Origin of the sequence: Halalkalirubrum salinum (genome assembly GCF_005543295.1) — an archaeon.
Classification (GTDB): domain Archaea; phylum Halobacteriota; class Halobacteria; order Halobacteriales; family Haloferacaceae; genus Halalkalirubrum; species Halalkalirubrum salinum.
The window spans coordinates 1-51,040 of record NZ_SRSG01000018.1; the positions used below are offsets into that span (position 1 = coordinate 1).

Annotated in this window: 54 protein-coding genes; 20 read left to right on the forward strand and 34 right to left on the reverse strand. The window is 58.6% G+C overall.

The features are described 5' to 3' along the window. Positions 1-338 precede the first annotated feature (338 nt). Positions 339-1,313 (reverse strand): aldo/keto reductase, encoded by a 975-nt coding sequence (locus tag E5K03_RS07390; RefSeq protein ID WP_138005957.1) that lies wholly within the window; start codon positions 1,311-1,313, stop codon positions 339-341. Between the two features lie 111 nt (positions 1,314-1,424). Between E5K03_RS07390 and E5K03_RS07395 the strand changes: the two genes are divergently transcribed. After that, positions 1,425-2,942: a cryptochrome/photolyase family protein gene (locus E5K03_RS07395; protein WP_138005960.1), complete on the forward strand. Its 1,518-nt coding sequence runs from the start codon at positions 1,425-1,427 to the stop codon at positions 2,940-2,942. Between the two features lie 89 nt (positions 2,943-3,031). Then, complete coding sequence (locus E5K03_RS07400) at positions 3,032-3,298, forward strand: MoaD/ThiS family protein (RefSeq protein WP_138005962.1); 267 nt, start codon at positions 3,032-3,034, stop codon at positions 3,296-3,298. Positions 3,299-3,346: 48 nt separating this feature from the next. On the opposite strand, the gene E5K03_RS07405 is transcribed toward E5K03_RS07400, so the two are convergent. From E5K03_RS07405 to E5K03_RS07425, 5 genes are all read right to left on the reverse strand, one after another. After that, positions 3,347-4,651, reverse strand: a complete 1,305-nt coding sequence (locus E5K03_RS07405) for an acetamidase/formamidase family protein (protein ID WP_138005965.1) — start codon at positions 4,649-4,651, stop codon at positions 3,347-3,349. 261 nt (positions 4,652-4,912) lie between these two features. Then, on the reverse strand, positions 4,913-5,107 hold the full coding sequence (locus tag E5K03_RS07410) for a cold-shock protein (protein ID WP_137198732.1): 195 nt from the start codon (positions 5,105-5,107) through the stop codon (positions 4,913-4,915). Between the two features lie 339 nt (positions 5,108-5,446). Further along, positions 5,447-6,325, reverse strand: a complete 879-nt coding sequence (locus tag E5K03_RS07415; RefSeq protein WP_138005967.1) for a CPBP family intramembrane glutamic endopeptidase — start codon at positions 6,323-6,325, stop codon at positions 5,447-5,449. A 167-nt stretch (positions 6,326-6,492) separates the two neighbouring features. Further along, entirely contained in the window at positions 6,493-9,087 is a 2,595-nt protein-coding gene (locus E5K03_RS07420) for a heavy metal translocating P-type ATPase (protein ID WP_138005969.1), read from the reverse strand. Between the two features lie 110 nt (positions 9,088-9,197). Further along, positions 9,198-9,791: an AsnC family transcriptional regulator gene (locus E5K03_RS07425; protein ID WP_138005971.1), complete on the reverse strand. Its 594-nt coding sequence runs from the start codon at positions 9,789-9,791 to the stop codon at positions 9,198-9,200. A gap of 138 nt (positions 9,792-9,929) precedes the next feature. Here E5K03_RS07425 and E5K03_RS07430 point away from each other — a divergent pair, with 138 nt between their 5' ends. Beyond that, entirely contained in the window at positions 9,930-10,112 is a 183-nt protein-coding gene (locus tag E5K03_RS07430; protein WP_205742972.1) for a heavy-metal-associated domain-containing protein, read from the forward strand. A gap of 10 nt (positions 10,113-10,122) precedes the next feature. Beyond that, positions 10,123-10,569, forward strand: coding sequence for a TIGR00725 family protein (locus tag E5K03_RS07435; protein ID WP_138005976.1), 447 nt, complete (start codon positions 10,123-10,125; stop codon positions 10,567-10,569). A 33-nt stretch (positions 10,570-10,602) separates the two neighbouring features. On the opposite strand, the gene dph2 is transcribed toward E5K03_RS07435, so the two are convergent. Continuing rightward, entirely contained in the window at positions 10,603-11,658 is a 1,056-nt protein-coding gene (gene dph2, locus E5K03_RS07440) for a diphthamide biosynthesis enzyme Dph2 (RefSeq protein WP_138005978.1), read from the reverse strand. A 104-nt stretch (positions 11,659-11,762) separates the two neighbouring features. Between dph2 and E5K03_RS07445 the strand changes: the two genes are divergently transcribed. Continuing rightward, positions 11,763-12,434, forward strand: coding sequence for a hypothetical protein (locus E5K03_RS07445; RefSeq protein ID WP_138005981.1), 672 nt, complete (start codon positions 11,763-11,765; stop codon positions 12,432-12,434). A 90-nt stretch (positions 12,435-12,524) separates the two neighbouring features. After that, positions 12,525-13,184 carry an alpha/beta hydrolase gene (locus tag E5K03_RS07450; RefSeq protein WP_138005984.1) on the forward strand — a complete coding sequence of 220 codons (660 nt, stop codon included), beginning with the start codon at positions 12,525-12,527 and terminating at the stop codon, positions 13,182-13,184. A gap of 30 nt (positions 13,185-13,214) precedes the next feature. On the opposite strand, the gene E5K03_RS07455 is transcribed toward E5K03_RS07450, so the two are convergent. Both E5K03_RS07455 and E5K03_RS07460 read right to left on the reverse strand, forming a co-directional pair. Next, positions 13,215-14,222 (reverse strand): sodium:calcium antiporter, encoded by a 1,008-nt coding sequence (locus E5K03_RS07455; protein WP_138005987.1) that lies wholly within the window; start codon positions 14,220-14,222, stop codon positions 13,215-13,217. A 25-nt stretch (positions 14,223-14,247) separates the two neighbouring features. Then, positions 14,248-15,633 carry a hypothetical protein gene (locus tag E5K03_RS07460; RefSeq protein WP_138005989.1) on the reverse strand — a complete coding sequence of 462 codons (1,386 nt, stop codon included), beginning with the start codon at positions 15,631-15,633 and terminating at the stop codon, positions 14,248-14,250. 81 nt (positions 15,634-15,714) lie between these two features. Here E5K03_RS07460 and E5K03_RS07465 point away from each other — a divergent pair, with 81 nt between their 5' ends. Beyond that, the gene (locus E5K03_RS07465; RefSeq protein ID WP_138005992.1) at positions 15,715-16,089 is read left to right on the forward strand and encodes a YlbF family regulator; all 375 of its coding nucleotides are present in this window, start codon (positions 15,715-15,717) and stop codon (positions 16,087-16,089) included. 69 nt (positions 16,090-16,158) lie between these two features. Beyond that, entirely contained in the window at positions 16,159-16,782 is a 624-nt protein-coding gene (locus E5K03_RS07470) for an RAD55 family ATPase (RefSeq protein ID WP_138005994.1), read from the forward strand. 4 nt (positions 16,783-16,786) lie between these two features. Here the strand turns inward: E5K03_RS07470 and E5K03_RS07475 are convergent, their stop codons facing one another. Further along, positions 16,787-17,044: a hypothetical protein gene (locus tag E5K03_RS07475; RefSeq protein WP_138005996.1), complete on the reverse strand. Its 258-nt coding sequence runs from the start codon at positions 17,042-17,044 to the stop codon at positions 16,787-16,789. A gap of 38 nt (positions 17,045-17,082) precedes the next feature. After that, a complete protein-coding gene (locus E5K03_RS07480; RefSeq protein WP_138005999.1) occupies positions 17,083-18,087 on the reverse strand; it encodes an FKBP-type peptidyl-prolyl cis-trans isomerase in 1,005 nt (334 codons plus the stop codon). Positions 18,088-18,214: 127 nt separating this feature from the next. Here E5K03_RS07480 and cyaB point away from each other — a divergent pair, with 127 nt between their 5' ends. Together cyaB and E5K03_RS07490 are read left to right on the forward strand one after the other, a co-directional pair. Then, positions 18,215-18,760, forward strand: a complete 546-nt coding sequence (cyaB, locus tag E5K03_RS07485; RefSeq protein ID WP_138006000.1) for a class IV adenylate cyclase — start codon at positions 18,215-18,217, stop codon at positions 18,758-18,760. A 116-nt stretch (positions 18,761-18,876) separates the two neighbouring features. Next, positions 18,877-20,079: a methionine adenosyltransferase gene (locus tag E5K03_RS07490; RefSeq protein WP_138006002.1), complete on the forward strand. Its 1,203-nt coding sequence runs from the start codon at positions 18,877-18,879 to the stop codon at positions 20,077-20,079. Between the two features lie 108 nt (positions 20,080-20,187). Here E5K03_RS07490 and E5K03_RS07495 read toward each other — a convergent pair whose 3' ends face one another. The 5 genes from E5K03_RS07495 to E5K03_RS07515 form a co-directional block, all read right to left on the reverse strand. Next, positions 20,188-20,823, reverse strand: a complete 636-nt coding sequence (locus tag E5K03_RS07495; protein ID WP_138006005.1) for a vitamin K epoxide reductase family protein — start codon at positions 20,821-20,823, stop codon at positions 20,188-20,190. 498 nt (positions 20,824-21,321) lie between these two features. After that, a complete protein-coding gene (locus E5K03_RS07500; protein ID WP_138006007.1) occupies positions 21,322-21,888 on the reverse strand; it encodes a DUF7110 family protein in 567 nt (188 codons plus the stop codon). 152 nt (positions 21,889-22,040) lie between these two features. Further along, positions 22,041-22,385 carry a glutaredoxin family protein gene (locus tag E5K03_RS07505; RefSeq protein WP_138006010.1) on the reverse strand — a complete coding sequence of 115 codons (345 nt, stop codon included), beginning with the start codon at positions 22,383-22,385 and terminating at the stop codon, positions 22,041-22,043. A gap of 173 nt (positions 22,386-22,558) precedes the next feature. Further along, positions 22,559-23,197 carry a transcriptional regulator GfcR gene (gfcR, locus tag E5K03_RS07510; RefSeq protein ID WP_138006012.1) on the reverse strand — a complete coding sequence of 213 codons (639 nt, stop codon included), beginning with the start codon at positions 23,195-23,197 and terminating at the stop codon, positions 22,559-22,561. Further along, complete coding sequence (locus E5K03_RS07515) at positions 23,194-24,255, reverse strand: glucose 1-dehydrogenase (protein WP_138006015.1); 1,062 nt, start codon at positions 24,253-24,255, stop codon at positions 23,194-23,196. The genes gfcR and E5K03_RS07515 overlap by 4 nt, the downstream gene beginning before the upstream one ends. A 195-nt stretch (positions 24,256-24,450) precedes the next feature. Between E5K03_RS07515 and E5K03_RS07520 the strand changes: the two genes are divergently transcribed. Continuing rightward, the gene (locus E5K03_RS07520) at positions 24,451-25,206 is read left to right on the forward strand and encodes an NRDE family protein (protein ID WP_138006019.1); all 756 of its coding nucleotides are present in this window, start codon (positions 24,451-24,453) and stop codon (positions 25,204-25,206) included. Positions 25,207-25,216: 10 nt separating this feature from the next. Here E5K03_RS07520 and E5K03_RS07525 read toward each other — a convergent pair whose 3' ends face one another. Beyond that, on the reverse strand, positions 25,217-25,666 hold the full coding sequence (locus tag E5K03_RS07525) for a pyridoxamine 5'-phosphate oxidase family protein (RefSeq protein ID WP_138006022.1): 450 nt from the start codon (positions 25,664-25,666) through the stop codon (positions 25,217-25,219). A 125-nt stretch (positions 25,667-25,791) separates the two neighbouring features. Between E5K03_RS07525 and E5K03_RS07530 the strand changes: the two genes are divergently transcribed. From E5K03_RS07530 to E5K03_RS07540, 3 genes are all read left to right on the forward strand, one after another. Continuing rightward, on the forward strand, positions 25,792-26,145 hold the full coding sequence (locus E5K03_RS07530; RefSeq protein ID WP_138006023.1) for a helix-turn-helix transcriptional regulator: 354 nt from the start codon (positions 25,792-25,794) through the stop codon (positions 26,143-26,145). 122 nt (positions 26,146-26,267) lie between these two features. Continuing rightward, the gene (locus E5K03_RS07535) at positions 26,268-27,161 is read left to right on the forward strand and encodes a dihydrodipicolinate synthase family protein (RefSeq protein WP_138006026.1); all 894 of its coding nucleotides are present in this window, start codon (positions 26,268-26,270) and stop codon (positions 27,159-27,161) included. Positions 27,162-27,206: 45 nt separating this feature from the next. Next, entirely contained in the window at positions 27,207-27,551 is a 345-nt protein-coding gene (locus E5K03_RS07540; protein ID WP_138006028.1) for a hypothetical protein, read from the forward strand. Between the two features lie 120 nt (positions 27,552-27,671). On the opposite strand, the gene E5K03_RS07545 is transcribed toward E5K03_RS07540, so the two are convergent. The 6 genes from E5K03_RS07545 to E5K03_RS07570 all read right to left on the reverse strand — a co-directional run bounded on the left by E5K03_RS07545 (position 27,672) and on the right by E5K03_RS07570 (position 34,446). Next, positions 27,672-28,727: a phosphotransacetylase family protein gene (locus tag E5K03_RS07545; RefSeq protein WP_138006031.1), complete on the reverse strand. Its 1,056-nt coding sequence runs from the start codon at positions 28,725-28,727 to the stop codon at positions 27,672-27,674. Beyond that, positions 28,724-30,823: an acetate--CoA ligase family protein gene (locus tag E5K03_RS07550; RefSeq protein WP_138006032.1), complete on the reverse strand. Its 2,100-nt coding sequence runs from the start codon at positions 30,821-30,823 to the stop codon at positions 28,724-28,726. The genes E5K03_RS07545 and E5K03_RS07550 overlap by 4 nt, the downstream gene beginning before the upstream one ends. Positions 30,824-30,927: 104 nt before the next feature. Further along, on the reverse strand, positions 30,928-31,947 hold the full coding sequence (locus tag E5K03_RS07555) for a metal ABC transporter permease (protein ID WP_138006035.1): 1,020 nt from the start codon (positions 31,945-31,947) through the stop codon (positions 30,928-30,930). A 26-nt stretch (positions 31,948-31,973) separates the two neighbouring features. Further along, positions 31,974-32,729, reverse strand: coding sequence for a metal ABC transporter ATP-binding protein (locus E5K03_RS07560; protein WP_138006039.1), 756 nt, complete (start codon positions 32,727-32,729; stop codon positions 31,974-31,976). Between the two features lie 36 nt (positions 32,730-32,765). Further along, positions 32,766-33,872 carry a metal ABC transporter substrate-binding protein gene (locus E5K03_RS07565; protein ID WP_138006041.1) on the reverse strand — a complete coding sequence of 369 codons (1,107 nt, stop codon included), beginning with the start codon at positions 33,870-33,872 and terminating at the stop codon, positions 32,766-32,768. Between the two features lie 94 nt (positions 33,873-33,966). After that, positions 33,967-34,446: a YbaK/EbsC family protein gene (locus tag E5K03_RS07570; RefSeq protein ID WP_138006044.1), complete on the reverse strand. Its 480-nt coding sequence runs from the start codon at positions 34,444-34,446 to the stop codon at positions 33,967-33,969. Positions 34,447-34,522: 76 nt separating this feature from the next. On the opposite strand from E5K03_RS07570, the gene E5K03_RS17165 reads away from it, so the two are divergent. After that, the gene (locus E5K03_RS17165) at positions 34,523-34,699 is read left to right on the forward strand and encodes a hypothetical protein (RefSeq protein ID WP_171006631.1); all 177 of its coding nucleotides are present in this window, start codon (positions 34,523-34,525) and stop codon (positions 34,697-34,699) included. A 29-nt stretch (positions 34,700-34,728) separates the two neighbouring features. On the opposite strand, the gene E5K03_RS07575 is transcribed toward E5K03_RS17165, so the two are convergent. Next, positions 34,729-35,043, reverse strand: coding sequence for a MazG-like family protein (locus E5K03_RS07575; RefSeq protein ID WP_138006046.1), 315 nt, complete (start codon positions 35,041-35,043; stop codon positions 34,729-34,731). 145 nt (positions 35,044-35,188) lie between these two features. Here E5K03_RS07575 and E5K03_RS07580 point away from each other — a divergent pair, with 145 nt between their 5' ends. Together E5K03_RS07580 and E5K03_RS07585 are read left to right on the forward strand one after the other, a co-directional pair. Then, positions 35,189-36,721, forward strand: a complete 1,533-nt coding sequence (locus E5K03_RS07580) for an FAD-binding domain-containing protein (RefSeq protein WP_138006047.1) — start codon at positions 35,189-35,191, stop codon at positions 36,719-36,721. Positions 36,722-36,830: 109 nt separating this feature from the next. Then, entirely contained in the window at positions 36,831-37,331 is a 501-nt protein-coding gene (locus tag E5K03_RS07585) for a DUF5797 family protein (protein ID WP_138006049.1), read from the forward strand. Between the two features lie 34 nt (positions 37,332-37,365). On the opposite strand, the gene E5K03_RS07590 is transcribed toward E5K03_RS07585, so the two are convergent. After that, on the reverse strand, positions 37,366-38,364 hold the full coding sequence (locus E5K03_RS07590) for a DUF5787 family protein (RefSeq protein ID WP_138006050.1): 999 nt from the start codon (positions 38,362-38,364) through the stop codon (positions 37,366-37,368). A 24-nt stretch (positions 38,365-38,388) separates the two neighbouring features. After that, positions 38,389-38,832 carry a bis(5'-nucleosyl)-tetraphosphatase gene (locus E5K03_RS07595; protein WP_138006052.1) on the reverse strand — a complete coding sequence of 148 codons (444 nt, stop codon included), beginning with the start codon at positions 38,830-38,832 and terminating at the stop codon, positions 38,389-38,391. A 272-nt stretch (positions 38,833-39,104) separates the two neighbouring features. Here E5K03_RS07595 and E5K03_RS07600 point away from each other — a divergent pair, with 272 nt between their 5' ends. The 3 genes from E5K03_RS07600 to E5K03_RS07610 all read left to right on the forward strand — a co-directional run bounded on the left by E5K03_RS07600 (position 39,105) and on the right by E5K03_RS07610 (position 41,379). Continuing rightward, positions 39,105-39,437, forward strand: a complete 333-nt coding sequence (locus E5K03_RS07600; protein ID WP_138006055.1) for an uS10/mL48 family ribosomal protein — start codon at positions 39,105-39,107, stop codon at positions 39,435-39,437. An 81-nt stretch (positions 39,438-39,518) separates the two neighbouring features. Next, positions 39,519-40,796 (forward strand): amidohydrolase, encoded by a 1,278-nt coding sequence (locus E5K03_RS07605; protein ID WP_138006058.1) that lies wholly within the window; start codon positions 39,519-39,521, stop codon positions 40,794-40,796. Positions 40,797-40,953: 157 nt separating this feature from the next. Continuing rightward, a complete protein-coding gene (locus E5K03_RS07610) occupies positions 40,954-41,379 on the forward strand; it encodes a universal stress protein (protein ID WP_138006060.1) in 426 nt (141 codons plus the stop codon). A 48-nt stretch (positions 41,380-41,427) separates the two neighbouring features. Here the strand turns inward: E5K03_RS07610 and E5K03_RS07615 are convergent, their stop codons facing one another. The 8 genes from E5K03_RS07615 to E5K03_RS07650 form a co-directional block, all read right to left on the reverse strand. Continuing rightward, on the reverse strand, positions 41,428-42,798 hold the full coding sequence (locus E5K03_RS07615; protein ID WP_138006064.1) for a geranylgeranyl reductase family protein: 1,371 nt from the start codon (positions 42,796-42,798) through the stop codon (positions 41,428-41,430). Positions 42,799-42,903: 105 nt separating this feature from the next. Then, a complete protein-coding gene (locus tag E5K03_RS07620; protein ID WP_138006067.1) occupies positions 42,904-43,968 on the reverse strand; it encodes an ABC transporter permease in 1,065 nt (354 codons plus the stop codon). Next, positions 43,961-45,235 carry an ABC transporter permease gene (locus E5K03_RS07625; RefSeq protein ID WP_171006632.1) on the reverse strand — a complete coding sequence of 425 codons (1,275 nt, stop codon included), beginning with the start codon at positions 45,233-45,235 and terminating at the stop codon, positions 43,961-43,963. Before E5K03_RS07625 ends, E5K03_RS07620 begins: the two co-directional genes overlap by 8 nt. After that, positions 45,232-46,833, reverse strand: coding sequence for an ABC transporter ATP-binding protein (locus tag E5K03_RS07630; RefSeq protein ID WP_138006075.1), 1,602 nt, complete (start codon positions 46,831-46,833; stop codon positions 45,232-45,234). The genes E5K03_RS07625 and E5K03_RS07630 overlap by 4 nt, the downstream gene beginning before the upstream one ends. A 155-nt stretch (positions 46,834-46,988) precedes the next feature. Next, positions 46,989-48,155 (reverse strand): BMP family lipoprotein, encoded by a 1,167-nt coding sequence (locus tag E5K03_RS07635; RefSeq protein WP_138006077.1) that lies wholly within the window; start codon positions 48,153-48,155, stop codon positions 46,989-46,991. A gap of 58 nt (positions 48,156-48,213) precedes the next feature. Continuing rightward, positions 48,214-48,621: a metal-dependent transcriptional regulator gene (locus tag E5K03_RS07640; RefSeq protein ID WP_138006080.1), complete on the reverse strand. Its 408-nt coding sequence runs from the start codon at positions 48,619-48,621 to the stop codon at positions 48,214-48,216. A 6-nt stretch (positions 48,622-48,627) separates the two neighbouring features. Further along, a complete protein-coding gene (locus tag E5K03_RS07645) occupies positions 48,628-49,362 on the reverse strand; it encodes an NAD(P)/FAD-dependent oxidoreductase (protein WP_138006082.1) in 735 nt (244 codons plus the stop codon). Between the two features lie 110 nt (positions 49,363-49,472). Beyond that, positions 49,473-50,834 (reverse strand): phosphomannomutase, encoded by a 1,362-nt coding sequence (locus tag E5K03_RS07650; RefSeq protein WP_138006083.1) that lies wholly within the window; start codon positions 50,832-50,834, stop codon positions 49,473-49,475. Positions 50,835-51,040 lie beyond the last annotated feature (206 nt).

Below are 51,040 nucleotides of genomic sequence, written 5' to 3' on the forward strand. Positions count from 1 at the left end.
CTCTTCGGTGAGGCCTTTTTCGGCCTGGAACGCGGACTTCTGTTCTTTCTTGAACTCGAAGCGAGCTTCGGTATCTGTCTGTTTGAGGTGGTCTTCCGAACTCATCACGTATGCATTGGAATATGCATACATAAGTTGTGTGCTGACAAACTGATTGTAGTAATCAAATAACGTTACTTTAGAAAAATAGAATATAGATTGTTATTAGAAGAAATTACTCCCGTGGCGTGGGATAGAAGATTGTTGTAGCCACTCAGGTGTTTTGTGACACGCGACTCGGTCGAGTCTGTCGGCCTTAGCTTTGGAGTTTATAACCCGAAGCAAAACCCCCTGTGTGGTCAGTCGTGTCCGGAGACTCGTACCGGTTCGTAGGGTTCTTCGAGATACTCGATGTCGCTCGATCGGAGGTCGATATCAAGCGCCTCCACGGCATCCTCAAGATGCTCGATCGACGTGGTCCCGACGATCGGCGCGGTGACGACATCCTTCGAGAGCACCCACGCGAGTGCGATCTGGGCCATCTTTACGCCCTTTTCTTCGGCAAGTTCGGCAACGCGGGCGTTGATCTCCGCGCCGCCGCCCTCGCGGTAGGGATGGCGGTACATGTGCTCTTCAGTCTCTCCGCGCGTTGTCGCGTCGATCTCCGCATCTGGCCGCGTGAGGTATCCACGCGCCAGCGGCGACCACGGGATCACGCCGATGTCCTCGGCGGCACACAGCGGGAGCATCTCGCGTTCCTCCTCGCGGTAGACGAGGTTGTAGTGGTTCTGCATCGTGACGAACCGATCGAGTCCGAGGCGATCGCTCGTGTGCAGCATATCCGCGAACTGGTGGGCCCACATCGACGATGCCCCAATGTATCTCGCCTTGCCGTGACGAACCGCATCGTCAAGTGCCCGAAGTGTCGTCTCCGGCGGCGTATCGTAGTCGTAGCGGTGAATCTGTAGCAGATTAAGCGTGTCCATGCCTAGCCGATCGAGGCTTGCGTCCAGTTCCTGTTCGATCGCCTTCCGAGAGAGCCCCCCGGAGTTCGGATCGTTTTCGTCCATCTGGAAGTAGACCTTACTCGCGACGACTGCTTCCTCGCGGCGGCCCTCAAGCGCCTTCCCGAGGACGCGTTCGGATTCGCCCTCGGAGTACATGTTGGCGGTATCGAAGAAGTTGATCCCGAGTTCGATCGCCCGATCGACGAGTTCGAGCCCCTCTTTTTCATCTAACACCCACTCGCGCCAGTCACTCGAGCCAAAACTCATACAACCAAGACAGATCTTCGAAACCTCCATGCCGGTCGAGCCAAGCGTCGTGTACTCCATGGATGGTCCTCACTGGCAGACGACAAAAACCCGATCCCACCAGCAAGCCACACGAGCGGTGCAATCTACATCAACAGCGGTGTTTAGTGCGTGTCACTCCTAAGAAACTCTATGACGGTGTGGGTTCTCGGCGACCAACTCTCAACGAACTGCGGTCCGATCGAACACGCCGACCACGTGCTCATGATCGAAGCGCATGCCTTCGGCGATCGGCATCGCTATCACCCCCAGAAACTCCTGACGGTGTTCGCGGCGATGCGATCGTTTCGCGATCGCCTGCGGGAAAGCGACTACGAGGTTACGTACCTCCGCGCAGAGACGTTCGGAGCGGCGCTCGATCGGTACTTTGAGGCGAGCCCTGGCGACGACCTCGTAATCATGGAGCCGCCGAGCCACGGGGCTGGCGATCGCCTCGAAGCCATGGTCGAAGCCCGCGGTGGAACGCTCACACGGGTCGAAAACGAGCTTTTTCTCACGACGCCCGCGGAGTTCGATGCGTGGGCGGGCAAACATACCGACGATCGCACGTATCGCCAGGAGAACTGGTATCGACACGTCCGCCGCGAGACAGGCATTTTGATGGACGACGGCGAGCCGATCGGTGGCGAGTGGAACTACGACGACGAGAATCGCGAGACGCCACCGAAAGACTGGGAACCGCCAGCAGTGCTGCGGTTCGAGCAGGACGAGACCACCCGCGAGGTGCGATCGTTCGTTGCCGATCGCTACCCCGACGCCTGGGGTCGGCTGCCGGACCCTGATGAGCCCATTCCGTGGCCGGTGACCCGCGAGCAGGCGCTCGAAGCGCTCGAGTGGTTCATCGACACCCGACTTGGCGAGTTCGGCCCCTACCAGGATGCGATGGTAACCGACGAGTGGGCGCTGTCGCACTCACTCCTGTCTTCGGCGATCAACCTCGGGCTGCTCACACCGATGGAAGTCGTCGATCGGGTCGAAGCGGCCTACCACACTGGGGACGCGCCGCTCAACAGCGTCGAGGGATTCATCCGGCAGGTGATCGGCTGGCGGGAGTTCATGCGGCACGTCTACCGGCGATCGATGCCAGAACTCGCGGCGGCAAACCAACTAGAGCAATCGCGGGAGCTGCCACCGGCGTACTGGACGGGCGAGACTGACATGCAGTGTCTCTCTGAGGCAGTCGGTGGCGTGTACGATCGCGGCTACGCACACCACATCGAGCGGCTCATGGTGCTTTCGAACTTCGCGCTGCTGTACGGAGTCGATCCGGCCGAACTGAACGAGTGGTTCCACCTTGGGTTCGTTGACGCGTACCACTGGGTGACCACGCCGAACGTGATCGGGATGGGTTCGTTCGCGACGGACGTGCTCTCCTCAAAGCCATACGCCTCCTCGGGCAACTACATCAACCGGATGAGCGATCACTGCAAATCGTGTCCCTATGCGGTCTCGAAGACGACCGGCGAGAACGCCTGTCCGTTCAACGCGCTGTACTGGGACTTCCTGAAAGAAAACGAAGCGACGCTCCGTGGAACCGGCCGGATGGGGCTCATGTACTCACACGTCGACAACAAAAGCGACGAAGAGTGGGACGCGATTCGCGATCGGGCCGATTGGGTGCGGCAACTAACGGTCCGCGGCGAACTCTGACCTCGGCGGCGACGCAGTGGCTATTCCAACCGAGATCCCGGTCAGGTGACGAACACAACAGCAATGCGGGATACGACCGAAAAAAGTGTATGGAGCTAACAGTCCACGGGCCACTTCGCGGCGTGACTGGATCGAAAATAGTCTCGATCGCGACTGACGACCACGAGGAATCAGTTCAGAGCGTGCTCGAACGCTTTGTCGAGCAGTATCCACGAGCCAATCAGCAGCTGTTCAACGATGATGGAACCCTCCGAGCAAGTGTTCGTGTGCTTGTCGACGGCGAACGTGCCGACCCCGAAACGGAGTGCCGACCGACAGCAGCGATCACACTCATTCCTGCCGCACAGGGCGGATGATCGAGGCCGGCACAAACGAGATCGAGTGAGTGCCCAGTGCGAAAATATTCAGAGTCCGTACTGCTCGCGAACAACCGAAGCCAGCCCCACGTCTTCGAGGATCTCCGTCGGGACGAGCATCGAGAGCTGCACAACACCTGGCAGGCGAGCGATCTCAACGCCGCCGGTGAACGTACAGCGGGCTCGAACCTCGCCTTCAGTCATGTCAAATAGCGACCCGGCTCGATCGAAGGCGTTGTCCGTTGCCTCGTTGACCGTTGCCCCTGAGCCGATGATCTGCAGTGGCATCGCATCCGAGACGGTGTCGACGCCGTACTGTGCAGCGAGCGTGTTGGCCGTCTCGCGCTCGTCGTCGGTGTACGGCTTGGCAATGTCTGGAAGGTCCGACTCGTTCGGCAGGAGGAGTGGGCCGTCCATCTCGACGTCTTTGATCACCTCAACTTCGAGCTCAGTCGTCCCACTCACATCAGTCGTGTGTAGTGACAGTTCTCCGTCTCCCTGATTCGCGTGGAGGTCACCAACGTAGAGCCCACCACCGTCGACTCGCACCGGACAAATGAGCGTTGCACCCGGCCGCACATCGTTTGAATCCATGTGGCCGTCAGTCCGTGCCTCGAGTTCGCTTTCGTCAGTGATTCCCCAGTCGTGGTCTGCACCGATGAGGAATTGCCCGAAGTCACCAGCGTTGTGTGAATCCGGAAACTCAACCGCTGGTGTCGTCCCGATGTTGCCAATGAACGGCGCGAGATGGCCGATCGTCCCCGGGATCTCGTCTGGTTTGTACAGCAAAATCGGATGCTGACGGGAGTTTTCTGGGAGTGCCATGTTCTCGTCAGCGTTCTCGGCGAGCTGATTGGCACCCTCTGCGCCGACAGTTAGCCCAACAGTTCGATCCTCGTCAAAGACGACTGTGTAGCCGTACTCGAAGCCAAACGAGGAGGCGTTGGCTCCACACTCGGCGCATCGAATTGAATCCTCACCAGTACCCTCAACGACCGTGTCGGGCCACTCTGTGCCACATTCCGGACAGCGATGGTCGATGAACGGATCGTCGCCAAAGGCCTCATCGCGTTCGGCCATACTGCCAGTGCTAGTGGCGATGCTCGTCACTGATACGTCTTTGATCCGGACGACGAGTGCATCGCCGACCTCGGCGTTTTCAACACGGATCGGTCGGGTGACCTCATGCCCGCCGCGAAACGATGGTGTAATCATCGGTCCCCAGCAGCCAGCCGGGGTGTGCGTTCGAACGGTCCCGCCGTCAGCGACGGTGCCCGCCCACTCTTGATCGGGCCCGACCAGCCCAAGCGTAAACTGGTCGACATCGAGTTCCTGTTGAATCTGTTGAGACATCTATTGTCTGTATGTGATCAATTAGCATAAATGATCTGTGGACAGTGGTTCGTCTGTGCCGATCGTGAACTGCTCCGACACGTCGCTTGAATCGCAGTTGGTCGTAAACTGCTCCAACGGGGGGCTTGGATCGCAGTTGGTCGTTGTCACTACTCGATCGAAAAAATCGGTTGTGAGCAAGGCTATCGCTCACACCCGAAGACGGTCACAGCAAAACTGAAACCGCGGTTCGAAATCCGTACCGGGTAACTGCTCGCGCAGTTACAGTCGTTCGAGGTCTTTCGCTCGTGGGCCTTTTTCTGCTTGGACCACGTCGAATTCGACCTCTTGGCCTTCTTCGAGATCCGGACCACCGACATCTTCCATGTGGAAGAACACGTCCTCGTCGACGTCGTCGCTTTCGATGAATCCGTAACCGCCAGTGTCGTTAAAGAAGGCTACCTTCCCTTTCGGCATGACACCTCAATTGAGGATGAGGCAGGATAAAAACGTTTGGTAGAAAACCGAGACTGTCCCGAACGATCGACTCGCGCGTAATCGTCTATGATGCGGTCGCTGTCTCTCCTACTGTTGCGACTGGCATTCCCCAACAGGGGCGGCCAGCGCTGTTGAATCGGTGGGTTCAGGAGTGAACCCGACGCGGCAGAAATCGTCGCAATTTATGCCTATTCGGCTCTGTTGAAGTCCTTAAGAACTGATAGGATCCACGTGCGAGATACAGAAGCAGAGCTCATCAACGACGGCTAAGAACAAATTGAACCACCACCAGCGTATGATGCAAATCATCGTCGTATGCTACTGGTGTGATGTTGCAGTTCGGGTCGGTGATCTGAGCGAGGAAAAATCAGTTCTCCCATGGCGAAAAACGATAAGCAGCACCAACGCAAGCAGCATCCCGATGAACGCCTGTCCACCAGCGTCGGATTCAATCGCGGGAAACGCCCACAGCGACCAATTGAACGAAGCGTGGAGCAAAATCATCGGGGCGAGACTCCCGCCAGTGTTCTGAAAGACCCACGTCATAACGACAGACAGGAGCGTAATCGTGATCATGAACCCCACGAGGGGGCGTTGATAGTACATCGTCATCGACGGCATGTAGAACCACGGCAAATGCCAGACGCCCCAGACGAGCCCCAGCCCGAGACTCCCCGCGAAGGCGCCAAACCGTTCGATCAGCGGTTCGAGTGCGTACCCGCGCCACCCCAATTCCTCTTGAAGCGGCCCGCCAAGAAACAGAATGTAGACGAACGCGATCGGGAGCACATACGCCTCCCCCGCCCACGGAAGTGTCGGTTCAACTCCCCAGACGACGGCAACACCAAGTGCGCCGATTGCGAGCACTGGGAACAGCACTACCGCCGGAAAAAGCCACCTTCGGGAAAACGACAGGTCGATAGCACGCTTGAGGAGACGGACCACACCGTCCCGCCCACCGTGGATATATACGAGGAGCAGTGCAGACACGGTGGGGCCGAACGCTCCGACTTCCGGTAACACGGAGATCCCGACGACCAGGTCGTCTATCACCGCAATGCCCGTCTCGGTACCCGAGGCCACGACGACCTTCGGGAGCCACAACGCCCACGAGAACACGAATGTAAGCGAAAAGAAAATGACGAGCCATTTGGGACTGTTGTTCGGACGTTCGTCGGCAACTGGTGAAGCGTTCATCGGATGGCATGATATAATGCTTAGGTGTAGCAAGAACTTTCCGACGTACTCGATTGACCGCTTCAGGTCGCTAGATAAGCGGGTTCCGTGCGAGATACGCGCTCTGTATTCAGCAGAACGCTGAGAACATATCACCGGCTGAGGATTTCACCAGAGCCGCCTATTCGTTATTTGCGGAACGGCCGGAGCACGATCGGGTGGTAGTCCGTATGCGGATCCCACCGCCGGAACGCGAGGCTGTTCGACATCACCGAGACGCTCGAGGCGGCCATCGCCAGTCCCGCAAGCGCGGGATTGAGCAGCCCGAGCGAGGCGACTGGGATGAGCGTCGCATTGTACGCCAGCGCCCAGAAGAGGTTCTGACGCACCTTCGCGATCGTCGCCTCCGAAATCCGGATCACTTTCAACACATCAGCAGGATCGTCCCGCATTAGCGTCACGTCCGCTGATTCGATCGCCACATCGGTTCCCGAACCGATCGCGACGCCGACCTGTGCGGTCGTGAGCGCCGGTGCGTCATTGACCCCGTCGCCGACCATCATGACGCGACCACCGCCGGATTGAATCTCGTCGATCACGTCGGCTTTGTCTTCCGGAAGCACCTCTGCACGAACGTTTGCTGGGTCAATGCCGACCGATTTGGCGACTGCCCGTGCTGTCCGTTCGTTGTCGCCGGTCAACATGTAGACAGATTGGCCGCGATCGCGAAGTGCAGCAACCGTCTGTTTCGCACTCTCGCGGACGCTGTCCGCCGAAGCGACAACTCCAACGAGCGTACCGCCGACGGCCACGAGCATCGCCGTCTTGCCCTCGGATTCTAGCCGCTCGAGCGCGTCGACCGCTGGAGTGGGATCGATTCCGTTGTCGCGCATGAGCTTGCGGTTGCCGACGAGCGTCTCACCGAACCCCGTCGTCGCACGGATTCCGTGTCCGGGGACGTTCTCGAAGGACTCAGCCTCGTCCAGTTCGAGGTCTCTCTCCCGTGCGCCCGCAACGATCGACTTTGCGAGCGGATGTTCTGAGCTCTGTTCTGCGCTCGCTGCCGCGGCGAGCACGAACGATTCGTCATCAAGTGGACTGTCAGTCCCTTCGTCGTCCGCTGTGAGGGCTGCGCCAGCACCGTCAGCACGGACGTCTCCGTCGAGTGCGACGACGTCTGTGAGTTCTAACTCGCCGTGGGTGAGCGTCCCGGTCTTGTCGAAGACGATCGTGTCGATCTCACGGGCCTTTTCGAGTACGTCGGATCCCTTGAACAACACGCCGTTGGTGGCAGCGATCGTCGAGCCAACCATCGTTGCCGCCGGGGTCGCAAGCCCCAACGCACAGGGACAGGCGATCAAGATCGCCGAGGCGAGGACAACCATCGAGAACTCGATCAACGGCACACCGCCGGCGACCGGTCCACCGCCGACCATCGCAAAGACTGGCACCAACTCAGCAACCGCCGACAACTGCGCGGGAAACAGTGACCAGAGGATCGCCCATGCGATCGCGTTGACGATCACCGCCGGAACGAAGTACGCGCTGATTCGATCGACCAGCCGCTGGATGTCCGGCTGTCGGGCCTGGGCCTCCTTGACGCGCTTGACGATCTGTTGAATCGCGGTTTCAGAGCCGACCTTCGTGGCCTCGACGACAAGCACGCCGTTTTCGTTGATCGTCGACCCGACGACTTCGTCGCCTGGCTCTTTTTCAACGGGTACACTTTCGCCCGTTAGCATCGACTCGTCGACAGCGCTGTCGCCCTCACGGACGACACCGTCAGTCGGGATTCGCTCGCCGGGACGAACCTTCAGACGATCGCCAATCTGGACATCTTCGAGGGGCACGACCGACTCGGAGCCGTCTTCGTGGACGATCGTCGCCTCCTCGGCTTCGAGTTCGAGCAGCGATCGAAGCGCGTCGCTCGCCTGGGCTTTCGAGCGGGCTTCCAGGTAGTTGCCGAGCGTGATGAACCACAGGATGAACGCGACCGCCTCGAAGTAGAGTCCGCTGCCGGCGATCGCATCCAGAAGGACAGCCACGCTGTACAGGTAGCCGACGCTCGTCCCCATCGCCACGAGCGTGTCCATGTTCGCTTGGCCGTTGTTCACTGCCGCGTGATACGCGCCTACGATGAACTCACGGCCGAGTGTCGCCATGAGTGCGGTCGCAAGGGCGAACTCGATCCACCCGATGTTGACGCCTGCGATCGCCTCCGGCAGGGCCAGCAGCCCAAACATATCGGCCATCACGAAGAGGAACGGCACAGTCAGTGCGCCGCCGCCGACTACCAGCCGCCACTGCTTTGTCATCTCCCGCTGGGCGACTGATTCGCGATCGCCCTCCGAGCTCTCATCGGAATCGGGGCGCACCGGCTCGTAGCCCGCCGATTCGATCGCCGCGTACACTCCTTCGAAATCAATATCCGCAGGGTTGTACTCGATGGTCGCCTCGTCAGCGGCGAAGTTTACCGTCGCGTCGATCACGCCGGGCACTGAGCTGACAGCACTTGCAACGGCCTCAGAGCAGCTCGCACACGACATGCCACCGACTTCGATTGTCTGGCGTTCACGCTCCGGCTGATAGCCGGCAGCCTCGATTGTCTCGTAGATCTCAGCGAGCGAGACCTGCTCTGGGTTATACGTGACCGTTCCCTCGTCTGTCGCAAAGTTGGCGCTGGCGTCGCTTATGCCTGCAAGCGAGCCGAGCGCGTCCTCGACGTTCCCAACGCAGGTCGCACACGACATTCCCGATATCTCCAGTTGTGCAGTCCTACTCATCTTGTGTATACATACGGTCTCCCTTTTGAATCCGGTTGTGGTTTCGAATCAAAAGCAAATATGATCAGACACGACGAATTCAAAATTCAGCGAGTAGTCACCGTAGCAGGCTATGCGTCGGCACTAAACCGATCGTAGCGCTCTTCGAACCGTGCCAGGCACGATCCACAACAAAAGTGGTACTCAGTGCCGTCGATCGTCGCTGTCTCACCCTCACTTGTGACTGTGTTTCCACATTCCACACAGTCAATCGATAGCTGCGTCTCATCCGTGATCGACGGTGACCACGACTCCTCGGACAACAGGTGGACGTCGATCGATCGGACACGATCGACCGGGACCGCCGAATCCAGCAGTTCAGAGACGCCTCCTGACCCAAGCGTCGCGTGGACGAACACGGTCGAATCAGCGGTGACGAAGCGGTGTTCGACGCGATCGAGCGCAGCCAGCGCGTCCGCCACCGCCGTTGCGTGTCCCGGTTCGATCGCCAGTTCGATCAAGACTCCGACGCCGCCACGGAGCAGTTCAGTGTTTAAATCGAGCGTAAATCCCCGGATGACTCCCAGCTCAGAGAGTCGATCGATGCGATCGCGAACCGCAGGCGCTGACAAGTCGACGTGCGCTGCGATCTCACTGTACGGCCGCCGGCTGTTTTCCAGAAGCAGCCGGATAATCTCACGATCGATCTTGTCGAGGTCGCGCATACCGATCCTACAAGACGGAGCCACCTAACGGTTCCTACAGCGGTTTTGTTTCAAAGGAGATGCCGCTATTTTGCTTTTGATTCGAAATCAAAGGGCCAATAGGATATTGGTGCGTACACTCAGTTGATGAGTTTCGAGATGCAAGTCGAGGACATGAGTTGCAGCGGATGTGAATCAGCCGTAGAATCAGCGATCGACGGCCTCTCAGGGGTGTCAGGTGTCCGTGCAGACCACGAGTCCGGTACCGTCGTCGTCGACGGCGATCCGGATCGGAGCGTCGTCGCGGCGGCAATCGAAGACGCCGGCTACACCGTCTCGTGAGGAACGACCCATGCGAGTGAGTGTTATTGGTGGCAGCACGATCGATCAGGAGATCGCCAAGACCGCCGAAGCGGTCGGCTCCGAACTCGCGAGTCGAGGCCACACCGTCGTCTGCGGCGGCCTCGGCGGCGTCATGGAGGCAGCCTGCCGCGGTGCCGTCGCCGCTGGCGGGGAGACGATCGGAATTCTCCCGACCGATCGGGTTGCGGATGCGAACGACTACGTCACTACCCCGATCGCGACGGGGCTTGGCCACGCACGGAACCCGATTGTGGTGTTAAACGGAGACGCCGCGATTGCGATCGACGGCGCGGGCGGCACGCTGAGCGAACTCGGGTTTACACGGGTATTCGAGAAACCGACCGCTGGAATCAATACCTACGAAATTGACGGTATCAAACCGGTCGGGACTGCCGCAGAGGCGGTCAATTACGTCGAATCAGCAGTTGGAGAATAAAAGCGTACTCGGCGATTGTGTCCGCCGCTGAACCTACCAGGTACCGTGGAACGTATCAAACTCCAACGAATCTAATGGTTTGTTGCCAACAGCGATCTCGTACTCCCCGGGGGTCAACATCGGCTTGTGGAATCTTGGGCCGTCGTCGGTCGTGATCCGCGGACAGCCGGTGTTGACGAACGCGTCCATGTTGAAGTTCCGGAGGCGATCGGGGGTCACCTCGTCCATAGTGATCAGATAGGCGTTGTCGTTGTTCTCGACAATCTCCTGGGCGGTCTCCCAGCGACCCTGACCGATCTTCGTGCAGAAAATCACTCCCCATTTCTCGGCGTCCATGGCACGGTGAACTGCGCCGTAGCGCTGTTTCAGGAACTTCTCGGGATCGGCAAGCGTGACGACGTTGTTCACCGGATCGGCGATCACGACGGTCTTGTCAGGGTGTTCCATCGCAAGCCCGAGCGGGTGGAACTTCCCGCCGCCGACGTATAACACCTGCTCGGCATCGATGTCTGCGGAGGCGTAGTTGCAGCCGAGGACCTGTCCCTCGTAGGTAAGTCGATCGTCGCCTCGGCGAGTGTGAACGACGTAGTCGCGTTCTTCGAGCCACTCGACCATGTCGCCGAAGAGATTCATGTGCTGGGCAGTCGTCACGAGTCCCACGTTGGGATCGTCTTCTGGATCGGCCAGCTCTTTGAGTGACTCTTTCATGATCGGATACGGATCGACGTTCGAAAACAGCGGGACGTAGATGATGCGATCGGACTCTTTCATCGGCGAATGGCCGAAGTGGACGAAGACGTCTGTCCGCCGCATGAGATAGGTGTCGAGGTCACACGCGCCGTAACATGGCTGCCCAGAGAGCATGAACGTCACATCCGGCGCGAGTTCGCGAAGATCGTCGGCGACCGCTGGACCACGGCGCTTTAGTCCCTCTGGAAACTGCAACCCTACCTTGGTAGCGTCGCGTTCTTCAATCTCTTCGACGATCCGATCGAGTTCGTAATCCCACTCTCGATCGTGCTTCAACGACATTCCGGTGTTTCGGAGGTCTCCCTCGGTGTTCGGGGACGATGTCCCATCCTGACTCATTGGCATGTATTGCGTACCGGGACGGTTAAGCGCGGTGTTTCCGAGAGATTTTCAGCACGTTCTGGCGGTACATATATGCCTCTCCGCCATGGTATTGGAAACGGATGCAACGGGATGGCCCGGCAGTGTTCGATGACGATCGCGTCGGCCGCGAGCGCGAGGAGCTAACCGGCTGGGATCGAGTCCTGACCGATACGATCTATTACGGCCTCGGTGGGGTGCTGCTGTTGACGTTTCCGGCGCAGTGGCTCGTGTTTCAGACCCCAACGATCGATCTCGAAGCAACAGCAGCGGTATGGGGTGCGCTCGTGGCGACCATCCTGGGTATTGGGTTCGCCCGGGGCGGTCACCTCGAAGCGATTGGCGAGTGGCCATCGCTTTCTGGGAGAGCCTTGGGATCGGTGGGTGGGTATTGCAGCATCCTCACCCGTGGCGTGTACCTTTGTTCGACATTCCTCATCGCTGCGTACGGTGGCGCAGTCGTCGCCATTGCGGTGGCGTCCGTTATCGGCGGGGTGAACGCATCAGGCCTCGCAGCGATCGTTGGGGTCTGTGTTGGAGCGATCGCTGTCGCTGCACTGCCAACCGTGCTTGAGAACACCCATCGTCTCGCTCCCGTTCGAATCGGCTACCACGCGTTCGCGATTATCACAACCCTACAGTACGCGCGGCCGTTCGATTTCAGTACTGGGGATCCCGCCGCCGCACTGTTCGCGATCGGGCTCGTTGCGGCTGCCACCGTCGACGCAGTGTGGCTACTTCGGCGAAGTCGGTGATGAACATCTGGTCGATCGTAGCGACGTCTGATCTTCGGTGACATTGATGTTACTCCCGGGTTCAAGATCCGCGATATCGTAGGATCGTATATGACCGAGATACTGCTCGAACACGTCCATCTCGAAGCCGAGATCCAAAGTGACGGACCCGCCCCAGCAGTGTTCGTCCTGCACGGTCGCGGCGCGAACGAACAGGATCTGCTCCCGATCGCCGACGAACTACCCGACGAACTCCACGTTATCAGCTTTCGCGCGCCTGATCGGCTCCAGGGCGGTTACACATGGTACGATCTCGACCTCTCAGGCGGCGGTCTCCACGAAAGCCAACCGGATGCGGAAGGGTTCCGACGAAGTCTCGATCTGGTCACCGGGAGCATTGACGCTGCGGTCGAAGCGTACGATCTCGATCCCGATCGACTCGGACTACTGGGCTTCAGCCAGGGATCGATCATGAGTCTCGCGTTGTTACTCGAATCTCCCGATCGAATTGCGTGGGTGGCAGCACTCCACGGCTATCTTGCAGACTCACACGCGGATCTCGATCCCGATAGCGTCGACGACAAACCAGTCTTTATCGCTGCAGGACGCGCCGATCGAATTATTCCACATACACGCACGGAGGCCGCAGCCGATCGGCTTCGGTCGATCGGCGCAGATGTGACCGTTGGCGTCTACGATGCCGGCCACGGGGTCGGTCCTGCAGAGCTGTCGGACCTCGTTGACTTTGTGACAACAACAATTCAGCATTGACTCACCGCTATCGCCGCGTACTCAACGCGATCACACGCCCGGAAGTGTGTCGATCAGTCCAAGTGTTTCGACGCCAAGCCACAGAACGAATATCCCGTACCCACAGAGGAGGACGATGCCCTCGAGCCGAGTGATCTGTAACTCGGTACGCATCGCAGTAAAGAGAATCACCGTTGCGAACGTCAGGACGCCCATCATTGGCACTGCAAGCGCGTAGTTGACCGTCGTCGAGCCGACCAACAGCACGCCAATGGGGATGACCACGAGCAGATCGAACGTGTTGCTTCCAAGCACGTTCGCGACGCTGACCTCTCCCCTGCCCTTATCAGCCGCGCGAATGCTCACGAACGCGTCAGGCAGGCTTGTGCCGGCGGCGACGATTGTCAGCCCCCACAGGAAATCTGGCGTGTTCAGCGCCTCACCGAACCCAAGCGCAGCGACAACCAAGCCCTCCACTGCTATGACAATAAGCGCAAGCGATAGGCCGAGCTTCAGCCACTCTCGGCCGACAGATTCTTTTGGCGGATCGACCGGCGGCTCGTAGTCGGAGACATCCTGGTACTGAATAAACAAATAAAGGCCGTACATCCCAATCGGAATCAACACGAGTGGACGGCTGAGCTCAGCGGTCAAGCTACTCGTTTCGGTGTTGTAGATCACGCCAAACGAAAACGTCAAAAGCAAAATGGCGATCGCGAGCATGTAAAACTGGCCTTCTTTGTAGACGATGTCACGGTTTACTTCAAGCGGACTGCTTCGGAGCGCGCTCACGCCTGGAATAATGAGGATATTAAAAATTGCTGAGCCGACGATTGCGCCGACACCAAGATCAAACGTGTTGTGCCGAAGGACCGACAAGACGACGCTCGAAAGCTCTGGAAAGCTGGATCCGACCGCAACAATCACTGCGCCCTGAACGACTGCGGGCAACCCATAATATAGTGCCAGCCGTTGGCTTGCAGATTCGAGGAGCTCACTGGCTTTCCAGATAACTGCAGTAGAGGCGAGCGCAAGCACAGTCAACCAAAGCAGAGACATATCGGAAACTCCACCGCGCGGTATCCTAAAAGAACCGATGGGCTGTCGACGATCGATCCAGATTCGTCCAATTATACGTTGATGCAGTTCTCGTCGGAGAAATGTAGTTGTCTTCGCCGAGTCCGCGTCGGCTCGTCAGCGATTCAACGGTCGTCGTGGTCTCGTTAGTCTGCCGTGCAGTCTCGTACCACTGCGGCTCGTCGATTGTACCGCTCCACGCGAATAGCTGCATATCGTAACGAGCTGTTTCGTTCGTTCCGACAGGAGTGTACAACACTTGTAACAGATCGACTGTACCGTCGGGGCGGATCACTGCAAGTGCTTGATAGTTCTGGACTTCTTCATCGATTTTGCTCGGATCGCCTGTCGCTCGGACGACAAATGCCTGACGGCCGAACACATCGTCCCTTTCGACGCGTGTTTCGTTCGTATCGAGGTATCGTACAATCGCATTGGCCATCATTCTGGTAACCGCCTCAGTGTCGTCAGTACCACGAAATGTGCTGTTTTCAAACGTCGTCTGGTTATCATAGGTCCACTGGCCGTACCGATTTTCACCGTTCGCATACAGATTCAGCGTCCGATTCGCTCGGTCTTCCCCTGGTGGATATTCCAGACGCTGTCGCATCTCGTAGCTCGTCCGGTTATTTATCGTCCCATCGAGACGGTGGGTCACCGCCCCGGGATAGGTGGTGTGGTTCCGTGGTCCGGATTCTCTGATCGCAAACGTGTAAGATGAACCCATAACGGCGTTGAGGTGTGCCTCGCGGACGGCATCAATGTCATCGATGCCTTCGTCATTAATCCCTGGAGGATAGGCTGATTGGGTTTCTTCGCGCTCTGCTGTGTTCGTTTGTGAGTCGTTGGTGCCGTTTCCGAACCGATCGCTGCCATCAAATTCGGTATTACGATCGAACTCGGGTGTCGAATCCGAGATACTCAGCGGCACGCCCGCCGCCGCAGCGACCGCTGCGAGCAACAGGATGACGACGGCCATAGTTTTAAAAACGGGCACCCGATCCAACAGCCTGGGCGACGGCTCCAGTGTCGATTCCTCGTAATACAACGATCGCTCGAAAATAGCCTCGTACACCTTCTCAGCTACCTCGCGATCGATACCGTACAAGAGTAGATCACGAACCTTCGATGGACCCCACACGGCTACGTCGGTGTGCTCGTCGAGGTGAACCCGGCTGCGATCGATTGTCACGAGAATATCGTCGTCGATACTGGGTGCCGAACCGACTCGAATCCGTTTGGATTCTTCGCCTCGTCTTGCAACGAGCAGGTTTCTATCCCGATCGACCGTCCAGCCGCGTTCGGTCCACAGCACTTCGAGGAGTGCAAGCCTGTCCGATCGGTCTAGCTGTCCGAACGCGTCGGCAAAGCACTGATCGGGAACGGCTCGCATACGGTATGGTACCGCACGCACACGCTCAAACGTTGCGGCGGGTTCGGCACGCATAAACCGCCGCAGTACGAACGATCTGATATGAGCGCACAATCGGTGACGCTGGAAGATCTCGGTCGAGAACTTGGCGAACACATCGCTACGAGCGACGTGTACGAGCGCTACGAAGCTGCAAGCAGAGCAGTCGAAAACGATCCCGAGGCCCAGGAGCGAATCTCAGCGTTTGAACAGCTCCGACAGGAGTTCATGATGGCAAAACAATCCGGAAGCGCCGATCGAGAGATGCTACGAAAAGTTCAAAACGCCCAAAATGAACTCCATTCGCTTGCAGTTATGGAAGAGTACCTCGACGCGCAAGCAGCACTCCAAAACGTCCTCGAAGACGTCAACCGGGCAATCTCGGAGCCATTAGCTGTTGATTTCGGCGGAGAGGCTGGCGGCTGTTGTCACGACTGATTTCGCAATAAAACCCGTCAGGCTGTTGTGTGGTAATATTTAACTCAGATCACGGCTAACACATCGAGTATGAAACGGCTTTCGACCGGCATCTCCACCCTCGATCGCCAACTTGGAGGTGGAATTCCAAGCGGTAGCACGCTCGTGTTGTCCGCAACGCCGGCGAGTCAATCCGAGCTGTTCCTCTACGAGCTTATTCGGGCGCGCCCGACGCTATACCTGACAACATTGCGATCAGAAGATGCGGTTCGGGATTCGATTAACCGAGCCGCAATCCCTCCAAACGACCCGAAAATAGCTGAGATTGACGGCGACGCACCGCTGGATCAAGCTATTCAACTTATAAGTACCCTCCCTGAAGAATCCACGCTCGTTATTGATCCCCTTGATCCGCTCGAAGCTACCGATCCGGCCCGCTACCGACGCTTCTTGAATCAGCTTGGAACCCACTTACAAAACACCGATAGTGTCGCGGTCCTCCATGCGTTGAGCGGTCGACACACCGAAGCGACCCGTGACGTGACTGAGTACATGAGTGATATTATCTTCGATCTCCGGACGGAAATCCGGGGAAGCGAAATAGTAAACAAACTCGCGGTTCCGAAGTTCAGAGGTGCCAGCGCACTCGAGGAAACGATCAAGCTGAAGCTCACAGAAAGCGTCCAAATCGATACGAGTCGAGATATCGCGTAGGCTATCAAACAGCCGTCCAAACAATCACAGCGATGGCGACCGCGACAGCGATCGCCGCCCACGGTGTTGCCCGCTCAAACAGTTCTCCGGGAATGGCGTTCCGGCCGAAGAGGTACGCAAAGTACACAAAAAGCGGCGAAAGCTCAACGAGTGCGGGGAGGTCGGCCCCCAGACCCATCCGCAGCACAACGACGAGCGCGATTGTGCTTCCGCCGGCCGCCGCAGCGACGATCGCGTCTTGTTTGGCTTCAGCAAGGTCCATTTATACTCGTCAGCAGCGTCGATTGTGGGTGAGGTAGGTTACTCTTCGGTGAGTTCTTGGGCCAGCTCGTCTGTGTCGAGATCGACATCGTCGAGTGCAGCCTCAATGTCTTCGCCGCCGGCACCGCCGAGGCCGCCAAGACCACCCATCATGCCGCCCATGCCGCCGGGACCTTCGATCGTCTCCTGAACGATTACGCGATCGAGATCGAGCTTGCTCATCACGTCTTGGGCGATTTGTTGTTTCGAGAACATCCACTGCTGATTCATCGTCAGTTGCGGAGTCGCCTCGATGTAGAGCGTTTCCTTTTCGACGATCTCGATTTCCGTCTCCGGTTCGACATCCTCGTCGTCCTCGTCATCTGCGGCATCTGCGTCGTCGTCTGCGTCGTCCTCGTCGGGTTCGACGATCGTCTCCTCTTCGACCTCGTCGGTTTGAATCCACACGTTCGGTGCGGACTGGAGGTACATACCGAGCAGACCGCTTGCCTGCGCTTCACGGTCGTCCACAACGTCGACAATCTCGTAATCGTACTCGAGATCCTCTCCAGCGAGTGGGTGATTAAAGTTCACACGAGCACGCCCGCCGATGATCGTCTCGATGTGGCCTTGCTCGCCGTCAATGGTCACCTGTGCGCCGGGGTAGCGATCGTCCTCACCAATCTTGTCTGCACTGACAGTGCGGACCTGGTCTGGATCGTACTCGCCGAACGCTTCGACCGCGGGGATTTCGACGGTTCCACTCTCGCCGACTGAGGCACCAACGAGCGCCTCGTCAACGGCCTGGAAGATGTGGCCTTCGCCGATAATGATCGTCCGTGGAGAGAAGTCGTAGTTGTCGTCGTCGATGCCTTCCTCCTCGGCGATCTCCTTGTCAGTAGTGTCCACGACGGTTCCGTCTTCGACGGTTCGGACCGTGTATGCCAGCTTGATAAAATCGCCGTTCTGGAGTCCTGCAGATTCCTCGGGTGTCTCCTCTTCCGCGTCAACGTCATCGGCGTCTGCGGCTGCCTCGGCCGCTTCTGCCTCCTGTTCATCGCTCATACCCGATACATCACTTGTTCGGCCCTTAAGGCGCACGGTTCGAACCGCAAATCGTGCCAACCATACCCACTCTGACGACGAAAGCGCGACGATTTATCATTCCCTCCAACGACGATATTGTACAGAGATGTACGAGGTCGAACTCAAATTCCGTGTCGACCACGATCGGATTCGCGATCGACTCACAGCCCTCGGTGCCGAACCAACCGGTCAACGAACACAGACAGACACATACTACGACGCACCGCACCGCGAGTTCGCAGAGACTGACGAAGCGTTGCGAATTAGACGCGAGTCGACACAATCTGAGACAGTCGAAAAACTCACGTACAAAGGCCCTCTCGTCGAAGCGGAATCAAAGACTCGAATCGAACACGAAACCGGCGTCGCAGACGGAGCGGAACTCGATCGGGCGCTGGCTGGACTGGGCTTCTCTCCCGCTGCAACCGTCGAAAAGCACCGAGAGTTCTACGCGCTGGAGGGGTACACCATTACACTCGATGCTGTCTCGGGTCTCGGAGAATTCCTCGAGATCGAAGCTGCGGCCGACGAGGAATCGATTTCGACAGTCAGAGACGGTGCGATCGACCTACTCGCCGAACTCGGCCTCGATCCCGACGACCAAATCAGAACCTCGTATCTCGGGTTACTTCTTACCTCGAAAGACAAATAAAGCCGTGACGGTCGTCCTCATAGCTGAAAATATTGCCAAATAATGTTTGTGGGTTATGAATTGCTGCTCGAAGGTTTCCGCAAGTTATAGCACCTCCCAGATCGAACGGACTGGTAATGGAGCGGAACATTCAGGTTAGCGAACTCGATCGCCGTGCGGTCGAGGACCAGGACGTCGAAATCGTCGAACGAAAGGGGATCGGCCACCCTGATTCAATTTGCGACGGAATCGCTGAGCACGTCTCACGAGCCCTCTCACAGCTATACCTCGATCGTGTCGGAAAAGTACTCCACTACAACACCGACGAGACCCAACTCGTCGCCGGCCGCGCTGCCCCGACCTTCGGCGGCGGGGAAGTTATCGAACCAATCTACATCCTGATTGTTGGGAGGGCAACAAAAGAGTACGAGGGCGAACAACTCCCCGTCAGCGCGACGGCACTGAGTGCGGCCAGAGAGTACCTCGCCGAGCAGATTCCTGAACTTGAATTCGGTCGTGACGTGATCGTTGACGTGAAACTCGGCGAAGGATCCGGTGACCTCCAAGACGTTTTCGGCGAAGAGACTGTCGAGGTTCCGATGGCCAACGATACCTCATTCGGCGTGGGCCACGCCCCGTTGACTGAAACCGAACAGATCGTCTACAACGCCGAACAGAATCTTAACACAACGTATGCCGAGGCACACCCCGAACTCGGGCCAGATGTGAAGATCATGGGCAAACGCGAAGGCGACGTGATCGATATTACAGTCGCTGCCGCGATGATCGACCGCTACATCGACGATCTCGACGACTACGACGAGGCCGTCTCCTCGGTCAAATCATACGTCACCGAACTGGCACGGGAGTACACCGATCGAGAGATCGCCGTGGCAGTCAACACTGCCGACGACTACGATGAGGGATCTATCTATCTCACGGTCACAGGCACGAGCGCAGAACAGGGCGACGATGGATCAGTCGGTCGGGGCAACCGAGCCAACGGACTCATCACCCCGAACCGCCCGATGAGTATGGAAGCGACATCCGGAAAGAACCCCGTGAACCACATCGGCAAGATCTACAACCTCCTCTCAACAGAGATTGCTGAGAGCGTCGTCGCGGAGGTCGACGGTATCCGCGATCTGCAGGTACGGCTTCTCAGCCAGATCGGCCGGCCGATCGATCAACCGCACGTCGCCGACGCGCAGGTTGTCACCACAAGCGAGATCGCAATCTCAGACGTCGAAGCTGACATTCGGGCGATCGTCGACCGAGAACTCGCCAACGTGACCGAGGTCACCCGCCAGACGATTGAAGGTGACATCGCGACGTTCTAGTTGATTCTCACAGAGCACGCTCTTCAAGAGTTGGTCTGAAAATAAGGTCGTTTATTCGGGCCGGATGAGACCCGATATGACCGCCAATTCGATCGTCTCAAGCGACGGTCACGCGAAAGGGACTGGATCAGGCAGCGGCAAGACGGTCACAAGGTACAATCCAAGAACCGTCAGCACGCCTGCGAGCACGGGAAACAGGACGACCGCGAGGTTCGTCTCAGCGAGCAGGTTCTTGAAATCACCGACCATGTTTGCGAGCGATGGTGTGTTACTTTTGGACAGGATTACGAGCTCAAGTCCAAAGAGGATCACCGTCGCTGAGGCGGACATCATACAGAACGGACAGATTTCACCGATTGGGACGAGTTGGAGCCAGACGAAGTACGCCGAGGCTCCGACACCCGTCGCGGTAATGGGCGTGAGGATCTTGATAATAAGGGGGTGTCGGGTATCGAACCACCACAGCGATAGCCCGATTGTAGTGAGGTAGTACGCCGATCCAAGCGTCGCAAGCGGGATGCCAAAGACGTAGGCCCACGGACTCGTAATAACTCGGATACTACCTGCCACTGGTGCATCAGCCGGTATTGCCGGGATCGCGAAGAAATGCACTGCTGTCAAAATGACGGTTACTGTCCATCCAAAAACTGCGACCGCCGTAAACACGGCGAACAACGTCGGTACTCGCGTTGAGTAGTTCCAGTCGTAGTCGAACAGTCCTCTTGTACTGGTTGGGGTCGCCATACACGATTTTGTTTGGGCGGTAGATATTAAAATATTGCGCATTATATTCAATACTATTTGACGCCGATGCTCATCCCGAGTAGGGTGGATGTGGCTCTATGTCGAGACTACATTGTTGTTAAATCAGAGAATAACTCGTTTCTACCCGGCTCTATGCGCACTCCGTCCGGTTGTAGAGCAGATTTCACAGCAATTTTCGACGCTCTGTAGTTACTCAATCTGCCGGCGATTGTATGAGTCTCGCCATAGAGGATTGCTTTAATTATACAATATAATGTCTGGTTGTAGCAATGCTAATAGCTGTCAGAACAATCAAGCTCAGATGAAAAACGAGTAAATTGAGTCTACCGTCGTGGTGAAGATTCCGCTTGAATTCGCGCCCGTGGGTACTCTTTGTGAGCGTGTGTAACAGTTGTGGTATACTACCTGCCAATAGGGGTCTCCGAATCCTGCGATCGGTCAAGCCGGTCGACCCTGGTGAGCCAGCGTGTAAAGTGTTTAGCTGATGAACTTGTTGTCCCGCCAGTTGACGCCGTTCCCCTCAGCACCGCTTTGTCGTGGGCTCTCGACAACTTCGACCGTTGCGGGTCGTTCTTCGCCCTCAACAATTCGAGTGGCGACAAGATCGCCGTCCTCTTCGGTAATCGCAGTCAGGTTGCCTTTCTCGGTTTGCAGTGCGATCTCGCGGAGCACGAGGAACATCGGATACTGCAACGCCGAATTCTGCAAGACCGTCTCGCGATCGCCTTTGAAACAGGCGAATTCGACAAGCTCGGACGGGATCTCTTCTTCTTCGTCCTGGACCCACTGTGGACCGCCCGCACGCGGCGGCTCCTCTTCGTACACCCGAGTCTCGGTGACGCTTGCTTTCAGCTGGGCAGTTGGGGTGTACTTGCTGAGGTTGTTGTCGGTTGAGACCGCTTTGATAATGAGGGTGTTATTTCGTCGGGTGATGTCAACGTCGGCGATTTCCGGGGGCAGTTCCGGATCGCTTTCGAAATACGATGTGACATCTTCGAGTGGCAGTTCAAGCGTTGAGTGGAGACGGTATACACGACCTGTCATGGATGGGTGGGTTGGGTTGGGTACGTCCGATGGGTTCGTCTGTCGAGGCGACAGTACCTACCGTACCTACGTGATCCGAGCATATATGACCTGCCCTTCGTGTTACGATTGCACAAATAACCGAAAACAGCAGATAGAGCGACTTTACTCCGCTATTCTACTGCGAGCGTCGTTTCGAGCTCCCCACGCTCCTCGAGTTCGGCAAGGATGTCACTGCCGCCAACAAACTCACCATCTACGAATGTCTGTGGAATTGTCTCCCAGTCACTGTGTTCGTTCAATGCCGATCGGTAGTGATCAAGCGCGGGCAACACATCGACTGTTTCGAAAGAGTCGCGGTATTGACCGATGAGCTCCAGCGCGCGCGCTGAGTATCCACACTGAGGCATGAGCTGGTTGCCCTTCATGAACAGCACGACCTCGTTGTTCTCGATCGCTTCCTCGACGCGCGCGGCGACCTCGTCGGCGTCCAGATCGCTTTCGGGTTGGAATGCCATGTACACTGATTGGTGACTCTGCGGGAAATGCGTTGCGTCGGCGCTCGCCCACGGCTGAAGTCGTGGGCTTCCGCTATCTTTGTGTTACTCGATCGCATCGGGTGGCCTTGCGATCGCAATCGATTCCTAGTCTGTTGCTGTGAATCGACTACTCTTCGCGCCCCGTGAATCGACTACTCTTCGCGCCCGACTGGCACGACGTTAATCAGCGAGTGAACGGGGACACCATCGATCGTGTCGAGTCCCTGTTTGTCGACGATGACAACACAGGCGACGGGCTCACCACCCTGCCCGCGGATCGCCTCAATCGTCTCACGGAGCGTCGTGCCGCTTGTCACCGTGTCGTCGACGACGTAGCAGTCACGATCGCGGATCGTCGCGAAGTTCCGCGAGAAGCCGCCGCCGAGATCTTCGATATCGCCTTCCTCCCACTGGTGTTTTGCGGGGGCATACGAGCCGATGTCAGTTCCGAGCTCTTGGGCGACGACTGTCGCGATCGGCGTCCCAGCCTTCTCAATGCCGATCGTAAGGTCGACATCCTCGCCTTCCTTCGAGAGCAGGTCGGCCATTGCCGCGCCAAGGTGGGTGAGCCGGGCGCTGTCGCGGCCGATCGCGCTCCAGTCGACGTGAATGTCTTGGGGACCTCTGGCGGCGGTTGTCTCAGGCGTGGGCTCGCTGCGTGCGCCGCTGCGTTCGACGAGCCAGCTTGCGGTTTCGCGAGAGACGTTCAGCTCGTCTGCGATCTCGCCCTTCGAAACGCCACGGGATGCAAGCTCTGCTGCGCTGTCGATCAGGTCGTCTACGTTTTTCATATACTGTCGAATTGAACGGCCGTTTTAATAGTCGTGTCGTCATCGACGAACGCCGTCTCAAACTCTTTGAGATCGTACACACCGGTTATCAACGCGTCGAGGAACGACTGATCCATTGCCGAGAGCGATTCGACGGCCGCCTCGAAGTGCGGGATGTGAGAGTTAACACTGCCGACGATCGCCTTGTTGTGCAGCACAATCTCTCGGTGTAACGAGCCGCCATCGATCTCGAAGGCCCAGTCGCCGGGAACGCCGAGGAGTGCGGCAACGCCGTTGGGTGCCAACGCCTCGATCGCCTCGAAGGCATGCTTGGCGTAGCCGGTCGCCTCGAAGATCAGGTCCGGCGCTTCGTAGTCGTCGGGAATCGCTGCCACTGGTGTCTCGTTCGAGTTGATGTACGTTCCACCGATGGATTCGATGATATCGATCGTCGGATCGGGCCGCTCACGTCGACCGAGACAGTAGACGCGATCGAACGATTCCTCAAACATGGCAAGCGTCAAGAGCCCGAGACTGCCGTTACCGAGGACGACCGCAGATTCTGGCTGCCACTCGAATGCCGATCGACTCGCGCGGGCGTGAGCCACGGCCTTCTCCGTGATCGAAATCGGCTCAACGAGAAAGCCCACGTCCGCCAGCGACTCCGGAATTTCGACGAGATACTCGCCTGGGCTTGTGAAGTATTCGGCCATGAAGCCGTGTTTACCGACGATCCCTCGCTCGTGGTACTGGCCGTCGGGAGCCATATCCGGTTCGCCGCGTTCAAAGTACTCGTTCGGGCCATTGGGCGGGCGACGTACCGTCGGAACGACAATGTCTCCGGCTATAAACGACGTCCCGTTAGCATCTTCAACAATGCCAACGGCCTCGTGGCCGAGGACAAGATGATCCGAACCATCGGGTGCGCCGCCGTGTCCGCCCGCGATCACCTCGTGGTCTGTCCCGTCAACGCCGACCCGGAGGGTTCTGACCAGCACCTCCCCCGGCCCAGGCTCTGGTTTCGGCACGTCAATGAGTTCAGCTTTCCCGGCACCTGTCCTGACCGCTATCGCATCCATACATGAATGGTGGTGATAGACCACCAAAAGATTTATTCTATACTGAGTAAAGACTAACATGTCGGCGAACGCCGATCGGAGTCGGTCCAGCCCCCGATTTCGATCGACCCAGCCACCATCTATTGCGTTCGTCGCACTAGTTCCTCTTTCAGGCGGATCTCCGCCTTTTTGTCGATCGGTTACGTACTGAGTGACGTGTGTACGCTTACGATTGCGTGGCGTGTCTTCGAGGACGCACCGGTTCTCGTCGCCGCCAACCGTGACGAGGCGATCGATCGACCTTCGACGACGCCAGGATACTACCGGAATGAACCACCAATAATCGCACCGCGTGACGAGGAGGCCGGCGGGACGTGGATCGGCTACAATGCCGCCGGAGTGTTCGTTGGGATTACGAACCGATGGGTCGATCGCCCGAGTGGCCGATCGCGCGGCGCACTCGTTGCGGATTGTTTGGCGCAAGACAGTGCCGCGACTGCAGTCGAGTTCGTCGAACGATCGGTGCAAACAGAGACGTACGCGGGCTTTAATCTCGTCGTCGCAGACGCAGAAACGGCGACGCTTCTCGAATACGACGGGAAACTGTCGACTCGATCGTTCGACCCTGGCGTCCATGTGGTTGTGAACGTGGGTGCGGACGGCGCGTTCTTCGAGCCGACCGCTCGGCCAGCGGTAGGTAGACAACAGGGAAAAAACGCCGAGACGCTCCGCTCGGCACTACAACCACACGCGGGAGAAAAAGCTGACGAGTGGCTCAAGCGTGCCGGGACAGCACTCGGCAATCACGACTACGGCGTCTGTATTCATGGCGACGGATTCGGAACCCGATCGGCTTCGCTCATCCGGCTCGGCGTTCCCGATGTGGGACTGAACGATCGGTATTTGTTCGCTGGTGGACCGCCGTGTGAGACGCAGTTCGTCGAGGTTGCTGTGTCGATCGACTCAACGTAGTGCGGATCAATCACTGCTGGCCGACAGCACGACCAGACCGCTGTTGAATTCTGAGTGCCCACACATTGGGATTCTCCTGAATTTCGTACTTCGAGAGGAGATTCGATTGGTACGCGTTACCTGCCATCGCCTCACGTGCGGCATCCCACTCATCAACCGAGATGCGATCGAGTGATCCCGAAACGATCACACTCCGCCAAGAGCCGTCTGGAGTGACATCAAAGGTGGTGAAACTCGCTACGGCGGCCTGTTCTGCATATGTTTCCTTCCGAAGGTCACTGCTTGCCTCGAGAAATAGGAAGTACAGCGTGTCCTCTCCGTCGTACCCAAAAGACAGCGGGACACCGTATGGCACTCCCTCAGCACTCATCGAGAGTACCCCGATCCCCATCTCTGTCAGTACGTCATTAATCTCGACAGCATCCATTTCGAGACCCAATAAGGACTGAAATTCAGACATAGTGTAGACACTCACACACAAGCTTTTAAAATTCGTGAGGAATCTCACCAGTTCAGAACGTCCCCCCGTGATTTTGATCGCACTGAAAGCCAGACTTTATAGAACCTGCGTCCTGTCATATTGGTATGAGCGTCTCCGAGATCGAAGCGGAGCTGTCTGAGGACGAGCACGCCGGGCTAGAGCTGATCCGCGAAACCGGCGGCATCCACCAAAGCGACTTCTGGAAGGAGCTGGATGTCTCCTCGCGGAAGGGGAGCCGCATCGCCGAAGCGCTCGTCGACGCAGAGCTAATCAAGCGTCAGGAAGCAGTGTATCAAGGACACACCACATACTTTCTCGAACCAGCGCCCCGCGACCTCGATTTTAGTCTACTGATGGCGGGAGATATGCTGTCGCCGTTCATCGGTGAAGAGGATATCGACGCCCGAAGCGATGCCTTCTCACAGTGGGTCATGAACCTCGCGTACGATTCGCGCTAAGAGGCGATCGAACCGGGCTGCATCCCGATCGAACCAAATCATAGCCTCTCGAATACCCATCTTGGCAATGACGGATTGCAGGCACGCGAACGATTATTTGCTCCCAGCTTGATACGCCGACAATGAGCTTTGTTTCCGCGATCGAAGGCGTCACCCCACCGCTCGTCACGCCGTTTGCGGCCGACGGTTCGATCGCCGAAGCGGCGTACAGATCGGTTATCGACCACGCGATCGACGGTGGAGTACGCGGATTGTTCCCCTGTGGGACCACCGGCGAGTTCGCAAGCCTCAGCGCTGGCGAACGGATCCGTGCGATCGAGATCGCTGTCGATGCGGCCGACGATCGGCCAGTGCTCGCTGGCGCGGCAGGAACACACGTTGGCGATGTCGTCACCGCGATCGAGTCAGCGGCGGATGTCGGTGCAACCGCTGCGGTCGTCACGCCGCCGTACTTTCACACGGCGAACGATCCCGACGGTAATCTTGCGTTCTTCCGAACGATCGCCGAGCAGTCGCCGTTGCCGCTTTTGTTGTACAATATCCCGTCGTGTACGGGCGCGCCGATCGATCCCGAAACCGTCGAAACGCTGGCTGCTGAGGAATCATACGTTGGAATCAAAGACTCGAGCGGTGACTTTGGGTACTTTTTGCAGCTGCTTCGAAAAACGCCTGACTCGTTTGCTGTCCTTCAGGGATTCGACAACCTGTTGATCCCATCGCTCCAGGCAGGTGCCGACGGCGGCATCCACGCGCTCTCGAACGTGATCCCGTCGATTTTCGCCGAGGCGTACGAAGCAGCCGGCACCGATCGCGGGCTCGAACTGCAGTTCGACGCGATTTCGCCGTTGTTCGATGCGTGCCTCGAAACCGGATTTGCACCGGGAACCAAAGCGGCGCTTGCTCACCGCGGTGTGATTTCCGACACAGCTGTCAGACCGCCGCTTGTCGAACCAGACGATGACATGGCGAACTCGATCGCTGATGCGTTGGACGCCGCGATCGCCACGATAGAGTAGCGACACCAGCACAGCACGTATCGGTACAGACTACTGATCATGGGTATGAAGCAGTTGATCACCGAACACGACGGCCTGCTACTCGCCCGGCTCGAAGCACCCGACCGGGTGTTTGAGGTTTCGATCGAAACGATTGAGCCGACAGATGTTACCCTCCGGCTCAACCGCGACGGCGAGCGGGTCGGAAGTATTTACAATGACGACGGCACCGAACGGACGATGGCGCGGCTCACAACTGCACGAGAGGGGAGCGATTTCATTTCGGTTGCGGTCCCGAAAGCCTTCGTCAACTCTCTCCTCGATACCGCGATCGACTCCGACAGAGTGACCGACCTGCAAAAGGCTGCGGGCTATCGGCTTCGCGTACTCAGCGACGTCGAAGACACGTAGCTCCGATCAAAGCGCCCAATTGTCGTTCCACCGTCGGATGCTTCGAAAGTGGTGCACCGACAGTGTTCCCGTGTTATATAGATCCGAGGAGCATACCCACGACTTCAGTCCTCAGAGTAGTCACGCGAGTAGTTCCTCAACATCAACCCGCGATGATAGTAGCTCGCGCATGAGTTCAACGGTTCGCGCATCGCGTGTGCGACCGCTGTGAACGATCTCCTCGGCTCGATCGACAACTGTCAGCGTGTCGGTGTTCACCGCAAGCACGGGCTTGCCGGCCTCTTCAGCCTTTCCGAGCACGGCGTTTGACGGACGGTGCCCACCGGTTAGGATGAGACACTTCACGCCCGGTGCCTGGATAGCTGCGGTGTGGATATCAGAGCGATCGCCGCCGGTTATGACCGCAGCGTCGCGGGCCCGCCTGAAGAACCGGAGTGCTTCATCGCCGCCCATCGCCCCGACGAGGAATCGCTCGACGTAGGCATCCGAGTCGACATTCGTGAGCGTCTCTGCGCCGAGTTCTGCGGCAAGATCGTCGATCGTCACGCCAGCGAGTTCCTTCTGCTGAGGGATCGCTCCCAACACGGGAATACCGCGGCCCTCCAGATACGGGATCACGTCGGTATCGAGCTCCTCGAAGGCGGTGTCGGCGACGCGGTTGAACAGCACGCCTGCGAGCCGATCGCCGATGTCTTCGGCCGCCGCGAGGACATCGTCAACATCGCCCGGTTGGGCGTACTCCGCGATCAAGAGGACCGACGAATCAAGCAGTTCGGCGACCTCAGGATCTGTCAGCCCGACAATCCCACCCGTCGACAGCGAGCCGCCGCCTTCGATCATCATTAGATCGGTGTCTTCGGCGAGTGACTCGTACTCCGAACGGACGCGCTCTCGAAGTTTGTCGGTGTTCTCCTGGCCGCGTATCGCTCCGTCGATGAATGTCGGCGAGTACACCACCGGCTCCATCTGATGCATCTCCGCATCGAGGTCCAGTAGCTCGCGGGCGAGCATTGGATCTTGGTCGAGTGTCTTACCGACGTTGCTCTGCAGGCGCGTGCCCTTGGGTTTCATGTAGCCGACTGACTGGCCGCGCGCTTTCGCGATCGTGGCGAGTGCAAGCGCAACTGCGGTCTTTCCGGTGCTTTCGTTCGTAGCGGTGACGAGGATGGATTTCATAGTTGGTCTGGGTCAACGGTGAGTCTGATGTCGACGGCCTTCACGCCGGTGCCGTCGGGCGTTGCGACGAGGGGATTGATATCGAATTCGAGGATCGCCGGGAAGTCTGTCACCAGCTGCGAGAGCCGTTGAATTGTCTCGACGACTCCGTCAATATCGACTGGATCACGACCGCGCGCACCGCGCAACAACGGCGCAGTCTTGATCTCTTCTGTCATCTCGGTCGCCTCTCGTTCGGTGACGGGTGCGACTCGGAAGGTGGTGTCTTCGAGCACTTCCACGAAAATCCCACCGAGGCCGAACATCATGAGCGGGCCAAACTGCGGATCGCGGTTCATTCCGACAATTGTCTCGACGCCGCTGTCGAGGTCGATCATCTCTTGGACCTGCACGCCGAGGATATCCGCGTCAGGCTGGTAGTTTCGTGCGCGGGTAATGAGATCCTCGTAGGCGTCTTCGACATCGGCAGTCTCGACGCCGACCTTCACGCCCCCAATATCGGATTTGTGGAGGATGTCCGGGCTCACAATCTTCATGACAACCGGCCCGTCGATCTCGCTCGCGATCGATCGGGCTGCGTCTGGATCGTCGACAATCTCTCCCTGCGGCGTCGGGATGCCATATGCATCTAAGAGGCCCATCGCCTCGACGCCAAGACGGTTGTCGTCACGTGAGTTGACCGACGAAAGGATCTCACGAGCCGCGTCACGATCGACGTCGAACTCTGTCGGTTCGTCGTACTTGCGTGTGCGGATGTCGCTGTAGGCAGCCAGCGAGTCGAGCGCGCCGATCGCTCGAGAGGGATCGAAGTAGTTCGGAATCCCGGCCTCGCCGAGGATGTCCGCCGCAGCGGTTACACGCTCGCCGCCCATGAAACAGGCTGCGACCGGCTTTTTGTGTTTTTCTCGGAGCCGAACTGTCGCCTCTGCGAGCTCCTGGTAGTCGAGTACTGCCGTTGGACACGACAACACGAGCGCCATTCCGACGTTCTCATCGCCCAGGGCAATATCGAGGGCGTCTGCGAACCGATCGATGTCGGCGTCGCCGACGATGTCGACCGGATTGTAGATGTTCCCCTCTGCGGGCAACTGCTCTGAAAAGGCGTCAAGCGTCTCCTGGGTGAACGACGCCATCGACAGCCGAGAATCTCCGACCGCGTCGGTCGACATCACACCCGGGCCGCCAGCATTCGTGATAATTGCGATCTCTTTGTCATCCGGTAGCGGCTGGTTTGCAAGCATTTGTGCTGCATCGAACAGCCCTTGAACAGATTCTGCGCGAAGCACCCCGGCCTGATCGAGTCCGACCTCGTAGGCCTGTTCGCTGCCGGCAAGCGTCCCGGTGTGCGAAGACGCCGCCTGTGCGCCCGCGTCGGTTCGTCCTGACTTGACGAGGACGATCGGCGTCTCCTTTGTCGCCTTGCGGGCAGCGTCAATGAACGCCCGGCCGTCGGAAATGCCTTCAAGATAGCCGATCACGACGTCTGTGTCCTCGTCGTCGCCCCAGTGTTCGACAAAGTCGGTTTCGTCGAGCACTGCCTTGTTGCCAAGTGAGACGACATCGTTGAATCCGACATCCTCGTCGTTCGCCCAATCGAGGACAGCCGTGATGAACGCACCCGACTGGCTCATAAACGACATGCCTCCTGAGAGCGCATTATCGGGGCCAAAGGTCGCATTCATCCCGGTGGTTGTTGACATGATTCCGAGGCTGTTGGGACCGACGACGTTGAGATCGTACGTCTCGGCGATCTTCCGGAGTCGTTGTTCGCGGGATGCACCGTCGCCGCCGGTTTCGCCAAATCCGGCAGTGATAACGACGACATTTTTTACGCCTGCCTTGCCGGCCTCCTCAACCGCCTGCAAGGCGATCTTCGGCGGAACAACGACGACCGCCATATCGGCGTTCGCCGCAGCTATGTCTTCGACACACGGGAGGCCCAACACCTCGTCGTAGTTGGGGTTGACCGGAACCACAGTCCCTTTAAAATCCGCGATAAGATTCGTAGTGACCGCGCGTCCGATCGACCCCTCACGCTCGGTTGCACCGATAACCGCGATGCGATCCGGTGCGAACAGCTCGGTTAGGGTACCCATCAGTCGACGCTACTCGCTGTATGTTCTTAAATCGGGGTGTGATTCTCGTCACATGGGTACTGTGAGCCGATCACGTACACGAATTTCCGTGTACTATCAGGCGATTATCGAATCGAGATCGCCGCCAGATCTCGATCGGAGAGTACGACCGCGGCGATATAACACACCACGCCGAGCATGACGATTGTTCCGCCAGCGGGCAGCCCAGCCTGGTGAGCAGCGACGAGACCAACCATGATCGACGCTTCGCCGATCAACACGGCCAGATACAGCGCTTCTCGAAAGCTTGTTGCGATTTGAGAAGCCGCCGCAACCGGCACGACCAGCATCGCTGCGACGAGGATGACGCCGAGGATCTGCATCGCCCCGACGACGACGAGCGCAGTGAGGACGATGAGGAGTGAATTGTACGCTGAAACGTTCAGCTGGGCGACTCGCGCGGCCTGTTCGTCGAACGTAATGAAAAGCAGTTGTTTGTACTGCGTTGCGACGACACCGATGACGATCGCGCTGAGCACGAGCATGATCGTCCCACCGCTCGGGGGGACGACGCTCACGTTGCCGAACAACACGCCCTCGATGGAGATGCCGGTGAGGCCACCGCCGTAGCTTATGACAAGCGTCCCGAGCGCGAAGCTCCCGCTGAGCATGATCGCGATCGGAACATCACCGTAGGAACTCGATCGCGCGGCGAGATACTCGACGAGGAACGCGCCGAGAATCGCAACGATCAGTGCCGGAAGGAGATAGTTCGTCTCGATTCCCGTCGCGCCGGTGACGAGCAGCCCGATCGCGACGCCAGCGAAGGCGGTGTGGGCGAGGGTCTCGCCAATCATCGCCATCTCGCGATGAACGATGTACATCCCGATGAGCGGGCCGACGATTCCGATCAGCCCACCGATCGCGAGCATCCGCCAGCCGAACCGAAACGACAGCAGCGTAAATCCGGTTGCCTCGGCGATTATCTGTCCAACCGAGACGAATGCGCTGACGAGCCCGCCGTTCGGCAGGCCATAGGTCAAGAGCGTATCGCTCACGAGGAAGGCCGAAAGAATCAGAACAAACCCGAAGCTAACGATCGCCGCCGACCGCAACGCTTGGAGCCGCCGGGTCGAGTTCTGCATTACGTTGGCGTCAGACACGGCTCAATTTAATGGTGGTGATGCACGACTCGACCGGACGCGCCGTAGGCCTCTGCGAGGGCATCGCTTTCGACAAACGATTCGGTGTCGCCATGGTGGTACAGTTCACGATTGATACAGGCGATCCGACTCGCGCGATCGGTGACGACGCCAATGTCGTGTTCGATCAGGACGATCGTGATTCCGTCGCTGTTCAGTCGATCCAATAGGCCGTAAAACGCGTCTCTCGACTCGGCGTCGACGCCGACAGTGGGCTCGTCGAGCGCAAGGAGGTCGGCCTCCGAGGCAAGCGCACGCGCGATGTACGCCCGCTGTCGCTGGCCGCCAGACAGCGCGTTGATACGACGATGCTGTAGGTCAGCAATGTTGACTGTCTCGATTGCCTCCTCGACGATTGCGTGGTCCTCATCATTCAGGCGTTGGGAGCCTGCGTGGGCGAATCGGCCCATTTCGATGACCTCCCGGACGGTGATCGGCATCGTCGAGCCCTTGCTCGTCGACTGCTGGGAGACGTAGCCGATCCGGTGACCCGCCGAGAACTCCTCGATCGGCTCGCCAAACAGCTCGACGGAGCCAGAATCAGGCTCAATCAGTCCGAGCATGATGTGCAAGAGCGTCGTCTTGCCGGAGCCGTTCGGTCCGATTAGACCGAGAAATTCTCCGGATTCGACCGTGAGAGAGACGTCGCTCACCGCGGAGGTGTCCCCGTAGGCGAACGACACGTTAGTGACCTCGATAACCGCGCTTACTCGTGGATCACTCATCAATTACTTGTGGATCAATCATCAATTGCTCCCCGATCATTCCTCAGTGTTGAGTGTCGATTCGAACGCTGGGAAATTAATCGCTTCTATCTGATCGATATAGCCCCAGCCGTCTTCGTTCCACTCGGGGGTGCTCCCGGCGGCAGTGGTCATCGCAACAGTGTCGGTCGCATCGCTCTCAGAGACGATCTGTTCGGCAAGCCGATCGGATTCGAAGTAACCATAGGCAATGTGGGTGATTCCCTCTTCGTTGACGAGTTCGATCGTGTCGATGATATCCGAGCTCGTCGGTTCGTCCTGCGGGGACACACCCTGTGGGGAGTGAACCGAGAAGCCGTAGCGATCGGCGAGATAGCCGAAGGAGTTGTGCCCGGCGAACACGAGCGTGTCCGTCTGGCGGTTCGCGAGCATGGATTCGAGGCGATTGTGAAGATCCTGGAGCTCCGATTTGTACGCCTCAGCGTTTTCGAGATACACGTCTTCGTTATCGGGGTCAACTCGGGCCAATCCCCCGGCGATGTTGTCGACGCAGTCTTGAGCGCGCACAGGATCAATCCAGACGTGTGGGTCTAATTCGTCATCGTGTTCGTGGTCGTCTTCTTCACTGTGGCCATCGTCCTCTTCATGATCTTCCTCGTTGTCGTGATCTTCCTCGTTGTCGTGATCCTCCTCTTCCTCATTATGATCGTCTTCATCATGGTGATCATCTTCTTCCTCGTGACCATGCTCCGCACCGAATTCGAGCATATCGACACCCTCTAGGGCATTGATGAGGACTGTCTCGGTATCCTCGCCTTCGATCGACTCGGCAGCCTCCTGCGCCCATCGCCACTCTGGGTTGTCGAGGTAAACGAAGACGTCGGATTCGGCGATTTGGGTCTGGAGATCCGCCGTCGGCTCCCACCCGTGGCCCAACTCTCCGGCGGGAACCGGATCGACGATCTCCATCTCCTCGCCAGCGATCTGCTGGGTCCAATCGGCGAGCGTGAAAAACGCCGCAAACCCGCCGCGACCGTCAGGAGCTGTCGCTTCTGTATTCCCTGAAGCGTCGTCGTCCTCAGTACCGTCGCCAATACACCCTGAAAGGAAGCCTGCAGTGAGCAAACCTGACCCCTGTAGTACTGCGCGTCGCGTGTGGTTCATAACGACACGTAGTAAATTAATATAGAAAAGTGTTGTTATTCCAAAGGCACGAATTAATAAATTGGTCGAGTTTGTATTCTGGAGTTAATAATCGCTACTGCTCGGCGATCGGCGCGTCTTCGGCACCGGCAATCGACAGGAGCCGATCGGGAGCGATCGGAAAGACAGCATTTGGCGTTCCCGCAGCGGCGTAGACCGTCTCGTAAGAAAGCAGCGTGCGATCGAAGAACACCGGAACATCGCTGTCGTGACAGATCGGCGGGACCCCGCCGATCGACCAGCCGATGACCGATCGAATTCGATCTGGATCTGCCATCTCAGCCGTTTCATCCGGCGATCCCATTCGATCGGCCATGGCATCTAAGTCGACGCGGTTTGCGCCGCTCGTGACTGCGACGGCAAGGTCACCGTCGACCGAGACAACGATACTGCTCGCGATCTGTGCGGTCTCACAGCCGACTGCCGTCGCGGCGGCTGCGGCGGTCTTTGTCCCTTCGGGAAACTCGATCACGTCCAGTTCGACACCGTAGCGATCCGCCGCCGCGTCGCGGAACTCCTCGGCTCGCGGGTGCATACCGGGGCAACGAAGACCGATCGCTTAGCATCACCGGTGGCGGAAATATATTAGCGCACAGGCCGAAAGAGATCATATGGGTTCGATAAACGAACACGTCGCAAACGGCGCTATTTCAGTTGTCGTGAGCCTCATCATCACTGCAGTGGTCGCAAAACGAGAAGACGGGCCGTGGAGCCGCACCGATCTCTTGTCTGCGGTCGCAATCGCATCATTCCTCTCGGGATTTTTCACAAGCTACTACGCCAAGTAGCCGTCTCCGCGGTACACACGAATTAAATATCACTCTCCGGAGCCTGCGCTCCCATCCGCGTCGATTCGTGATTCGTACTTTTCGATCGATTCGGCCAGAGCGGCCTCCGCATCGATGTCGAGTTCTGCACCGAGTGCCAACAACGCAAATAATGCGTCGCCGTACTCGTCGGTGCTGACAGAAAGTGCCGACGGATCGGTCCCGTAGCCGCTTGATTTGGCCGCATCGGCAGCCATCTCACCTACCTCGGCGGTCAGATCGAGAAGCCGGTAGGCGGGCGGCGTGTCAAGCCCGTGGTCGTCGGTGAACGAAGCAACACGTTGCTGGGCGTCGAGAAGAGACATATCGATCGACTCAATCGGCTCGCAGAAATCGGTACCGATCGATTGCGGAGCCGATCGATTGCAAAGCCGATCAGTTAAATAGTCGATTCATTAAAGAGCCGATCGGTTAAACAGTCGATCGATATTTGTCCCGCAAGTCCCAACGGTGGATATCAGCGATCGCATCGCCGTCTGGCACCGGCGGGATCTCCGAACGGCCGACAATGCCGCGCTCGCAGCCGCGACAGCCGACGGCACAGCGTGTCCCGTTTTTATTCTCGATCCAGCCTTCTACGATGACCGCGGGCTGGCGTGTGACAGCCGAATCGAGTTCCTATTCGAGTGTCTGTCTGACCTTGGCGAGCGGTACCGCGAGCACGGCTCTGAACTCTCACTCCTGTTCGGCGATCCCTGTGATCGACTCCGATCGCTCCTCAACGAAGGCACGGTTGATGCCGTGTATTTCAACCGTGAGGTGACTCACGGCCGCGGCCGTGATCGGGATGGCACAGTTGCCGCTTGGCCGGAAACTACCGCGTTCGGAGACGACGGTATCGTCCGTGATCGCCGTGATACGCGCGCGGAGTGGGCCACCCAGTGCGAACAGTACTTCACGGCGGATCAACACCCGGAACCGGGGTCGATGGAGCCGAACCCGATCGCCTCCGAATGTACACTGACAGACGTGCGCGACCACTACGACATCAATGCGACCAAACACGACGTACCGCGAGGCGGGAGAGACGCCGGCAACGCACGGCTCGATCGCTTTGTCGACGTGATCGACGAATATCCTGGCTCGATCTCACCCCCCGAAAGAGCCGAGCGGGGCTGCTCGCGGCTGTCACCGTATCTCAAGTTTGGTGCACTCTCGCTGCGGCAGGTCTACCAGCGCGTGTCTGAAGACGCGATCGACGGTCGCGGGCGATCGATGTTCGAAAGCCGGCTGTACTGGAACCGCCACTACACCCAGAAGCTCGCGGACTGGCCCGGCTGGACCGACCGAAGCCTCAATCCCGTGTTTCGAAATCTCAACCGGAACAACCACGACGAGGGACTCGATCGCGCGTGGCGTGAGGGACAGACCGGATTTCCGATCGTAGACGCAGCAATGCGCGCGCTGGTTCAGACGGGCTGGCTCTCGTTTCGGATGCGGTCGCTTGTGGCCACATTCTACTCGTACGTACTCAAACAGTGGTGGAAGCCTGGGGCGGACTTTCTGTACTATCACCTGATCGACGCCGATCCAGCAATCAACTACACGCAGTGGCAATCACAGGCTGGGCTCGTCGGCGTCCACCCGATCCGGGTGTACAACCCACGAACCCAAACGGAGGAGTACGATCCCGACGGTGCGTACATCAAACGGTACGTTCCTGAGCTAGAGCCCCTCCCGGCGCAGTACCTGGCCCGTCCCGAGAAGATGCCGCTGTCTGTCCAGGCCGACTGCGGTGTCACGATCGGTGAGACGTATCCGTACCCGGTCGTCGATTACGAGGCGGAGGCGACCGCCGCCAGAGAACTGTTCGATCGGCACCACGATCGCGCCCAGGAGGCGCTCAAGACAGACCCAACGCTTCGACGTCGCGCGTCGCTGTCCCGACGAGGCCAGCGCGACCGAGACGGCCGAGACGATGCAGGCAGCCGAGATGATGCAGGCGGTCGATCGGACCGACAGCGCCGCCTCGACGATTTCTGAGTTCGTCGTCGACCAGTAGTTCAGCTGACTTAACCAATTGGTTAGATTCAGCAATTGCTCGACCGATCGGATCCGGAAACAAATTAACCGCCCCCTCCGATCCACCGATATGAGTCTCTCCGATGAGGAACGCGATCGGCTGGCAGACATCGTAGAGTTACAGCCGACAAAAAACAAAGAGTTGCAGGACCGCTGGGGGCTCGAAAGCGGTAGTGACGTACACAGGTATCTCGAAGGACATCTCAAGGAGTTCTACTATCGCGACGACAACAGTCTGATCAGAGCGACAACGGAAGCGAACGATCTGGTCGATGTTGAGCCAGGAATCGTCGACGATGACGAGGATGGAGTGCCAGACTCGATCCGGGTTGAGCCACTTGAGGCCCAGATTTTCGAGGTCCTTGCCGGACCAGACGACCGCTCACAGAGCGTCGTCAGCGTCTTGCAGTCGCTTCGATCGACCCACGACATCGACCCCGACGTGGAGTCGGTTCGCCGCGGTCTGCAGAGCCTCAAACGCAAGGGCGTCGTCGAGGTTATCTATCGGACGGTTCCAACATTCCGGCTGGCCGTCGAGCGTGACTCGATCGAAGTCGACGTCATCGACTGATAACGACAGAGAACGTCCACGCGTGAGCCAAGGATTATAATCGTTCGCGCTGCCGGCGTCGCCGTTCACGAAGGAGCCTGACGACTGATTTGCCCGGACCGCCCTCAATGGGATAGTTTCGCGTTCGCCATATCGGTGGCTCAGGCTCAAAGGCTGGACACGATCCCGAGCATTCCCGCGGCGTCGGAAGCGTCCCCTTCGCTGCACAGGCGGGAAGCAACGCACGGCCGTCGCGCTTGAGTTCGAAATGCCGGCAATCGGGACGCATCGTCCGATGATAGGATCGAAACCCACGGCCGTAGGCCCGCTCTGCGAGCACGAGTCGCTTCGTCACTGATCGCTGCCCGCCTTTGATCTCCCTGTCAGCGTCCGAGCGGATGGCTGTCGGATACCAGTCGACTCGGGTGGAGTCAGCATTGACGCCGTCTGAAAACGAACACGAGAGCACGCCGACCTCAACTGGAAACGCCTTTAGAAGCGCCGGCGAGACTGACCCATCCGTATCGGCGGTCGCGACCCAGACCTCGTCAGCTAACCGTGCGCGAACGTCATGGGTGAGCTGTGCAGACAGCGCTCGCGCCGCTGAAGCGTCCAGATCGGGCTTGTTTTCGATCGCGACGATTCGGTTCACCCAGTCTGGATAGGGGGCGATCCGTTTGATCTCGATCCGGTTGCCGCGCTTTCTCGTCTTGAGCAGGCCGCGATCGGCTGCGCGGTGAATCGATTCGCGGACGTATCGCCACGGGTAGCCCGGATGATCGAGGGCATCACGATACCACGTCCACTCGGCGGGCGCGTGGACAAGCACGTCGAGCAAATCGCTGTCGAGCTCATCCGAGCCAAAGGCCGATCGGGCCGCGAGCCCTACAGGATCGCACTCAATGATAACCGTATCCCAGCGCCGGCGCTTGGTGCCGATCTGGCGGGCGACGATCGCGTGGCCATCGACATTCATCTGGCGCTCCCACGCGAGTTCGGCCCACCGACAGACCCGGAGTTCGAAGGCGAACTCGGAGTCATCCCATCCGGTCACGGCTGTAGATTCGGTCCGATGGACTTAGACGTACTCTTCGTTTTGGTTTTGCAATTCGTCGAGATACTCGTGGGCGTCTTCGAAGATCTCTCGCGGTCCGTCTTGGGTGATCGTGTTGAGCGCCTGTTCGTAGTCGCGCCACTGCAGGTCGCGGTGTTCTTTCGAGAGTTCCGCACTGGCTTCGAACGAGTGTGCAATAAACAGATGGACTGTCTTGTGGATCGTCGTCCCATTCGCCTCGAACACGTAGTCGTAGTCCTTGCGGAACCCGTCGATGAGGCGGAAATCCTCGATGCCCGCCTCCTCCTGTACTTCTCTGATCGCGGTTTGCTGGAGCTCCTCGTCCCCTTCGACACCGCCTTTGGGGAACTCCCAGTCCCCCGGTCGGCTCTTCAGGAGCAAATACTCCCGGTGGCCGCGGGTGTCGCGGAAGAGGATCGCACCAGCACTCACTGCCTCTACCGTCATTAACCACGAGTAAGCAACCCCATCGTAAGAGCGTATCGGAGCACAGAACAGAGATAGATCAGATGACCGGCGTGTGAACCGCTGGCGCGGGTTTGCTTCTCGCGGGCGATCGGGGTATAGTAGCGTTTGCAATTATTTTCTCACTTCGATGTAAGAACCGCTGATTCACGCACTCTCAGACTTCTTTTCGAGGGCTTGGTGCAAAGCGTTGCAAACGTTACTATAGGTGCGTTTTTTACGCTTGCCGACCACAAAACGGATACGACCGCACAATGGCTTTCGTTACAAAACTCCGATTTCAGTCCGGCGACCGTACTGTCCTTGAAAATACCGTAACCGAGATCAAATCGATCGTCGAGCGCAAAGGCGGCGAGTGCAAAGGTCCACACTCTGCGCCGCCCGATCGCCTTTTTGTTCCCCAACAACAGACGCTCGCCCCCGGCGAGAGCTTCCCCGAGTGGGAGTACACTGTCTATACCCGTAAGATGGAGATTCACAACGCCGATCACATCGCCAAACAGGTCGGACACATGGACTTCCCTGACTCCGTACACGTCGAGATCGAGGTCGAACAAAAACGACCGCTCGGACACCGGAATAACTGAAACACGCTGGAAGTGGGGCGATCGATTGTGCGGCTCGCCGACTTCTCACCTTTTATCTCCGCTGGGAGTCTGCATCAACATATGAGTACTGACGTACCCGACGAACTCGTTGCGGTCCGACGACGCCTCCACAAACGCCCCGAACCCGCTTGGCGGGAGTTTTACACCACCGCAGTGCTGCTCGAAGAACTTCGAACTCGGGACCTCGATGAACTACACTACGGCCGTGACATCCACGCTGACGGGACGCGGATGAATATTCCTGACGATGAGGAACTCGAGCTATGGCGATCGCGCGCGATCGAGGCAGGTGCGGACCCAGAAACGGTCGCGGAGCTCGGCGATGGGTTCACCGGCGCGATCGCCGTCCTCAAACGGGGAGAGGGTCCAACAGTCGGCCTCCGTGTCGACATCGACGGACTGCCGATCCTCGAAGCCGACGAGGAGGATCATACCCCGACTGCCGAGGGCTTCCGATCGAAAAACGAGGGCTACATGCACGCCTGCGGGCACGACGCGCACGCGACGATCGGGCTCGGCGTCCTCGATGCGATCGCAGACAGCGACTTTCAGGGAACGCTGAAGGTATTCTTCCAGCCCGGCGAGGAGGCGATCGTTGGCGGCAAACCGATGGCCGAATCGGGCCATCTCGACGATGTCGATTCGCTGCTCGCGGTTCACATCGGCCTCGATCACCCCTCCGGCGAGGTTGTCGCCGGTATCGAGGGCTTCCTGGCAGTCACGCAATTTCGCGCGACGTTCCATGGCTCGCCGGCACACGCTGGCGCACGACCCGAGGAGGGAGACAACGCCGTCCAGGCGATGGCGACCGCGATCTCGAACCTCTACGGGATCGCCAGACACGCCGACGGTGAGACGCGCGTCAATGCCGGGTTAGTCGGCGGCGGCACAGCAACGAACATCATCCCTGAGGAGGCATTCATCGAAGGCGAAGTTCGCGGCGAGACGACCGAGCTGATGGAGTACATGGTCGATCGTGCCGATACCGTGCTCGAGTCGGCAGCGGAGATGCACAACTGCACAGTCGACCTCGAAGAGCTTGGGGAGGCGCCAAGTGCGGTTAGCGACGACGAACTCATCTCGATCGTCTCGTCGGTCGCCGGCGAAACTGCGGGCGTCAGTTCAGTCATCGACCGCGACACGCTCGGCGGGAGTGAGGATGCGACGTATCTCATGCAGACTGTCCAGGCCCAGGGCGGCACCGCCGCATACGTCGGTGTGGGCACCAACCATCCGGGTGGCCACCACACGCGAACGTTTGACGTGGTCGAATCAGACATCCAGATTGCGATCGACGTGTTGACTGGGTCGATCCAGCGAGTTGCAGCGGAATCGTAAGTTAGTATCGAACACCCAGAGGTCTGAAAATACGCTGTTTGGGGATCAATGAGGTTTGGGAATACGCTGTTTGGGGACCAATTTATTGCCACACAGTAGGAACGGTACATAACTATTCGTGTGATGAACCCGTAGATCCACCTGTGAGGTGAACGACATGACTGACACACTACTCGTTGCGACAGACGGCAGCGACGGCGCAGACACCGCCGTTGATCGCGCGATCGAACTGGCCGACGTAATGAACGCTACCCTGCACGCAGTGCACGTCATCGAAGATATTGACGCGATCGTTGCGCCGATGACTGCCGAACAGGATGCGGTTCGCAAAGGGACAGAGGCGTACGCTGAGGAGGTCCTCGGCGACGTCGCCGATCGCGCCGAAACGGCGGGCGTTCCGTGTGAGACGACAATCAAACGTGGAGTGCCGAACGAACGAATTCTAAGTTATGCGGCGGACGTCGGCGCCGATATGATTGTGCTAGGCGCACTGGGCCGATCGAGCCTCGTGGATGTCTTGCTCGGGAGCACGGCCGACAGAGTCAGCAGGCGCAGCGACGTGTCGGTCCTCTTGGCACGGTGACGATCGTAAAATACCGCAAACGGGATCGGCCAGCGGCTAGCGGTTTTTTCAGTATTTCGGATCCGCACCGGTCGTCTCGTAGACTCGATCGAGAATTTCGTCGCGTTGACGCTGCCAGCCTGCCATCGCCGCAGGTGTTGTGGGATAGCGACCGTAGTGGTCGATGAGCTCCTCTGCGAGCTGTTTTGCCCGGTAAAACTCGATAATCTGTTCCCAGTAGCCGTAGCTTTTTTTCGCCGTTCGAAGCGCGAGCCGTGGACCAACTGAGGCTTTTCCGCCGTAGAGTGCCTCTGCGAGCTTTTCGCCGGGAAGTGCTGCGAGCAGTCCCATCAGCTCGTCAACGTCTACCGCAGTCGAGAGAATATTGTACACGTCGAGTCCCGCATACCGGTGCCCGAAGTGTTCCATGACGCGCTCGTTGTAGTGCCACAGTGACGCCTCGCTCACGTCACCCGCTGCGATCGCTCGAATCGCCTGCTCAGCGGCGTACTTGCCGCCGTAGGCCGCGCCAGCGATCCCACCCCCAGTCGTCGGGTTGACGTGGCCAGCCGCGTCGCCGATCGCCATGTAGCCGTTTGCAACCGCCGAATCGTAGGGTCGACGGGTCGGCAGCGCGGCCCCGAGTTTGTCGGTGACGGTCGCGTTTTTGAACTCCGGGCGGTTTCTGAGATCCTGTTTCAGGTCCTCGATCATCTGCATCGGCGCTTCGTTCATCTGAAAGCCGAGCCCGGCGTTGATCGTCGTCCCCGTCCGCGGGAAGTACCACAGGTACCCCGCCGCGCGTTTCGTCGGCTTGAACACCAGCGCGTCCTTCCACTCGACCTCCTCGTCGACCTCGACAATCTCGCGGTAGGCCGAACAGAACTGCGAGTACCGGACGTTCGTGTCGAAGTGTGTGCCCGAAAAGTCTGTTTTGTCCTGCAAGAGCGACAGCGAACCCGCCCCGTCGAGAACGACTTCCGCGTCATACGTGACGGGGTCGCCTTTTCGGGTCCCACGGACACCGGTGACGGTCCCGTCGTCGTCCTGGACAACATCCTGGACGACGGTGTCGTAGTGAATCTCCGCGCCGGCGTTCGTTGCCCCCTCGATGATCCGGCGGCCGTACTCCCAGCGATCGATCACTGCGAGTTCTCCCGGAACCGGGATTTCGAGGACCGTGTCCTCACTCGGAATCTCGAAGCGCCCGTGGTCGACATCCGTGTTAGTAAAGGAGGGTTCGATCTGCGATCGAGGGATCGAATCGGGGAAGTTGCCCGCACCCTTCAGCGCGTCACCGCACGCGATGTGTCCGGCCTCCGTTTCGTCTTTTCGCTCGACAATGACCGTGTCGAGCCCGGCGTTGGCCGCCGTCGCAGCGGCGTAACAACCGGATGTGCCCGCCCCGACGACAACGAGATCGTAGCTGAGATCGCTCATTGGTTGGAATGACCGCCCCATTAGCAAAACTCTTTATTCCCATTGTGATGACGATCGGTCGACGCAATTGGCGGTCGACAGAGCATGGCCTGCTGCCAGCAGCGGTCACTCCTCGGTTTCGTAGTGTTCGCCAGCGGCTTTCGGAATCCGGGTTCGGCCGACGAACGCCAACACGAGAATAACGACAATGTATGGAATCGTTTGGACGAGCGTGTCGGGAATCGCATACCCCAACTGCTGGAGCCGAATCTGGATCGCCTCGAGCCCGCCAAAGAGTAGCGACGCGCCAAACGCCCCGAGTGGGTTGTAGTTGCCGAACAGATATGCGACGATCGCGATGAAGCCCCGACCCTCGACCATTGTCTCTCCAGTGCCACCGAAGAGGCCGATCGTCAGTGACAGTGATGCCCCGCCCATCCCAGCGAAGACGCCAGAGAGGAGCACACCAGCATACCTGATCCGTGAGACGTTGACGCCTGCGGTGTCGAGCGCTCGCGGATTCTCGCCGGCCGCACGGATGTACCGGCCGAATGAGGTACGATACAGTACCACCCACGCGATCGCGACCGAGGCAATCATGATCACGATCGGCCAGTTGCCGATCGTCACGCCCAGACTGCCGCTGTCACGGCTGCCGAAGTACAACGTTGAGGCGAACGGGGCGAGCCCGAGTGCGATTAGCCACACCGCGAGCCCAGCGATGATCTGATCGGCTTTGAATTCGATACAGACCACAGCGAAGACCCACGCGAGAACGACGCTCGCGAGGACGCCCCCGGCAAAGCCGATCCAGATCGCGGGAATGAATGCAATCGTCGTGTCCGGGCCGAGGACCGCTGTGAGGTACACGGCGGCGAACGCCGAGATGATGAGGAGTCCCTCCAGGCCGATGTTGATTACCCCACTTTTTTCCGCAAAGATGCCGCCGATCGCCGCCAGCGCGATCGGCGTCGAGATCCGCAGCGCCTGCACGAGGACGCTCCACCGAAAGACGATCCGCGAAAGATCGCCGGCGACCGACGTTGGGAACAACAGCCCCAATACACCTAATAGCGCGAGAATTCCGGCGAGCCCTGCGAGCACCCGCTTGATGTAGGAGGCATTGGTGAGTCGCGATCGGAGTGATCTGTCGGCTGTAGCCCGCCCGAGGGTTTCATCGTCTTCACTCATCGGCATCACCTCCATCAGTGGTTCCCGCGTCGGGGGCCTGACCGTCGGTTCCCAGCAACCGTTTGCCGATCATCCGGAAGAACTCTGGCATCGCAACGAAGAGGATGATGAGCCCTCGGAGCACCCCGATCAGGTCAGAGGGGACATCAGTCTGAAAAGCGACCTCGACGGCACCGCCTTTGAGCATCCCAAACAGCAGTGCTGCGGGAAGGACGCCGATTGGATTGTTCCCTGCGAGAATTGAGACGGTAATCCCGTCGAAGCCGAGCGCCGGGACTGAAGACTCCCAGCGGGCGGTCTGCATTAACACCCAAAGTGCCCCGGCGATCCCGCCGAAGGCACCCGAAATCGTGAGGCTCCGGACGATCGTCTTCTTGGAGTCGACACCGCCGTACTCCGCGGCCTCGGGCTGAACTCCGCTGGTACGAATGTCGTAGCCGAATGATGTGTGTTCGAGTAAATAATACAGTCCCGCGATCGCAAACACTCCAGCGATAAGCCCGATCTCGCTGAAATTGCTTGACGCCGGGAACGCAAGCGATGGCAGTTGGGCGTAGTCGGGTATCTCGTAAGTTGCGACGACAGAACTCGAGGGATCACGGAAGACAGACGAGACGAGCACGAACGCGATGTTCGCGGCGATGAAATTGAGCATGATCGTCGTGATCACCTCGTTCGCGTCCGCGTACGCCTTCAACAGTCCCGGGATCGCACCATACAGCCCACCAAAAATCGCTCCAACGGCGAGCCCCAATATGATCAAAACCACGCCACCGACGAGTCCAGCCGGCACCAACGGTGCGGCGTACACCATCACAAGTGCGGTCCCAAGCGCGCCGATAACGAGTTGCCCCTGCGTTCCGATGTTGAACAGTCCCGCCCGGAATGAGATGGCGACCGAGAGGCCGGTGAAGATCAAGAGGGTCGTTTCCTTGAGCGTGAAGCCAAATCGGAAGTTAAATACTGACCACGAAGGGTCGATGAGGCCAGGTTCGCCGAGCAGAAACGGACTGCCGAGTGCGCCGTTGAACAACAGGAGGTAGATCTGCACTGGATCGTAACAAAATCCGATCGACGTGAACGGCAGATAAAACGCGGCAGTGCTACACTCAGTTACCCGCCCGGAGATGAGAATGATGACTGCACCGACAATAATCGCGAAAAACAATGACGCGAGGCTGATGAGCGCCCGTTCGGCGGCCGATCGCTCAACGAGCCAGCCGAGTTGCGCACGGATTCGCCCACGGAGGCGATCTGCACGGCTCACGCCTCCACCCCGGATTCGTCCGTTGTACCGTCGGTTGTGTCGCTTGTCCCGTCTGTCCCTGCCAAGGCAGCGTCGACGCCGGCCCCGATCGACTCGCCAGCCATCAACAGACCGATTTCTTCTTCCGTCACAGAGGCGGGATCGACGACTCCGCTGAAGGAGCCGTCGTGCATGATTGCCAGTCGGTCTGAGAGGCTCTGGACTTCCGAGAGGTTCGAAGAGATTAACAGGACTGCCACCCCTGCCGATCGGAGCGCCTGGAGTTGTTCGTGGATGAACTCCATCGCACCGATATCGACTCCCCGAGTCGGATGTGTTGCCACGACAAATTTTGGATCCCGATCGAACTCTCGGCCAACAATGAACTTCTGTTGGTTTCCTCCCGAGAGCGATGCTGCGGTGGAGGCGGCATTTGGCGGTCGAACATCATATTCAGCAATAATATCCTCGGCGTGCTCGGCGGCACGATCCCAGTTGATCCGACCGGTCTTCGCGAACTCTGTCGCTCGCTGGCTGCCAAGAATGCCGTTTTCGACGAGATCGAACGGCATCACCATGCCTCGATCCTGTCTGTCTTCTGGGACGTATGCGATTCCCGCCCCGATCCGATCTCGACGCGACAATGGCTCCAACGGTTCGCCACGGTACGTCATTGAGCCGGCAACGGTCGATCGAAGCCCAGTAATTGCCTCAACCAACTCTGCCTGGCCGTTGCCGTCGACTCCCGCGATACCCAATATTTCGCCTTCGCGGATCGAAAACGACACGTCTGAGACAGCCACGACGCCGCGATCGTCTTCAGCAGCTATCTCGTCGACTGACAGTACGACCTCCCCGGGGTCGTTCGCCGAGAGCTGTGGCTCCATGAGTACCTCCCGGCCAACCATCCGCTGGGCAAGCTCCTCACGCGTTACCGTGTTGGCGTCCATCGTTCCGACGTTTTGCCCGTCTCGTAGAATAGTGATCTCGTCGGCAGCCTCCATTGCCTCTCCCAGCTTGTGGGTGATGAAAATGATTGTCTTCCCTTGTGCGGTGAGCTCTGTGAGGACCTCGAACAATTCGTCGACTTCCTGTGGAGTGAGTACTGCGGTCGGTTCGTCGAGAATAAGAATGTCTGCACCCCGATACAGCGCTTTGAGAATCTCAACTCGCTGTTGGACGCCGACGCTGACGTCTTCGATCGTGGCTGCTGGCTCGACGTCGAACCCATACCGTTCACTCAGTTTACGGACCTCTTCGATGGCCTGCTCGTGGTCGACGAGCAGCCCACCGTACTTTGTTGGTTCGTTGCCGAGCACGACATTCTCGGCGATCGTCATCGGATCGACGAGCATGAAGTGCTGGTGGATCATGCCGATCCCGATGTCGATCGCATCGCTTGGAGAGTCGAACGATCGCTCGATGCCGTTGATGTGAATCTTGCCCTCGGTTGGCTGGTACAGCCCGTACAGTACGTTCATCAACGTTGTTTTCCCGGCACCGTTCTCGCCGAGTAGTGCGTGAACCGTCCCCTCCTCAACAACGAGATCAACGGCATCGTTGGCAACGACCCCCGGAAATCGCTTGGTGATTGTCTCGAGATGGACCGCGGGTGTCATCTGTCCTCTGGTTTTGTTGGTGGTTTCATAAACCCGTGGATACACATTTTGGCCGCTCAATCCGGTACGTTGTGCGCTCTCTGAGCTTTTCGAACCGCCTGAGATTTTATCCGAACCTCGCCTCGGACGGCGGACGGTCGGGTCGAACAGCTACCTCACGGTTCTGTCGGAACCTCGACCTCGCCGTCGATGATCTCCTGGCGAACAGACGCAACCGCATCTTTGATGTCCTGGGAGATCTCGTCACCGAGTTCATCGCCGTAGGCGACCCCGACACCCTCTTCTTCGAGGCCGAGCGTGACAGTCGAGCCGCCCTGGAAGCTCCCCTCGATCGTGTTCTGGATCGACTCGTACACCGGCGTTTCGACGAGTTTGACCATGCTCGCGAGAATAACGTCCGCGAAGTCTGGTTCGGTGAGCGACTGATCGGAGTCAACACCGATCGCGAACCGTCCCTCGTCGTCAGCAGCCTGGAACACGCCGACACCGGTTCCACCGGAGGCGTGATAGACAATGTCCGCACCATCGTCGTACATCGACAGCGCTGCCTCTCGACCGGCACTCGGATCGTTGAATGATCCGGTGTACGTCGACGTGGATTCGACGTTTCCATCGGCGTATTCGACGCCGGCCTCAAAGCCGGCTTGGAATGTCCGAATAAGCGTGTCGTCGACACCGCCGACAAAGCCGACGAGCGCCTCGTCAGTGTTCATCGATCGCTCATCGTCCCCGGATCCAACCGAGAGGTCCGTCTGGGTGAGTTGTGCAGCGAGGTACCCCACGAGGAACGAGCCCTCATTCTCACGGAACAGGTAGTTAGCAACGTTGTCCGAGTCAACAACCGTATCCACGACCATGAACTGCTGGTCTGGGTAGTCCGCCGAGTTCTCCGTCAGTGCGTCTTCCTGTGCGAAGCCGATACACGTAATGAGATCGTAGCTGCCATCCTCGGCGAACTGCCGCTGGAATTGGCTGAATTCGCTGGTGTCGTTGGGTTCGACCTCGTTGTACTCGATATTGAAATCCTCGTCGGCCGCTAACAGTCCCCGCTGGGCAGCGTCGTTGAACGAGTTGTCACCGAGACCCGCTTCGGCGTAGACCATCCCAATATTGGCGTCAATATCATCGCCATTGCCATTGCCGTCGTCGCCGTTCCCGTCGTCACCGTTACCGTTCCCGTCGTCACCGTTGCCGTTCCCGTCGTCGCCGTTGCCGTTGCCACCGTTTCCATCGGATGGGCCGCCGGTACAGCCGGCCAATCCCCCAATACCTGCGATACCCGCTGCCTTGATAATGGTTCGCCGATCGATATTTCTGGACATCTATGTACGTATGATTGAGCATCGGTGTATAAATTCGTCGGTTACGTGCGTATTACAGTTAGTACGGACACATTAGGGCTGACAGATTCGGCGTGTCCGGGTCTTCAGTTGGCGAGTCGAGCAGCATTTCGGCCAGCCGATCGGCGACTCCGTTACTCACACTCCCAACAACGGAGAGTGCTTCATATTCAGGCGATTCAAGAGCGAGCACCTCGTCAAAAAACCGGGCTAACACCAGGTAAGTCTCGTATTCCGTCTCGGCGATCGCAGTTCCCTCGCATGTGAGTGTGGCTCCCTCATACGGTTCACTTGTGACGAGTCCTGCCAATTCGAAACGCTGGATCGTTTGGGTAACCGCGGCAGGGGATTTATCCAACAGATCGGCAATCGCCCCCGGTGGGACGGGCGATCCTGCATCCGCCTCGTAGAGATACATGGCGAGGAGATAGGTTTCACGACCGGTCATCGGTCACTACCGATCGAGACTGGGGTGTGTCTCCTGCTCGTCGGGATGTGGCTCCCCGAAGCGGGCCCGCATCGTCTCGATTGACTCAGCTTCTCGGCTCTGGCGTTCCTCTGTGTCGATCTCTTCACACCCGGGCGGAAGGTCTCGACCACGCTCGGTGAAGTACCCTGCAGGAGTGACCCAGTCGTGATAGAACGGCCGCTCGTCGTCCTCAAGGATCGTCACCGCCACCTCCGCGCCGTGGCCCGCACAGACGATCGCCTGATGGGGTTTTTCGGCCAGCCGACCGGCGGCATACAACCCGTCGACGCCAGTTCGCCCCCGCTCGTCGACATCGACGAACGCCTTCCCACGATCGATAATCCCGAGGCCCTCGATCGTGTCGAGGTAGCCAATCTCGTTTTTTGTCGCTGCGACAACGTAGCGGCTCTGTATTCGATCGCCGGCGTCGGTTTCAATCTCGAACCCCGCCTCGGTCTGCGCTACGGCCCTCACAGTTGCCTCAATGTGATCTGCACCGGCGCGATCGGCCTGTTCGGCCATGAGATCCAACAGCTGACGGGCGTTGACGCCCGCCGGAAATCCGGGGAAGTTCTCTAGATGTGCGTTCCGCCGGAGGATCGACTCGTCCGAATCGACCACGAGCGTGTCCAGCCCGTGTCGGGCGGTAAACGTCGCCGCCGAGAGTCCGGCGACTCCGCCCCCGATCACGACGATGTCTGATAATACCGTGTTTGCCATATTTTTAGGCTTACCTAAATAGTATTAGTTCCATCGGTTGCGTATACTTTGATGAAGAGCTTGTCAGCGGGAACACAGTTAGGCGGGCGCGATCGATGACCGCCGCTGCACTACTGGACTGCCTCGAGAATTACTGCCTCTGCAGCTTCGACGAGATTGTCGACGTCGTCGCTTTCAGCGTACAGTCGGACGTATGGTTCAGTCCCGCTTGGTCGGACGAGCAACCACGAACCGTCGGCGAACGAGAGCCGGACGCCGTGATCGGTCGACACCACGGCATCGGGAAATACCTCAGGGAGCGTCGTTTCGAGTGTTTCCATCGCGTCGGCTTTTTGTTCATCCGGACAGTTGACGCTGACTTTTCGATAGGGTCGTTCGGCGATCGGCTCCCGAAGCGCACCAAGACCAGATTCGGCAATGAGGCGGGTCAGAACAGCCGCGCTCGTCACGCCGTCGATCCAGCCACCAAAGGCGGTGTGGATGTGCTTCCACGGCTCGGCCGCGAAAACGACCTCACCGCCGTCAGATTCTGCAGCGGCGATTCCTTCGTGTAATGCGCCAAGTCGGACCCGTTCGACGCGCCCACCGGCGGCCTCGACACGTTCATCGATCCGACCGGAGGCGTTCGGAGTCGTGACGACTACTGGATCGGCCGCGTCGATCGCCCGAGTGTAGTGTTCGGCAAGAATCGCGAGAACAGTATCCTCGTGGACGACCTCGCCGTCGCGCTCGACGACGACGATCCGATCGGCGTCACCGTCGTGAGCGATCCCCAGATCGGCATCACCGTCGGCGACGAACGCCCGCAGATCGCCGAGCGTCTCTGGAGTCGGCTTGCTCGGCCGGCCGGGAAAGTGCCCGTCGATGTTGCCGTTGAGGGTGACCACGTGTGCGCCCTGCTCACGAAGAACAGGTGGTGTTCCGAGTGCACCCATCCCGTTGCCACAGTCGACGGCGATTTTCAGCCCGTCTGCGGCCGCGCCGAACCGCTCGGCGTAGCCGGCGACGGCCGATCGATACGCAGCCAGTGGCTCACCGATCGTCGTTGACTCCCACAGGTCCCAGTTGGCAGGAGCTGACGGCTCCTCGACAGCCGCCTCAATCGCTGACTCGATCGAGCGATCGACTTCAACCCCGTCTCGAAACACTTTGATCCCATTGTCCGTCGGCGGGTTGTGTGAGGCGGTGAGCATGATCCCAGTCCGTCCTCGAGAGGCGAACGCGAGTGCCGGCGTTGGCAACACCCCATCCCGCTCTGCGGGGACACCGGCTGAGAGTACACCCGCTTCGACCGCTGCGGCGAGCGCCGGTCCAGTCACCCGACCATCCCGGCCGATCACAATGGTTCGATCGTCGACATCGAACTCCTTGCGAACGAGTGTCCCCACGGCGCGGCCGACTGACTGTGCGAGTTCGGGGGTGACCCGCGATCGGGCGTCACCTCTGATCCCCGCGGTTCCGAACAGTTCCATGATTCGGCTAACAGCGTCTATTGATTAGAACGTGGTGTTTCGGCGGCGATTGTGACGTATGAAATCTGGGGTTCTGTTGAAATTCTCAACCGCTGATAGTATGTCTACGTCGTGCTGACTCGATGGAAATTCTGCTATCCCATCGGAGCGTGAATCAACTATGGGACGCAAGAGACCGAGCTGTATTCCGTGCATCAAAGCACGTG

Coding starts and splice junctions, on each gene's coding strand:
- E5K03_RS07475 (WP_138005996.1), bottom strand. CDS start 17,044: ATGGACCTTGCTGAAGCCAAACAAGACGCGATCGTCGCTGCGGCGGCC.
- E5K03_RS07450 (WP_138005984.1), top strand. CDS start 12,525: ATGACCGAGATACTGCTCGAACACGTCCATCTCGAAGCCGAGATCCAA.
- E5K03_RS07585 (WP_138006049.1), top strand. CDS start 36,831: ATGAGTCTCTCCGATGAGGAACGCGATCGGCTGGCAGACATCGTAGAG.
- E5K03_RS07465 (WP_138005992.1), top strand. CDS start 15,715: ATGAGCGCACAATCGGTGACGCTGGAAGATCTCGGTCGAGAACTTGGC.
- E5K03_RS17165 (WP_171006631.1), top strand. CDS start 34,523: ATGGGTTCGATAAACGAACACGTCGCAAACGGCGCTATTTCAGTTGTC.
- E5K03_RS07630 (WP_138006075.1), bottom strand. CDS start 46,833: ATGACACCCGCGGTCCATCTCGAGACAATCACCAAGCGATTTCCGGGG.
- E5K03_RS07605 (WP_138006058.1), top strand. CDS start 39,519: ATGAGTACTGACGTACCCGACGAACTCGTTGCGGTCCGACGACGCCTC.
- E5K03_RS07455 (WP_138005987.1), bottom strand. CDS start 14,222: ATGTCTCTGCTTTGGTTGACTGTGCTTGCGCTCGCCTCTACTGCAGTT.
- E5K03_RS07550 (WP_138006032.1), bottom strand. CDS start 30,823: ATGGGTACCCTAACCGAGCTGTTCGCACCGGATCGCATCGCGGTTATC.
- E5K03_RS07535 (WP_138006026.1), top strand. CDS start 26,268: ATGAGCTTTGTTTCCGCGATCGAAGGCGTCACCCCACCGCTCGTCACG.
- E5K03_RS07470 (WP_138005994.1), top strand. CDS start 16,159: ATGAAACGGCTTTCGACCGGCATCTCCACCCTCGATCGCCAACTTGGA.
- E5K03_RS07425 (WP_138005971.1), bottom strand. CDS start 9,791: ATGCGCGACCTCGACAAGATCGATCGTGAGATTATCCGGCTGCTTCTG.
- E5K03_RS07490 (WP_138006002.1), top strand. CDS start 18,877: ATGGAGCGGAACATTCAGGTTAGCGAACTCGATCGCCGTGCGGTCGAG.
- E5K03_RS07560 (WP_138006039.1), bottom strand. CDS start 32,729: ATGAGTGATCCACGAGTAAGCGCGGTTATCGAGGTCACTAACGTGTCG.
- E5K03_RS07595 (WP_138006052.1), bottom strand. CDS start 38,832: ATGACGGTAGAGGCAGTGAGTGCTGGTGCGATCCTCTTCCGCGACACC.
- E5K03_RS07435 (WP_138005976.1), top strand. CDS start 10,123: ATGCGAGTGAGTGTTATTGGTGGCAGCACGATCGATCAGGAGATCGCC.
- E5K03_RS07565 (WP_138006041.1), bottom strand. CDS start 33,872: ATGAACCACACGCGACGCGCAGTACTACAGGGGTCAGGTTTGCTCACT.
- E5K03_RS07530 (WP_138006023.1), top strand. CDS start 25,792: ATGAGCGTCTCCGAGATCGAAGCGGAGCTGTCTGAGGACGAGCACGCC.
- gfcR (WP_138006012.1), bottom strand. CDS start 23,197: ATGAAAAACGTAGACGACCTGATCGACAGCGCAGCAGAGCTTGCATCC.
- E5K03_RS07650 (WP_138006083.1), bottom strand. CDS start 50,834: ATGGAACTGTTCGGAACCGCGGGGATCAGAGGTGACGCCCGATCGCGG.
- E5K03_RS07460 (WP_138005989.1), bottom strand. CDS start 15,633: ATGCGAGCCGTTCCCGATCAGTGCTTTGCCGACGCGTTCGGACAGCTA.
- E5K03_RS07610 (WP_138006060.1), top strand. CDS start 40,954: ATGACTGACACACTACTCGTTGCGACAGACGGCAGCGACGGCGCAGAC.
- E5K03_RS07410 (WP_137198732.1), bottom strand. CDS start 5,107: ATGCCGAAAGGGAAGGTAGCCTTCTTTAACGACACTGGCGGTTACGGA.
- E5K03_RS07495 (WP_138006005.1), bottom strand. CDS start 20,823: ATGGCGACCCCAACCAGTACAAGAGGACTGTTCGACTACGACTGGAAC.
- E5K03_RS07575 (WP_138006046.1), bottom strand. CDS start 35,043: ATGTCTCTTCTCGACGCCCAGCAACGTGTTGCTTCGTTCACCGACGAC.
- E5K03_RS07635 (WP_138006077.1), bottom strand. CDS start 48,155: ATGTCCAGAAATATCGATCGGCGAACCATTATCAAGGCAGCGGGTATC.
- E5K03_RS07615 (WP_138006064.1), bottom strand. CDS start 42,798: ATGAGCGATCTCAGCTACGATCTCGTTGTCGTCGGGGCGGGCACATCC.
- E5K03_RS07420 (WP_138005969.1), bottom strand. CDS start 9,087: ATGAGTAGGACTGCACAACTGGAGATATCGGGAATGTCGTGTGCGACC.
- E5K03_RS07415 (WP_138005967.1), bottom strand. CDS start 6,325: ATGAACGCTTCACCAGTTGCCGACGAACGTCCGAACAACAGTCCCAAA.
- E5K03_RS07445 (WP_138005981.1), top strand. CDS start 11,763: ATGCAACGGGATGGCCCGGCAGTGTTCGATGACGATCGCGTCGGCCGC.
- E5K03_RS07515 (WP_138006015.1), bottom strand. CDS start 24,255: ATGGATGCGATAGCGGTCAGGACAGGTGCCGGGAAAGCTGAACTCATT.
- E5K03_RS07405 (WP_138005965.1), bottom strand. CDS start 4,651: ATGTCTCAACAGATTCAACAGGAACTCGATGTCGACCAGTTTACGCTT.
- E5K03_RS07645 (WP_138006082.1), bottom strand. CDS start 49,362: ATGGCAAACACGGTATTATCAGACATCGTCGTGATCGGGGGCGGAGTC.
- E5K03_RS07500 (WP_138006007.1), bottom strand. CDS start 21,888: ATGACAGGTCGTGTATACCGTCTCCACTCAACGCTTGAACTGCCACTC.
- E5K03_RS07570 (WP_138006044.1), bottom strand. CDS start 34,446: ATGCACCCGCGAGCCGAGGAGTTCCGCGACGCGGCGGCGGATCGCTAC.
- E5K03_RS07600 (WP_138006055.1), top strand. CDS start 39,105: ATGGCTTTCGTTACAAAACTCCGATTTCAGTCCGGCGACCGTACTGTC.
- E5K03_RS07505 (WP_138006010.1), bottom strand. CDS start 22,385: ATGGCATTCCAACCCGAAAGCGATCTGGACGCCGACGAGGTCGCCGCG.
- E5K03_RS07390 (WP_138005957.1), bottom strand. CDS start 1,313: ATGGAGTACACGACGCTTGGCTCGACCGGCATGGAGGTTTCGAAGATC.
- E5K03_RS07400 (WP_138005962.1), top strand. CDS start 3,032: ATGGAGCTAACAGTCCACGGGCCACTTCGCGGCGTGACTGGATCGAAA.
- E5K03_RS07545 (WP_138006031.1), bottom strand. CDS start 28,727: ATGAAATCCATCCTCGTCACCGCTACGAACGAAAGCACCGGAAAGACC.
- E5K03_RS07620 (WP_138006067.1), bottom strand. CDS start 43,968: ATGAGTGAAGACGATGAAACCCTCGGGCGGGCTACAGCCGACAGATCA.
- E5K03_RS07395 (WP_138005960.1), top strand. CDS start 1,425: ATGACGGTGTGGGTTCTCGGCGACCAACTCTCAACGAACTGCGGTCCG.
- E5K03_RS07480 (WP_138005999.1), bottom strand. CDS start 18,087: ATGAGCGATGAACAGGAGGCAGAAGCGGCCGAGGCAGCCGCAGACGCC.
- E5K03_RS07640 (WP_138006080.1), bottom strand. CDS start 48,621: ATGACCGGTCGTGAAACCTATCTCCTCGCCATGTATCTCTACGAGGCG.
- dph2 (WP_138005978.1), bottom strand. CDS start 11,658: ATGAGTCAGGATGGGACATCGTCCCCGAACACCGAGGGAGACCTCCGA.
- E5K03_RS07430 (WP_205742972.1), top strand. CDS start 9,930: ATGCAAGTCGAGGACATGAGTTGCAGCGGATGTGAATCAGCCGTAGAA.
- E5K03_RS07540 (WP_138006028.1), top strand. CDS start 27,207: ATGAAGCAGTTGATCACCGAACACGACGGCCTGCTACTCGCCCGGCTC.
- E5K03_RS07525 (WP_138006022.1), bottom strand. CDS start 25,666: ATGTCTGAATTTCAGTCCTTATTGGGTCTCGAAATGGATGCTGTCGAG.
- E5K03_RS07555 (WP_138006035.1), bottom strand. CDS start 31,947: ATGCAGAACTCGACCCGGCGGCTCCAAGCGTTGCGGTCGGCGGCGATC.
- cyaB (WP_138006000.1), top strand. CDS start 18,215: ATGTACGAGGTCGAACTCAAATTCCGTGTCGACCACGATCGGATTCGC.